Source organism: Flavobacterium rhizophilum, assembly GCF_046000485.1.
GTDB lineage: Bacteria > Bacteroidota > Bacteroidia > Flavobacteriales > Flavobacteriaceae > Flavobacterium > Flavobacterium rhizophilum.
The window spans coordinates 57,672-115,342 of record NZ_JBELQB010000009.1; the positions used below are offsets into that span (position 1 = coordinate 57,672).

The 57,671-nt window shown below is 38.5% G+C and carries 56 protein-coding genes (2 of these 56 cut by a window edge); 25 read left to right on the forward strand and 31 right to left on the reverse strand.

The annotated features are described in order from the left end of the window. A protein-coding gene (locus ABS768_RS12410; RefSeq protein WP_408075280.1) for a TonB-dependent receptor crosses the window boundary here: on the forward strand, window positions 1-2,141 show its 3' portion. 79 nt of this gene lie to the left of the window's left edge; the window shows 2,141 of its 2,220 coding nt (coding positions 80-2,220); its start codon lies off the left edge, out of view; it ends in the stop codon at window positions 2,139-2,141. Between the two features lie 36 nt (window positions 2,142-2,177). On the opposite strand, the gene ABS768_RS12415 is transcribed toward ABS768_RS12410, so the two are convergent. Both ABS768_RS12415 and ABS768_RS12420 read right to left on the reverse strand, forming a co-directional pair. Next, entirely contained in the window at window positions 2,178-2,657 is a 480-nt protein-coding gene (locus ABS768_RS12415) for an SRPBCC family protein (RefSeq protein WP_408075281.1), read from the reverse strand. Next, window positions 2,657-3,085 (reverse strand): Rieske (2Fe-2S) protein, encoded by a 429-nt coding sequence (locus ABS768_RS12420; RefSeq protein WP_408075282.1) that lies wholly within the window; start codon window positions 3,083-3,085, stop codon window positions 2,657-2,659. The genes ABS768_RS12415 and ABS768_RS12420 overlap by 1 nt, the downstream gene beginning before the upstream one ends. A gap of 167 nt (window positions 3,086-3,252) precedes the next feature. On the opposite strand from ABS768_RS12420, the gene greA reads away from it, so the two are divergent. Together greA and ABS768_RS12430 are read left to right on the forward strand one after the other, a co-directional pair. Beyond that, window positions 3,253-3,729: a transcription elongation factor GreA gene (greA, locus tag ABS768_RS12425; RefSeq protein WP_408075283.1), complete on the forward strand. Its 477-nt coding sequence runs from the start codon at window positions 3,253-3,255 to the stop codon at window positions 3,727-3,729. A 17-nt stretch (window positions 3,730-3,746) separates the two neighbouring features. Continuing rightward, window positions 3,747-4,136, forward strand: a complete 390-nt coding sequence (locus tag ABS768_RS12430; protein ID WP_408075284.1) for an HIT family protein — start codon at window positions 3,747-3,749, stop codon at window positions 4,134-4,136. Window positions 4,137-4,172: 36 nt separating this feature from the next. Here the strand turns inward: ABS768_RS12430 and ABS768_RS12435 are convergent, their stop codons facing one another. Beyond that, window positions 4,173-5,324 (reverse strand): sensor histidine kinase, encoded by a 1,152-nt coding sequence (locus tag ABS768_RS12435; protein WP_408075285.1) that lies wholly within the window; start codon window positions 5,322-5,324, stop codon window positions 4,173-4,175. Between the two features lie 158 nt (window positions 5,325-5,482). Between ABS768_RS12435 and ABS768_RS12440 the strand changes: the two genes are divergently transcribed. Beyond that, window positions 5,483-6,361 carry a flavin reductase family protein gene (locus tag ABS768_RS12440; RefSeq protein ID WP_408075286.1) on the forward strand — a complete coding sequence of 293 codons (879 nt, stop codon included), beginning with the start codon at window positions 5,483-5,485 and terminating at the stop codon, window positions 6,359-6,361. 49 nt (window positions 6,362-6,410) lie between these two features. After that, a complete protein-coding gene (locus ABS768_RS12445) occupies window positions 6,411-6,797 on the forward strand; it encodes a DUF3127 domain-containing protein (protein ID WP_408075287.1) in 387 nt (128 codons plus the stop codon). Between the two features lie 34 nt (window positions 6,798-6,831). On the opposite strand, the gene ABS768_RS12450 is transcribed toward ABS768_RS12445, so the two are convergent. Together ABS768_RS12450 and ABS768_RS12455 are read right to left on the reverse strand one after the other, a co-directional pair. Then, a complete protein-coding gene (locus ABS768_RS12450; RefSeq protein WP_408075288.1) occupies window positions 6,832-7,536 on the reverse strand; it encodes a hypothetical protein in 705 nt (234 codons plus the stop codon). A 797-nt stretch (window positions 7,537-8,333) separates the two neighbouring features. Next, entirely contained in the window at window positions 8,334-8,981 is a 648-nt protein-coding gene (locus tag ABS768_RS12455; RefSeq protein WP_408075289.1) for a hypothetical protein, read from the reverse strand. 281 nt (window positions 8,982-9,262) lie between these two features. Here ABS768_RS12455 and ABS768_RS12460 point away from each other — a divergent pair, with 281 nt between their 5' ends. The 4 genes from ABS768_RS12460 to ABS768_RS12475 all read left to right on the forward strand — a co-directional run bounded on the left by ABS768_RS12460 (window position 9,263) and on the right by ABS768_RS12475 (window position 12,646). Further along, window positions 9,263-10,972 (forward strand): helix-turn-helix domain-containing protein, encoded by a 1,710-nt coding sequence (locus tag ABS768_RS12460; RefSeq protein WP_408075290.1) that lies wholly within the window; start codon window positions 9,263-9,265, stop codon window positions 10,970-10,972. Between the two features lie 59 nt (window positions 10,973-11,031). Continuing rightward, window positions 11,032-11,673 (forward strand): leucyl/phenylalanyl-tRNA--protein transferase, encoded by a 642-nt coding sequence (gene aat / locus ABS768_RS12465; protein ID WP_408075291.1) that lies wholly within the window; start codon window positions 11,032-11,034, stop codon window positions 11,671-11,673. A gap of 35 nt (window positions 11,674-11,708) precedes the next feature. Continuing rightward, window positions 11,709-12,068: a hypothetical protein gene (locus ABS768_RS12470; RefSeq protein ID WP_408075292.1), complete on the forward strand. Its 360-nt coding sequence runs from the start codon at window positions 11,709-11,711 to the stop codon at window positions 12,066-12,068. 107 nt (window positions 12,069-12,175) lie between these two features. Next, the gene (locus ABS768_RS12475; protein ID WP_408075293.1) at window positions 12,176-12,646 is read left to right on the forward strand and encodes a hypothetical protein; all 471 of its coding nucleotides are present in this window, start codon (window positions 12,176-12,178) and stop codon (window positions 12,644-12,646) included. A 48-nt stretch (window positions 12,647-12,694) separates the two neighbouring features. Here the strand turns inward: ABS768_RS12475 and rpmA are convergent, their stop codons facing one another. Together rpmA and rplU are read right to left on the reverse strand one after the other, a co-directional pair. Next, the gene (gene rpmA / locus ABS768_RS12480) at window positions 12,695-12,955 is read right to left on the reverse strand and encodes a 50S ribosomal protein L27 (protein ID WP_035135155.1); all 261 of its coding nucleotides are present in this window, start codon (window positions 12,953-12,955) and stop codon (window positions 12,695-12,697) included. 24 nt (window positions 12,956-12,979) lie between these two features. After that, window positions 12,980-13,339: a 50S ribosomal protein L21 gene (gene rplU, locus ABS768_RS12485; RefSeq protein ID WP_035135157.1), complete on the reverse strand. Its 360-nt coding sequence runs from the start codon at window positions 13,337-13,339 to the stop codon at window positions 12,980-12,982. Window positions 13,340-13,541: 202 nt separating this feature from the next. Between rplU and ABS768_RS12490 the strand changes: the two genes are divergently transcribed. Then, window positions 13,542-14,867, forward strand: a complete 1,326-nt coding sequence (locus tag ABS768_RS12490; RefSeq protein ID WP_408075294.1) for a M16 family metallopeptidase — start codon at window positions 13,542-13,544, stop codon at window positions 14,865-14,867. 15 nt (window positions 14,868-14,882) lie between these two features. Next, window positions 14,883-16,934, forward strand: coding sequence for a M16 family metallopeptidase (locus tag ABS768_RS12495; RefSeq protein WP_408075295.1), 2,052 nt, complete (start codon window positions 14,883-14,885; stop codon window positions 16,932-16,934). 69 nt (window positions 16,935-17,003) lie between these two features. On the opposite strand, the gene ABS768_RS12500 is transcribed toward ABS768_RS12495, so the two are convergent. Continuing rightward, a complete protein-coding gene (locus ABS768_RS12500) occupies window positions 17,004-17,870 on the reverse strand; it encodes a DMT family transporter (protein WP_408075296.1) in 867 nt (288 codons plus the stop codon). 113 nt (window positions 17,871-17,983) lie between these two features. Here ABS768_RS12500 and ABS768_RS12505 point away from each other — a divergent pair, with 113 nt between their 5' ends. After that, entirely contained in the window at window positions 17,984-18,529 is a 546-nt protein-coding gene (locus ABS768_RS12505) for a heavy-metal-associated domain-containing protein (protein WP_408075297.1), read from the forward strand. Window positions 18,530-18,578: 49 nt separating this feature from the next. Here the strand turns inward: ABS768_RS12505 and gldD are convergent, their stop codons facing one another. From gldD to mutY, 4 genes are read right to left on the reverse strand one after another with little or no spacing between them, the layout of a single operon-like run. After that, on the reverse strand, window positions 18,579-19,148 hold the full coding sequence (gene gldD / locus ABS768_RS12510; protein ID WP_408075298.1) for a gliding motility lipoprotein GldD: 570 nt from the start codon (window positions 19,146-19,148) through the stop codon (window positions 18,579-18,581). Next, entirely contained in the window at window positions 19,148-20,434 is a 1,287-nt protein-coding gene (locus ABS768_RS12515; protein ID WP_408075299.1) for a gliding motility-associated protein GldE, read from the reverse strand. The genes gldD and ABS768_RS12515 overlap by 1 nt, the downstream gene beginning before the upstream one ends. A gap of 23 nt (window positions 20,435-20,457) precedes the next feature. Beyond that, window positions 20,458-20,934, reverse strand: coding sequence for a single-stranded DNA-binding protein (locus ABS768_RS12520; protein ID WP_408075300.1), 477 nt, complete (start codon window positions 20,932-20,934; stop codon window positions 20,458-20,460). A gap of 41 nt (window positions 20,935-20,975) precedes the next feature. After that, window positions 20,976-22,016, reverse strand: coding sequence for an A/G-specific adenine glycosylase (mutY, locus tag ABS768_RS12525; protein WP_408075301.1), 1,041 nt, complete (start codon window positions 22,014-22,016; stop codon window positions 20,976-20,978). 147 nt (window positions 22,017-22,163) lie between these two features. Here mutY and ABS768_RS12530 point away from each other — a divergent pair, with 147 nt between their 5' ends. The 4 genes from ABS768_RS12530 to ABS768_RS12545 all read left to right on the forward strand — a co-directional run bounded on the left by ABS768_RS12530 (window position 22,164) and on the right by ABS768_RS12545 (window position 25,410). Next, window positions 22,164-22,460, forward strand: coding sequence for an HU family DNA-binding protein (locus ABS768_RS12530; protein WP_035135169.1), 297 nt, complete (start codon window positions 22,164-22,166; stop codon window positions 22,458-22,460). A 395-nt stretch (window positions 22,461-22,855) separates the two neighbouring features. Continuing rightward, complete coding sequence (locus tag ABS768_RS12535; RefSeq protein ID WP_408075302.1) at window positions 22,856-24,412, forward strand: Rne/Rng family ribonuclease; 1,557 nt, start codon at window positions 22,856-22,858, stop codon at window positions 24,410-24,412. 148 nt (window positions 24,413-24,560) lie between these two features. After that, window positions 24,561-25,169, forward strand: coding sequence for a hypothetical protein (locus tag ABS768_RS12540; protein WP_408075303.1), 609 nt, complete (start codon window positions 24,561-24,563; stop codon window positions 25,167-25,169). 64 nt (window positions 25,170-25,233) lie between these two features. Beyond that, window positions 25,234-25,410: a hypothetical protein gene (locus ABS768_RS12545; RefSeq protein WP_408075304.1), complete on the forward strand. Its 177-nt coding sequence runs from the start codon at window positions 25,234-25,236 to the stop codon at window positions 25,408-25,410. A gap of 221 nt (window positions 25,411-25,631) precedes the next feature. Here ABS768_RS12545 and ABS768_RS12550 read toward each other — a convergent pair whose 3' ends face one another. Then, the gene (locus tag ABS768_RS12550) at window positions 25,632-26,093 is read right to left on the reverse strand and encodes a gliding motility lipoprotein GldH family protein (protein WP_408075305.1); all 462 of its coding nucleotides are present in this window, start codon (window positions 26,091-26,093) and stop codon (window positions 25,632-25,634) included. Between the two features lie 58 nt (window positions 26,094-26,151). Next, window positions 26,152-27,024 carry an AraC family transcriptional regulator gene (locus ABS768_RS12555; RefSeq protein WP_408075306.1) on the reverse strand — a complete coding sequence of 291 codons (873 nt, stop codon included), beginning with the start codon at window positions 27,022-27,024 and terminating at the stop codon, window positions 26,152-26,154. Between the two features lie 186 nt (window positions 27,025-27,210). On the opposite strand from ABS768_RS12555, the gene ABS768_RS12560 reads away from it, so the two are divergent. Then, window positions 27,211-27,798 carry a hypothetical protein gene (locus tag ABS768_RS12560; protein WP_408075307.1) on the forward strand — a complete coding sequence of 196 codons (588 nt, stop codon included), beginning with the start codon at window positions 27,211-27,213 and terminating at the stop codon, window positions 27,796-27,798. A 356-nt stretch (window positions 27,799-28,154) separates the two neighbouring features. Here ABS768_RS12560 and pbpC read toward each other — a convergent pair whose 3' ends face one another. From pbpC to ABS768_RS12575, 3 genes are all read right to left on the reverse strand, one after another. Further along, window positions 28,155-30,524, reverse strand: coding sequence for a penicillin-binding protein 1C (gene pbpC / locus ABS768_RS12565; RefSeq protein WP_408075308.1), 2,370 nt, complete (start codon window positions 30,522-30,524; stop codon window positions 28,155-28,157). Beyond that, a complete protein-coding gene (locus ABS768_RS12570) occupies window positions 30,497-36,013 on the reverse strand; it encodes an alpha-2-macroglobulin family protein (protein WP_408075309.1) in 5,517 nt (1,838 codons plus the stop codon). The genes pbpC and ABS768_RS12570 overlap by 28 nt, the downstream gene beginning before the upstream one ends. Before the next feature lie 138 nt (window positions 36,014-36,151). Beyond that, a complete protein-coding gene (locus tag ABS768_RS12575) occupies window positions 36,152-36,595 on the reverse strand; it encodes a nucleoside deaminase (RefSeq protein WP_408075310.1) in 444 nt (147 codons plus the stop codon). A 77-nt stretch (window positions 36,596-36,672) separates the two neighbouring features. Here ABS768_RS12575 and ABS768_RS12580 point away from each other — a divergent pair, with 77 nt between their 5' ends. Both ABS768_RS12580 and ABS768_RS12585 read left to right on the forward strand, forming a co-directional pair. Next, window positions 36,673-38,442 (forward strand): 1-deoxy-D-xylulose-5-phosphate synthase, encoded by a 1,770-nt coding sequence (locus tag ABS768_RS12580; protein ID WP_408075311.1) that lies wholly within the window; start codon window positions 36,673-36,675, stop codon window positions 38,440-38,442. A 47-nt stretch (window positions 38,443-38,489) separates the two neighbouring features. Then, entirely contained in the window at window positions 38,490-39,437 is a 948-nt protein-coding gene (locus ABS768_RS12585; protein WP_408075312.1) for a DUF3078 domain-containing protein, read from the forward strand. Window positions 39,438-39,443: 6 nt separating this feature from the next. Here ABS768_RS12585 and ABS768_RS12590 read toward each other — a convergent pair whose 3' ends face one another. From ABS768_RS12590 to ABS768_RS12610, 5 genes are all read right to left on the reverse strand, one after another. Next, on the reverse strand, window positions 39,444-40,790 hold the full coding sequence (locus ABS768_RS12590; protein ID WP_408075397.1) for a deoxyguanosinetriphosphate triphosphohydrolase: 1,347 nt from the start codon (window positions 40,788-40,790) through the stop codon (window positions 39,444-39,446). A 25-nt stretch (window positions 40,791-40,815) separates the two neighbouring features. Next, window positions 40,816-41,046 carry a hypothetical protein gene (locus ABS768_RS12595; protein ID WP_408075313.1) on the reverse strand — a complete coding sequence of 77 codons (231 nt, stop codon included), beginning with the start codon at window positions 41,044-41,046 and terminating at the stop codon, window positions 40,816-40,818. 83 nt (window positions 41,047-41,129) lie between these two features. Further along, window positions 41,130-43,532 (reverse strand): ribonucleoside-diphosphate reductase subunit alpha, encoded by a 2,403-nt coding sequence (locus ABS768_RS12600; protein WP_408075314.1) that lies wholly within the window; start codon window positions 43,530-43,532, stop codon window positions 41,130-41,132. Between the two features lie 73 nt (window positions 43,533-43,605). Further along, the gene (locus ABS768_RS12605) at window positions 43,606-44,583 is read right to left on the reverse strand and encodes a ribonucleotide-diphosphate reductase subunit beta (RefSeq protein WP_408075315.1); all 978 of its coding nucleotides are present in this window, start codon (window positions 44,581-44,583) and stop codon (window positions 43,606-43,608) included. A 247-nt stretch (window positions 44,584-44,830) separates the two neighbouring features. Beyond that, a complete protein-coding gene (locus tag ABS768_RS12610) occupies window positions 44,831-45,418 on the reverse strand; it encodes a DUF3109 family protein (protein WP_408075316.1) in 588 nt (195 codons plus the stop codon). Window positions 45,419-45,534: 116 nt separating this feature from the next. Between ABS768_RS12610 and ABS768_RS12615 the strand changes: the two genes are divergently transcribed. The 3 genes from ABS768_RS12615 (at window position 45,535) to ABS768_RS12625 (ending at window position 46,999) form a co-directional block, all read left to right on the forward strand. Then, window positions 45,535-46,110 (forward strand): MarC family protein, encoded by a 576-nt coding sequence (locus ABS768_RS12615; protein ID WP_408075317.1) that lies wholly within the window; start codon window positions 45,535-45,537, stop codon window positions 46,108-46,110. 70 nt (window positions 46,111-46,180) lie between these two features. Continuing rightward, window positions 46,181-46,375 carry a hypothetical protein gene (locus ABS768_RS12620; protein ID WP_408075318.1) on the forward strand — a complete coding sequence of 65 codons (195 nt, stop codon included), beginning with the start codon at window positions 46,181-46,183 and terminating at the stop codon, window positions 46,373-46,375. A gap of 9 nt (window positions 46,376-46,384) precedes the next feature. Next, window positions 46,385-46,999, forward strand: coding sequence for an FAD-dependent oxidoreductase (locus ABS768_RS12625; protein WP_408075319.1), 615 nt, complete (start codon window positions 46,385-46,387; stop codon window positions 46,997-46,999). A gap of 39 nt (window positions 47,000-47,038) precedes the next feature. On the opposite strand, the gene ABS768_RS12630 is transcribed toward ABS768_RS12625, so the two are convergent. The 3 genes from ABS768_RS12630 to ABS768_RS12640 are packed head-to-tail and all read right to left on the reverse strand — an operon-like array spanning window position 47,039 to window position 49,731. After that, a complete protein-coding gene (locus ABS768_RS12630) occupies window positions 47,039-48,652 on the reverse strand; it encodes a S41 family peptidase (RefSeq protein ID WP_408075320.1) in 1,614 nt (537 codons plus the stop codon). A 1-nt stretch (window position 48,653) separates the two neighbouring features. Further along, entirely contained in the window at window positions 48,654-49,088 is a 435-nt protein-coding gene (locus ABS768_RS12635; RefSeq protein WP_330121850.1) for a deoxycytidylate deaminase, read from the reverse strand. A gap of 55 nt (window positions 49,089-49,143) precedes the next feature. Continuing rightward, entirely contained in the window at window positions 49,144-49,731 is a 588-nt protein-coding gene (locus ABS768_RS12640) for a HupE/UreJ family protein (protein WP_408075321.1), read from the reverse strand. A 165-nt stretch (window positions 49,732-49,896) separates the two neighbouring features. Here ABS768_RS12640 and ABS768_RS12645 point away from each other — a divergent pair, with 165 nt between their 5' ends. Continuing rightward, window positions 49,897-50,328, forward strand: a complete 432-nt coding sequence (locus ABS768_RS12645) for a tellurite resistance TerB family protein (RefSeq protein ID WP_408075322.1) — start codon at window positions 49,897-49,899, stop codon at window positions 50,326-50,328. Window positions 50,329-50,358: 30 nt separating this feature from the next. Here ABS768_RS12645 and fbp read toward each other — a convergent pair whose 3' ends face one another. Next, window positions 50,359-51,366, reverse strand: coding sequence for a class 1 fructose-bisphosphatase (gene fbp / locus ABS768_RS12650; protein WP_408075323.1), 1,008 nt, complete (start codon window positions 51,364-51,366; stop codon window positions 50,359-50,361). A 112-nt stretch (window positions 51,367-51,478) separates the two neighbouring features. On the opposite strand from fbp, the gene ABS768_RS12655 reads away from it, so the two are divergent. Together ABS768_RS12655 and ABS768_RS12660 are read left to right on the forward strand one after the other, a co-directional pair. Further along, window positions 51,479-51,952 carry a GNAT family N-acetyltransferase gene (locus tag ABS768_RS12655; RefSeq protein ID WP_408075324.1) on the forward strand — a complete coding sequence of 158 codons (474 nt, stop codon included), beginning with the start codon at window positions 51,479-51,481 and terminating at the stop codon, window positions 51,950-51,952. After that, window positions 51,949-53,205, forward strand: coding sequence for an aspartate kinase (locus ABS768_RS12660; protein ID WP_408075325.1), 1,257 nt, complete (start codon window positions 51,949-51,951; stop codon window positions 53,203-53,205). The genes ABS768_RS12655 and ABS768_RS12660 overlap by 4 nt, the downstream gene beginning before the upstream one ends. A gap of 27 nt (window positions 53,206-53,232) precedes the next feature. Here ABS768_RS12660 and ABS768_RS12665 read toward each other — a convergent pair whose 3' ends face one another. The 5 genes from ABS768_RS12665 to ABS768_RS12685 form a co-directional block, all read right to left on the reverse strand. Next, window positions 53,233-54,306: a mechanosensitive ion channel family protein gene (locus tag ABS768_RS12665; protein WP_408075326.1), complete on the reverse strand. Its 1,074-nt coding sequence runs from the start codon at window positions 54,304-54,306 to the stop codon at window positions 53,233-53,235. 149 nt (window positions 54,307-54,455) lie between these two features. Beyond that, window positions 54,456-55,196 carry an SDR family oxidoreductase gene (locus ABS768_RS12670; protein ID WP_408075327.1) on the reverse strand — a complete coding sequence of 247 codons (741 nt, stop codon included), beginning with the start codon at window positions 55,194-55,196 and terminating at the stop codon, window positions 54,456-54,458. A gap of 19 nt (window positions 55,197-55,215) precedes the next feature. Next, entirely contained in the window at window positions 55,216-56,463 is a 1,248-nt protein-coding gene (fabF, locus tag ABS768_RS12675; protein WP_408075328.1) for a beta-ketoacyl-ACP synthase II, read from the reverse strand. After that, window positions 56,460-56,897 (reverse strand): PaaI family thioesterase, encoded by a 438-nt coding sequence (locus ABS768_RS12680; protein WP_408075329.1) that lies wholly within the window; start codon window positions 56,895-56,897, stop codon window positions 56,460-56,462. The genes fabF and ABS768_RS12680 overlap by 4 nt, the downstream gene beginning before the upstream one ends. A 2-nt stretch (window positions 56,898-56,899) precedes the next feature. Then, a protein-coding gene (locus ABS768_RS12685) for an acetyl-CoA C-acyltransferase (RefSeq protein ID WP_408075330.1) crosses the window boundary here: on the reverse strand, window positions 56,900-57,671 show its 3' portion. 392 nt of this gene lie beyond the right edge of the window; only the last 772 of its 1,164 coding nucleotides appear in the window; the start codon falls outside the window, past its right edge; it ends in the stop codon at window positions 56,900-56,902.

Sequence of the window (57,671 nt, forward strand, 5' to 3'; positions counted from 1 at the left end):
CCGCAAATGCTCAGGACAACAACACTGTTCAGGACACTACCAAAACAGATGCCGACAAATACAAACTGGACGAGGTACTTGTATCGGCAGTAAGAGTAGACAAAAAAACTCCTGTCACTTTTACCAATGTAAGCAAAGAAGAACTTGCCCCACGTAATTTGGGCCAGGACATCCCTGTACTTTTAAACTTCCTTCCTTCGGTAGTTACAACTACCGATGCCGGAGCCGGTATAGGCTACACCTCTATGCGCGTAAGAGGGTCTGACGCTACACGTATTAATGTTACCGTAAACGGTATACCTTATAACGATGCCGAATCTCAGGGATCATTTTGGGTAAACATGGGCGACTTCGCCTCTTCTACTGAGAACATTCAGTTACAACGTGGTGTGGGTACTTCCACAAACGGTGCTGGTGCTTTTGGCGCAAGCCTTAACCTGCTTACAGATGCCTTCTCTAAAAAATCAAGCGGAGAAATATCTAACTCATTCGGTAGTTTCAATTCAAGAAAACACACCGTAAAATTCAGTACCGGACTGATGAACGATCATTTCGAACTGGCAGGGCGTTTGTCAAACATCAAATCTGAAGGCTATATAGACCGCGCTTCTTCTGATTTAAAGTCTTATTTCCTACAGGGTACTTATGTAGGTAAAACAACCTTAATTAAAGCCCTTGTTTTTGGCGGAAAAGAAAAAACCTACCAAGCCTGGAACGGACTGGAAGACCCTGACAAACTGGAAAACAACAGAACCTATAACAGTGCCGGTGAGTATGTAGATGAAAATGGTGTGACCCGTTTTTACGATAATGAAACCGACAACTATCAGCAGGATCATTACCAGTTACACTGGAGCGAAAAACTATCTGACAACTGGAATACAAACATAGCCCTGCACTACACTAAAGGTGAAGGGTATTATGAGCAATACCGTCAGGATGCTGATTTTTCCGATTATGGATTACAGGAAATAACCTTAGGCGGTGAAACCATCAATACTACCGACCTTGTTAGAAGAAAATGGTTAGATAATGACTTTTTCGGAACAACATTCTCGGCTAACTATAAAAACGAAGACTGGAATGTAATTGTGGGTGGTGCATGGAACAAGTATGAAGGAGATCATTTTGGTGAAATCATCTGGGCACGTTATGCTTCACAAAGTCAGATAAGAGATCATTATTATGATGATACTGCTGTTAAAACCGACTTTAATATGTTTGCCAAAGCGAACTGGCAACTTACACAAAAACTAAACCTGTTTGGTGATATGCAGTACAGAAGGGTTCATTATGAAGCCGATGGTGTTCTTGCAGATCCTGTAGATGATACCTTCAACTTTTTTAACCCAAAAGCGGGACTTACCTATACTTTAAACAACCAAAACAATATTTATTTCTCTTATGCCAGAGCAAACAGGGAACCAAGAAGAGATGACTATGAAAATGGCAGCTCTAAACCGGAAACCCTTAACGACTTTGAACTGGGATGGAGATACACTACCCCAAAAACCCGAATCAACATAAACGGCTACTATATGCGTTATAAAGACCAGCTTGTATTAACCGGAGCGCTTAACGATGTAGGAGCGCCTGTTTACACCAACAGTGGCGACAGCTATCGTTTAGGTATTGAGGCAGACGCTACGCTTTACATCACTAAACATTTTATACTTCGTCCTAATGTAGCAGTAAGTACTAACAAAAACATTGATTTTTATTTCCAGAGAGACGGTGTACTGCAAAACTTAGGAAACACCAATATTGCATTCTCTCCAAATGTTATTGCAGGCAATGCCATCACAGTACTACCTGTAAAAAACATGCAGGTGTCGTTACTTTCAAAATTCGTAGGAGAACAGTATATGGGCAACATAGATTCTGACTCTTCCAAACTGGACAGTTACTTTACTAACGACCTTAATATATCTTACGAGTTTAAAACAAACAAAATATTTAAGTCGATTGTATTAAGCGGACTTGTAAACAACATATTTGACGTAGAATACGAATCAAACGGATACTTTTACACTTATGATGATGACTACACTACTCCGGGAAGCATTATAACCAGAGAAGGTGCCGGATTTTATCCACAGGCAGGTATTAACTTCTTGCTTGGTGCAACATTAAAATTCTAATTTCGAGTATAGTTAATCAATAAAAAATCCTGACGTTTATAGCGTCAGGATTTTTTTATGCTTTGCACTGTCTTCGGCAAACTCTTTTATTGTTTGGTTTCGCTTTTCCAGTAACCGCTTCATATATTGTTTTAAAAACAGCGCATCTGCTATTTTACCTAGTAAACCTAACGGACTTTTATAATCAAACACATCGGTCATGACAGTTACACCGTCCTTTTCCTCAAAATAATGATGATGTATAAAACTCTTAAAAGCTCCGGCAACCATCTCATCAGTAAACTTATTAGGATGGTCAAAAAAAGTAATCTTGGAAGTAAGTATTTGATAAAATCCAAAATGCTTGGATCTCCATGTTACACTTTCCCCCTCCCCAATAAGCCCTGAAGTTTTTCCGGCAATAGCTTCTTCGTTTGTTTGTATGGTAGATAATTTGTGTAAATCTATACTTCGGGACAGGTCAAACACAATCTGTATTGGCGCAGCAATAGATGTTATAATAATTATAACGGGCATTAATTGTATACCCTTATAATATTTGCACTTACAATCTCTACCCTGTAAGGTTTTAAAGGAAACTCCACCTCACTTGTCGCAAGACCTGTAAACAGGTTATACTCTACATCGTCACAAGGACAAACGGCGTTAACCCCATTAATTTCGAGCGTAGAGCATGAGCTCAACTCCTGATTAGGGCAACTCGCTTCAAAAGCCGTATAACCACCCCCTGTGTTCATTACTATAATCCCCCTAATACCTATTCCTGCCTGACCTATGTAAACGGGGTTGCTCGTGTATTGCAGCTGTGAATATAGCGGCAGGCTCATGTCTATATTTATAGAAAAAGCATAATTAGGCAGGTACCTGTTGTTATTATTATAGTCGTCCTTACTGCAGGATGATAAAAAAGCAACTGCAAGCAGCAGTAACAGATATTTTCTCATTTTGATAAATTTTTGCTGTATAATTATGAAACAAATTTAATTTATTTAACTTTGACAAACGCATTAGCGCGAATTTAAAAATTGACGTAACAAAAAAAATAGTATCTTTGCGATATGAAAAATCCCGTCCTGATGGGATTTTTTCTATTTATATAAACGATGAAGTTATGAGTACAGTATCTTACTACACAGCAGAAGGATTAAAAAAATTAAGGGATGAGTTAGATCACCTTAAAGCTATAGAAAGACCTAAAGCCTCTCAGGCTATCGCCGAAGCACGTGATAAAGGAGACCTTTCGGAAAACGCAGAATATGATGCTGCGAAGGAAGCACAGGGACTACTTGAAATGAAAATAGCTAAAATGGAAGAACTTGTTGCTAATGCACGCCTTATAGATGAATCTCAGCTTGACCTGTCTAAAGCACTAGTACTTTCTACAGTAAAAATTAAGAACCAGGCCAATGGCATGGAAATGAAATATACACTGGTAGCAGAAAGCGAAGCCGACCTGAAAACAGGAAAAATATCGGTTACCTCACCTATTGGTAAAGGGCTTTTAGGAAAATCAGTGGGAGAAGTTGCTGAAATTAAAGTTCCAAACGGGACACTTCAGTTCGAAGTACTTGAAATTACAAGAGAATAACTAATAAACTTATCGCTATGAGTTCCATATTCACTAAAATCGTAAACGGAGAAATCCCGGCATATAAAGTAGCCGAAGACGACAAATTTCTTGCTTTTCTGGATGTAAATCCAAACGCTAAAGGACATACCCTTTGCATACCTAAGCAGGAAATAAACAAAATTTTTGATATGGAAGAAGACCACTACCTTGAACTTATGAAGTTCTCAAGAAAAGTGGCAAAAGCGCTTGAAAAAACAGTAACCTGTAAGCGTGTAGGTGTTGCAGTTGTAGGCCTTGAAGTACCTCATGTACATGTACACCTTATCCCGTTAAACGAAATGGATGAAATGCGTTTTACCAAAAAAGTAAAACTTGAAAAAGAAGAATTTGAAGAACTGGCAAATGCTATAAATGCCAACCTTTAAAAAATAGAAAAGGCACTTTTTAAAAAGTGCCTTTTTTTATGCCTTGCGGTAACTGGCCTGCATAGTGGTGCCTACCCCAATTTCAGACTCTTTTACCTTAATTTTCCCTTTATGATACTCCTCAACTATACGTTTGGTTAAGGATAGTCCTAACCCCCAGCCTCTTTTTTTAGTGGTAAAGCCCGGTTCAAAAACCTTTTTAAACTGATTTTTCGCAATTCCTTTACCGGTATCTGTCACCTGAATTTTAACCAGTTCACCGGTATCTTCCAGTATCACTTTAAGCGAACCCTTACCTTTCATGGCATCCACTGCATTTTTAACAAGATTTTCCACAGTCCAGCTGTGCAGTTCCCGGTTAAGCATTACGTAAACAGGATGTGTAGGCGCCTTAAATAAAAACTCTACCTGATTAGAGGTTCGCGACCTTAGGTATTCAAACGAATGTTCGGTCTCAGCTACAATATCCAGTTTTTCAAGCACCGGTTCTGATCCTATTTTTGAGAAACGGTTAGCAATAGTCTGCAGTCGGCTCACATCCTTTTCCACTTCGGCCACGGTAGTCTCATCCACGTTATCAATCTTCATAATCTCTACCCAGCCTAACAGAGATGAAAGCGGTGTACCTATTTGATGGGCAGTCTCTTTTGCCATACCCGCCCATAATTTGTTTTGAGTAGCCATTTTTGATGCCCTGTAAAAATTAAAAACAAGCGCCCCAAACAAAACTATAATCAAAATAAGTGCTATTGGGAAGTATTTAAGCTGATCCAGCAACGGCGAACTACCATAATAAATATACTGATACTCCCCGTCGGTTATCATAATTTTTATAGGCTGATTTTCCTTTTTAATTTCTTCAAAGTAATTCTGTAATTTCACAGAATCTTTTAATATCTCAGGCGAAATATTATTGCTGTCGAGTATGTTATTTTCCTTATCTGTTTTAAATACAGGTATTGTATTATTACTCCTTATAACACGCAAAGTTAACTCAAGTCCGGCATCTTTAAGGCTCTCATCATTAATAGCTTTTGTTCCCATCGCCCATAATTCAACCTTATTTCTCTCTTCATTCTTAAAAATCTGGAAAAGATAATAGGTATTCCATACTATAAGAATAACTATTAAAAAAGATGCCAGAATAATAAATCCGCGGGTAAAATTCCTGTTATTAGAAAACTGCATACAATGGTATTTGTGGCCTAAAGATACTAAATATGGTATAAGTGCGGGCAGTAATAACGGTACAAAGCACCGTTTATTATTTTGTTATTAACTCTGCTTTGGTAAAATGGTTTAAGTAGTCAGGAAAATTTATCTTTGCATAAAACACAATTTTTGCAATGCTTAGTATAGATCCAAAAGAAATACCTGCAGCAAAGTTACAGGGCTACCTCCAGGGAGCCGTAGGCCCAAGGCCAATAGCTTTTGCCAGCACAATTGATAAAGACGGAACCCCAAACCTTTCTCCGTTCAGTTTTTTTAATGTATTTAGCTCTAATCCCCCAATACTGGTGTTTTCGCCGGCACGCAGGGTTAGGAATAATACAGTAAAGCATACGCTTATTAATGCTGAACTTAACCGAGAGGTGGTTATCAACATAGTGAATTATGCAATTGTACAGCAGGCTTCACTGTCGAGTACCGAATATGGTGACGGAGTTAACGAGTTTATTAAGTCGGGGCTTACCATGCAGCCGTCAGACATTGTTAAGCCATTCCGCGTAAAAGAATCGCCTGTACAGTTTGAATGTAAGGTAAACGATATTATAGCACTGGGAAATGATGGTGGTGCCGGCAACCTTGTAATATGTGAGGTGGTAAAACTACACGTAGATGAAAGTATACTGGATGAAAACGGAGCTATTGACCAAAATAAAATCGATTTGGTTTCCCGTATGGGTGGTAATTGGTACAGCCGTGCCAATGCAGGCCTTTTTGAAGTAGAAAAACCACTTACAACACTTGGAATTGGTGTAGATGCCATACCTGATTTTGTAAAGGAAAGCACTGTTTTTAACGGAAACGACCTTGGCAAGCTGGGCAATGTTGAAACTTTGCCTACCGAAGAAGAAATTGATACCTTTGTAGAAGAGTCATTTGAAGCAAAAGCTGTTTTAAGCGCCGATGACGACACTAAAAAATTCCTTAAAGCAAAGGAACACCTTGATAACAATGAGGTAGCCACAGCCTGGAAATTACTTTTAGCAACAAGAAAATAACACGATTGACTGCCCCGTAGCAGTAAAACAATAAAATAACAATTTGAACATGGAAGTTACAGGAAGAATTAAAATGATTGATGAAACTAAATCTTTTGGAAGCAACGGATTTAGAAAAAGAGAATTGGTAGTTACAACTGAAGAGCAATACCCGCAGCATATTCTGGTTGAATTCACTCAGGACAAGTGTGATTTACTTAACAGCTATACCGTAGGAGAGCCTGTTAGAGTTTCCATTAACCTTAGAGGCAGGGAGTGGGTTAACCCACAGGGTGAAACCAAATACTTTAACTCTATTCAGGGTTGGAGAATTGAAAAACTGCAACCGGCAGCACCTTCACAACAAATGCCTCCGCAACCGGGTCCAAACTCATATGACTCTTTTGAGCCTGCAACAAACTACAAAGAAGAAGACCACGACGATCTTCCGTTCTAATAAAACTAAAAAAGCCCTCTTTATGAGGGCTTTTTTAATAATCACTTGTAAGTGTTTTTACTTCTAACTGCAAGCCATTAGAAAAACCTTGCTTCTTTTTGTATATATTATTCTCTTCCGCTTTTAAGTAACGACAGTACCCGTCTTTAGCTATATAATTTACAGGTGCATAATAGTAGCAATCCCTACAGGAAGTATCTGTAAGCTTTTTTACAGATATAAAAAACTTATTAGTTTTATAATTGTATTTTGATAAATCTAACTCAACTTTTTTTAACCTATCATTCGTACACTCCTCAAGCGCTATTAACATAGGTTCACTATTCACCTTCTCACCAACACTATAATCATCATTAACCTCATACAGCGTAACTTCAAACTCTGTTTTATTAACTTTAAATGTACTGTAATCTCGTCCATTTAATTCGATGATATGAGCTATTTCTTTAAAAAAAAGTTTAATCCCCTGTATAGTACCTTCCGGCAAACTATCTGTTAAATAAAAAACAGGATCTTCAGTAAAATATAGGTTACTATTTACATAAACCTGTTTAAAGTTACCACATTTTACTTTTTTTACTTTAGGTTTTTTTACATCTTTTTCAACAACGACATCCTGTAAGTGAATAATATCTCTTTTAGGACTTTGAGAATACAAAAATGTAGGCATTAAAACCACAAAGTAAATTAAAAGGCGACTAAACATATAAAAAAATTGTAGGTTATTAACTAACGACATATCCTGATTAGTATTGTAGCTTATTAAAAAAATAAAGCCCCGAATCACTTCGGAGCTTTTGTGTTGAAAAAGACAACTCTCTTTTTACAACAACCCAATAACACTATTTTAAACTCCCCTACCTTAAGGATGTCTTAAGCAGATATGGAAAAAGGTGTGAGGTAAGAACGCCTAATAATAATTACCGGATATAATTTTCATAGCAATTTTTTTAAACACTAAACAGCAGTCTGACCTAACTAAGTGTGCAATTTTAATTTGTTTCTAAGTCCTGCCTCTAAGAATATTAAAAGGTGTGGAGGCAGGAAACTTAAAAACTTATAGCTTAACAGTTAAATACAACGGACGTAAAACCCCTTTTAACAAACTAAATAATAACCTTAACCTGTTTCTAATTTAGAAACGTAGAACCTAAAACATTAAATAGCATACCGTTTGTATTAACCATAAGCCTACTTATAAATAATTTTATTTTTAAGCCTTCACCTTTAAGTATATTATCAGGTGTGGAGGCAAAGGACTTAAAAACAATATGCGGCTGTGTAAACTGTATATAACTGATTCCCTTTACTAACTTTAAAACCTTAGTCTCCTGCTTTAAGTATATTATTAGATGTGGAACAGGAAAACCAAGGAACATTATGAACAAAATTCTATACTCAATACATCAAATAACAGTAAATAATCATCCCTTTAGTAAAGTGCTTTTAGTTCCTGCCCTTAAGTATATTATCAGGTGTGGAAGCAGGGCAACCAAAAGCATGGTGATTAATCTTCTACCAAAAACTAAACTATTACTACAATGTAAGCGCCGTTACTACAGCCGCATTTAATACTGCCTGTGCAGGGCTATCAAGCCCCCCAGATAAAGCAGAAGCCACAACAGTTCTTGTCTTATTCCATTCTGGATCTTCTCCGTCAATGTTATATTTACATAAAGACAACTGGGCTGCCCTCATAATTATATTCTTTTCATTTTCATCCAAATCAGTATTAGCCCTAATACTATCTGTAAAAACCTGAATTAACAATACGGTGTCATCATCATAACTCACTTTCTGACTCAAAAAAGACATTACTTTTTGAGTCGCCACACTACTAAATGGTAATGATGCTACATATGACTCTGGCGAATTTAAGCTCGCATCAATCTTAACTTCATCAACATACGCAGTACCACTACCTTCCAAAACTCTATAATCAAGGTTAGATCTTGATATCATAGTCACATTTTCAAAAACCTCATATTTTGAATATTCACCTCCTGCATATTGTGACATGTATTGGTTTACTATTTCACCGTTTACAGAAACGATGTAATTGGTATTTTCTTTTTTTAGTATAAGTTTTGAACTTTCCTGATTTAATTCTGTATTATATTCGTCACTACTACATCCTATCATAAGGAATAATGTAGCTGCCATAAACAAAGAAAACTTTTTCATAGATAAATTGTTTTATTTCTTTGTTTACTTCCCGGGCAGTAAACTTTTTACTTTGGTATCGATACAGGGCAAAACTATGGGAGATGAAAAAGGCTTGCAAAAGGTTGTTATGCAGATTTATAAATCTGCAGCTGCAAATTCTTTAATGAACTGATTATCAATAATGAAAATTTAACTTTTTTCATTTTCAAAAAAATGTATTTTTGCAGGGAATACATTGTTTAAACCCCATAACAAACTAATTATGTCTTTTTAAAAAACCTAAAAAGACACAACTGATCATGAAATTTCCTTACCTATTTATTTTTCTACTATGGAATTTTTTAGCAATAGCACAACAGGGATTCAAAATCCCCGATTCACTTTCTGAAAAAAGCTACGACGAATTGTCAGACCGTATTGACAATCACGATTTAGACAGTGCAACCATAAACCTGTATATAAACACCTATATTGAGAAGGCCAAAAAAGAATTTGACACCAAAAACCTTATTGCCGGATATAGAAGCCTTTTAAACAGAAAACCACAAGCACCAGCACTACAATACACTGACAGCATTTTAAAACTGGCAAACGCATTAAAAGAAGATGAAGAAATAGGCCATGCATATCTTGACAGGGCGGTTATATACTATATCTCTAAAAACTACCAAAAATCTCTGGATAATTATTTGCAGGCAGACAAATACATTAATGAAACAAATGATCCATATACCCAATACAAAATCAAATATGGGATAGCGAACATCAAATATTATTTAGGCAATTATCAGGAAGCTTTAGAGCTGTTCACCAGTTGTAAAGATTTTTACAAAAAAAGGGAAGGACATAATAACAAGCTGGGCTATCTTCATACACTTTGCTCTACCGGACAATCATATTTTAAACTCGGTCAATATGAAAAATGTAGCGAAACCAACAGGATAGGACTAACAGATAGTAAGGACCCTGCTTATAAAGTAATCCACAATTACTTTCTTCAATCTGAAGGTATAAATCAGTTTGCTAAACAAAATTACAATGAAGCCACAAAGTATTTATTAAAATCACTTCCCGAAGTCACCAAGAACAATGATTTTGTAAATATTGCAATTAATGATATGTATCTGGGCAAAAGTTACATTAAGCTTAATCAAGAAGAAACAGGTATAAACTACCTACAGAAGGTAGACTCCATATTACAAAAACATCATTATGCCAATATCGAATTAAGAAAAACCTACGAGATCTTTATCGATTACTATAAAGAGAAAGGCGACCTCGAAAACCAGTTATTGTATACCAACCGATTACTGGATGCCGATAAGATACTGGAGAAAAACTATAAAGAGCTTATCTCTACTATACACAAAGAGTATGATACTGCCGAACTGGTTGCTTCTAAAGATAATCTTGAAAAAACACTTAAACGAAACAAAATAATAAGCTATACAATATATGGTTTGGGTAGTATTATCATATTGATAATAACCTATATGCTTATTGCTAACTATAAAAAACAAAAAGTTTACAAACAAAAGTATGAAGAGCTCATTGCCAAAACCAGTGAGCGTAAAAAACAACCGGAAGAACCTGTTCAAATAACAAAGGTTATTACCGATGAGCTGGATATTAATAAGGATATTGTTTTCAAAATCCTGAAAGGACTGGAAATTTTTGAGCACGAAGAAGATTATCTCAGTATTGGCTTGACACAGTCGGCATTGGCAGAAGAGCTTGACACAAATACCACCTATCTGTCTAAAGTAATAAACCATTATAAAGGTAAAAACTTTAACTCCTATCTTAATGAGTTAAGGGTAAATCACGCTGTATCATTATTAAAAAACAGCCCTACTCACCGCAGGTATACCATAAAAGCACTTGCAGAAGAACTTGGGTTTAGCAATCCGCGAAGTTTTTCAGATGCTTTCTTTTCCCAAACAGGCATTAAACCTTCCTACTTTATCAAACAAATAGAGAAAGAGCCTGATTTATTAATGAGTGCTTAATTTTTTATCAAAATTAGTAAATGCGTACCTTTGACCATTCAAACAAAGTGCATTAATCTATGTATTATCTTTCCCGAGACCTTTACTTCCCTCCTGCCCAGCAAGCCTCACCCGAAGGCATTGTAGCAATAGGCGGCGACCTCTCTCCAGAAAGACTATTACTTGCCTACCACAATGGTATATTCCCTTGGTTTGAAGACGATGAACCCATACTATGGTGGTCACCACCCGAAAGAATGGTATTATTCCCCAATGAACTCAAGGTATCCAAAAGCATGCGTAATATTATAAACAGGGGGATTTTTAAAGTCACCTTCAATACCGCTTTTAGAGATGTAATTACTAACTGCCGCAACATAAAACGTGACGGCCAGCCCGGCACATGGATTACCCCCGAAATGGTAGAAGCTTATTGCGAGCTTAACAGATTAGGTAAGGCAAAATCAGTAGAAGTTTGGCAGGATGATAAACTCGTAGGCGGATTATATGGTATAGATCTTGGTCATATATTTTGTGGCGAAAGTATGTTCTCTAAAGCATCCAATGCCAGTAAGATAGCTTTTATAGCCTTAGTAAAACAACTGGAAATGGCAGGGTATTTGCTTTTAGACTGCCAGGTATACAACGACCACCTTGCAAGCCTGGGTGCGCGCGAAATATACCGCGAAGATTTTTTAGACATCCTTAAAGCATTAAAATAAAACCACTTATACTTAAATAAAGTATATTTGCACCCGTGAAAGAAAGTTTCAAAAAAATATCATTATCCTTAATTGCTCTTATATATCTGTTAGCAACAGGTATATCGGGCAATCATACTCCCGACTTTAATACTAACATAGTAAAGTCCAAGGAACAGGTATTTTTTATTAAAACCGACTTTAAGTCTTCTTTACACTCGGCTACAAGCGAAACTAAGCTTTTAGAAACTGATGCAAAAAAGGCCGATGTACCGTTTTACAGTATAACTAACAGCCTTAAAGCCATAACCTGGTTTATTCAGGATAACTATTCACAATACCTGTTCAATAACGGAGATTCATTACTCCGCTTCACTTCTACAGATATTATTTACCCTTTCCATTTTTTCTTGTAAATACCTAAGCCATTTTACAGCAGCCATCTTTTTGGCTAAAACTTTTACAGGCCGGCAGCAAAAACTGCATGGCTAACTCATTATAAACATATAACAATTCAAAAAAAATGGACTTAGGTACAGCAATAATAGGTGGTGTATTACTTTTAGTATGCATTATACCTATAGCAATAGCATATAACAGCAGTAATAAAAAATATAAAAAAACACTGGGAGCATTAAGTGATTATGCCACAGAAAAATCATGTAAAATAAACCAACAGGATGTTTGGATACATGCCGCTATTGGTATAGACTCTCAAAACCATATGCTGTTCTTTTTAAAAGGCGACAGTAATGCACACACAATAGAACATATTGATTTAAATAAAATTAAAGAATGTAGGGTTACCACTCCTGACAGCAGGGAAAAGTCAGACCGTATTAACAGACTGGTACTGGAACTGCAACCGGCAAATAATAGTGAGCAACCGGCAGCACTGGAGTTTTATAATGCAAATGTTTCTATGCAGCTTGCAGATGAGCTGATACTGGCCAAGAAGTGGAAACAGATAATTAATAATGTTATAGGGGCCTAAAAACAAAAAGCCCACTCAATGAGTGGGCTTTTGTATTGTTGCAAATTCTTAAGCTTCAAATGGAACTATAGAAACAAAAGATTTGTTGTTAGCTTTTTTCTGGAACTTAACAACACCGTCAACTTTAGCATGTAAAGTATGATCTTTACCCATGTAAACGTTTTCACCCGGGTTGTGTTTAGAACCTCTTTGTCTAACGATAATGTTACCGGCAATAGCAGCCTGTCCACCATAAATCTTAACGCCTAGACGTTTCGACTCTGATTCTCTACCGTTCTTGGAACTACCGACACCTTTCTTGTGAGCCATGATGTTTTAGTTTTTAATTGTTAATTATTCTTCTGTAGCTTCCGCTTTTTTAGTCGCCTTTTTCTTAGTACCACCAGCTGTAATTCCTGAAATTACAATTTGTGTTAATGATTGACGGTGACCGTTTTTAACTTTGTAACCTTTTCTTCTTTTCTTTTTGAAAACGATTACTTTGTCTCCTTTTAAGTGTTGTAACACTTTGGCTTCAACTGAAGCACCTTCTATAGCCGGGGCGCCAAGGGTAACTGTTCCGTTGTCATCAAGTAAAAGAACTTTTGCAAATGAAATTGCATCTCCTTCTTTACCTTCAAGACGGTGAACATAAACCTTTTGGTCTTTGCTAACTTTAAATTGCTGCCCTGCTATCTCTACGATTGCGTACATAACAATATGGTTTAATTATTTTTTTAAGTTTGCAAATATACGACTTAATATTTATCACACAACAGGTTAGCACAAAAAAAGAAAGTTAAAAATCATATTTATAACCTCCTAATTATCAATAATAAAAAAAAATAAACATTTATTGTAACAAATTACCGAAATTGCATACCAATTAGCAAAATCAAAAATATTATTAATTTTTATGAAAAAATCTTTAATGGCTTTGGGTTCACTTCTTATGCTTAGCGGAGTAGCTTCGGCCCAAAAAGTAGCATTTGAGGAATACGATCTGGACAACGGTCTGCATGTAATCCTACATCAGGACAAATCAGCTCCTGTTATCGTTACATCAGTTATGTATCATGTAGGTTCTAAGGACGAAAACCCTGAGAGAACAGGATTTGCTCACTTTTTCGAACACCTTTTATTTGAAGGTACAGAAAACATCGCCCGTGGCGAATGGTTTAAAATAGTTACTGCAAACGGCGGTAACAACAATGCTAACACTTCTGACGACAGAACGTATTACTACGAAGTTTTCCCTTCTAACAACCTTGAACTTGCCATTTGGATGGAATCTGAAAGGTTAATGCACCCGGTAATCAACCAAATTGGTGTTGATACTCAAAACGAGGTTGTAAAAGAGGAAAAAAGACTACGTGTAGACAACCAACCTTACGGTAACCTTATCGCACAGGTTAAAAAGAACCTGTTTAAAGTTCACCCTTACCAGTGGGCAACTATAGGTTCTATGGATCACCTTGATGCCGCAACTCTTGAAGAGTTCCAGGCTTTCAACAAAAAATTCTACATCCCTAACAATGCTGTTTTAGTTGTAGCAGGTGACCTTGACATCAACCAAACTAAAAAGTGGATTGACAAGTATTTTAGCGCTATCCCTAAAGGAACACCTATTACCCATAAACATTTTGAGGAAGCTCCTATTACAGAAACTATCCATGCAACATATGAAGATCCTAACATCCAATTACCAATGGTTGTTGCTGCTTACAGGACTCCTTCTATGAAAACAAGAGATGCAAGAGTGCTTGACATGATCTCTACACTTTTAAGTGGTGGTAAGAGCTCAAGAATGTACAAAAGAATTGTAGACGAAGAGAAAATGGCACTTCAAATGGGTGCTTTCAGCTACAATCAGGAAGACTACGGTTCTTATATCATTTACGGTATCCCAATGCAGGGACACACTGCTGAAGAACTTATTACTGAAGCAGACAAAGAAATCGTAAAGCTTCAAACTGAGCTTATCTCTGAGAACGAAATGCAAAAACTTAAAAACCAGTACGAAAGTCAGTATGTTAACAGCAACTCAAGTATAGAGGGTGTAGCAGAAAATCTTGCAACTTACTACCTTCTTTACGGTGATGTTAACCTTATCAATACTGAAAACAGTATTTACCAAAGCATTACAAGAGAAGAAATCAGGGAAGTGGCTAAAAAATACCTTAACCCTAACCAAAGATTAATTCTTGATTACGTTCCAGCTACAGATAAAGCACAAAACTAAGCATACAGAAACATCATGAAAAAAGTTATATATATATTAGCCGGCTTGTTTTTATCAGTGACTTCAATGCAGGCTCAAGACAGACCAATGCCGCAACCAGGTCCTTCCCCAACAGTAAACGTGGGTAAACCTGAAACTTTTGAACTTAAAAACGGTTTAAAAGTACTTGTTGTGGAAAACCACAAATTACCTAGAGTATCTTATACCCTTACAATGGACAACGCTCCTTATGCTGAAGGAAACAAAAAAGGTGTTTCAGACCTTTTAAGTGCTGTAATAGGTAGTGGTACTAAAAAAATATCTAAAGAGAAATTCAATGAAGAAATTGACTTTTTAGGTGCTAACATCAACTTCTGGGCAAGTGGTGCTTCAGGAGGCGGACTTTCAAAATACTCTAACAGAATACTTGAGTTAATGGCAGACGGTGCCCTTAACCCGGTATTCACTCAGGAAGAGTTTGACAAACAAAGAGACAAAATGATTGAAGGTCTAAAATCTGATGAGAAAAGCGTTCCTGCAGTTTCATCAAGAGTTACAGATCTTTTAATCTACGGTAAAAACCACCCTAATGGTGAGTACGTAAGCGAAGAAACACTTAAAAACGTTACTCTTAACGATGTTGTTAATAACTACAACACTTACTTCGTTCCCGGTAATGCTTACCTTGTTGTAGTAGGTGATGTTAAAGTAAAAGACGTTAAAAAACAGGTGGAAAAACTATTCGGTTCATGGAAACCTGCTGTTGCTCCAAATGTAAGCTACACTGACCCTAAAGATGTTCAGTACACTCAAATCGACTTTGTTGATATGCCAAACGCTGTACAGTCTGAAATCTCTGTAGTAAACGTTTCTACACTTAAAATGACCGACAAAGATTACTTTGCTGCTATCCTTGCCAACCAAATTCTTGGTGGTGGTGGCGAAGGTCGTTTATTCCTTAACCTTCGTGAGGCTCACGGATGGACTTATGGTTCTTACTCTTCTCTTGGTGCTAACAAACGTGTTACTTCTTTCCGTGCTACTGCATCTGTAAGAAACAACGTTACTGATAGTGCTGTTGTCGAGATACTAAACGAGCTTAAGAAAATAAGAACTGACCTTGTAAGCGAGGAAGATCTTAAAAATGCTAAAGCTAAATACATAGGTAACTTTGTAATGCAGATTGAAAAACCATCTACAGTTGCAGGTTACGCCCTAAGAACTGAAACTCAAAACCTACCTGAAGATTTCTATGAGAACTACATTAAAAACATTAATGCAGTAACTCCGGAAGACATCAGAAATGCTGCTCAGAAATACTTCAAAGTTGATAACTCAAGAATCGTTATTGTTGGTAAAGCTGCCGATGTATTACCGGGACTTGAAAGCCGTAACATACCTATTAACTACTACGACAAGTTTGGTACTCCTGCTTCAAAACCTGTACTTAACAAACCGGTTCCTGCAGGTGTAACTGCTAAAACTGTTGTAGAAGGATACATTAACGCTATTGGTGGTGAAAAAGCTCTTAAAGAAGTAAAAACACTTTACACTAAAGCAAGCGGTACTATACAGGGAACAACTCTTGATATGGTTGTAAAAACATCCGCAGATCACAAAATGGCTTTTGAACTAACAGCTATGGGCATGAGCATCATGAAACAGGTTGTTAACGACAAAGAAGGTTACATGATTCAGCAGGGGCAAAAAATGCCTATTGAAGGGGAGCAACTTGAAGACATGAGAAAAGGCGCAGTTCCTTTTGATGAGCTTTCTCTGTTAAACAATAATGATATCACTTTAACAGGAATAGAATCTTTCAACGGGACTGATGCTTATGCTGTTAAAAACGACAAAACTACACTTTACTTTGACGTTAAAACAGGCTTAAAGATAGCTGAAGTAATAGAAGTTGAACAAATGGGACAAAAAGCTTCTCAAACTTCTACTTACAGCGACTATAAAGAAGTTAAAGGCATTAAAATTCCATTCAAAAGAGGCTTAACAATGGGTCCTGGTATGGAAATAGAAATGACTGTATCTGAAGCTAAAATCAATGAAGGTGTTAGCGATGCTGATTTCCAATAATCATTAAAGATTTTTGATATACAAAAAAGGCTGCCGATTGGCAGCCTTTTTTATTGTGTAATGGTAAGCTTATTTCCTCGCAGAGAAATATACTCCTATTAAAATTATAAGTGCCCCAAAGCCCTGTGCAAGGCTTAATGACTCGTTATCCAGCAATCCCCATATACAGGCCACAACCGGAATTAAATAAGTTACAGATGATGCAAATACAGGTGAGGACATTTGTATAAGCCTAAAGAAAACAATATTAGCAATACCTGTACCTACTACGCCAAGTATAGCAATATATATCATGGCTTTTTGCGCTTCCGGTTTCATCACAACATCTGAAAAGCCCGAACAAAATAATATAATTATAGCCGGAATAAGCATTACCGAAAAGTTACCTACACTAATACTAAGCGGACTCAAATCTGACAGGTATTTCTTTATGAGGTTTACGTTTAAGGCATAGCAAACGGTAGCCACAACAACAAACAGGGCATAGAGGTAGTTTTGATTAGGATTATCCATCGCTCCGTTATACACCAACAGTATACTTCCTATCAAGCCTATAACAACCCCAAAATACTGCCTCCTTTGAAACTGCAACCCGAATATAAGCGCACCTATAACAAGCGTATTAAGCGGCACCAAGGAATTTAGTATAGCACTTACCGAACTGTTTATTTCGGTTTGTGCCACAGCAAACAGAAAAACAGGCATAAATGTCCCTACAAGTGCAGTAAGAGCAATATACTTCCACTGACCTAACGGAATTGCTTTAAGGTTCTTAAAACCTATTATTAAAAGGAACAGTCCGCAAAAAATAATACGTAAAGCTCCCATTTGGGAAGCAGTTAATCCCTCTAGGCCACGCTTCATGAGTATAAACGAGCTACCCCACACACATGCTAATACAATTAGCAAATACCATTTTAAATTTTTAGACTGCATGTTTTTTAATTTATTTTGCCCAAAAATCCGTTATTTAAAACTACCCGACAATAGTTTTTTCATATTTTTGTAAACTCTTTTACACGAGTTTATTAACTATAACAGTATACATTATGAATAGTATTAAAAAAATTGCATTCTTCGCTCTAACGGCTGCCCTTTTTGCAAGCTGTAAAGACAATGCCAAAAACAACATGGAAGCTCCTGCAGAAGGAACTACTAATGATACTACAGCAACAGCTCACGAAACAGCTGCTAATTTGGAAACCACTACCTTTAAAATTGATGGTATGACCTGCCCACAGGGATGTGCTGCCACGATTGAAAGCAAACTTGCAGGTATGGATGGTGTACAGGACGCTAAAGTTGATTTTGAAAGTAAAACAGCTACCGTATCTTTTGACGCTTCAAAACAAACTCCTGAAACACTGGTTACTAAAGTTGAAGGAATTGCCGATGGTGCTTACAAAGTATCTGACGTAAAATCTTCGGGAGATAAAGCCTACTACAGCGTAGACCAGGAAAAAGAAAAAGCTAAAAAAACAACTAAGAAAGCAGATGGTAAATCATGCACTTCTGGTGAGAAAAAAGAAGGTAAAAGCTGTTGTGGCAGAGCTAAAAAATGCTCATCTGAAACTAAGAAAGAAAGCAAAATGTAATTTCTTCTAAACGATATAAATAAAAAAAGCGGCTTAGTAGCCGCTTTTTTTATTTCCATTGTATGCTCTCCATTAAGGTTCGCATATCGTTCTTTATATAGTTTGCCGCAGGCATTAACGAATCATAGTTAGGTTTTACGTAAAAGTATAGCGACCCACTCACAAAATGGCTAACACTATCGGTTACATAAAACTGCGCATTTGTAGCCGCATCACCACCTACCTGATAAAACATTCCGTACAGTTTTTTCTCAGGAATCATAAAAGGCTGCTCCTTTATACCGTCGGCTTTTATAACATGCTCATAGGTATGCCTCTGGGCATCCCTTAAAAGTCTATCCAAATCATTATTTACAGGCTTATAAGTAAGATAAACCGTAGCTTTCATATCAGGATAACGGATATCTAAATTGCAATTACCCTTATCGACTATGGTAGCCTTAGAGTTAGCTGCAAAATTAAATGCACAGTCTTTATTATACATCATGTAATTAGCTTCCTGATAGTCGAGCCTTAAATAAGCTTCGGGCTTAGGCACTACATCTTCTCTACATGATGTAAAAACTGCCACTGCCGGAAAAAGCATGCCTAAAGCAAAAAATCTTTTAATGGTATTCATTATATAAGTGTAACCTTAATTTGTTTAATCCTTCTCTTATCAACAGATTCGACGGTAAATATATTGCCATTAAAACTAATTTTTTGTCCTTTTTTAGGAAAATTTCCCGATATCTCTAAAATAAAACCGCCTAGGGTTTCGGCTTCTCCCTTCGCATCATCAAACTCCTCCTCGTTGGCATCGGTAATCCTGTAAAAATCTTTCAGGCTTATCTTTCCGTCAAAAAGATAGTTATTATCATCTATTTTAGAGTATATAATATCTTCGTCGTCAAACTCATCGCTAATGTCACCCACTATCTCTTCAAGAATATCTTCAAGACTGATAAGCCCCGATGTCCCTCCGTACTCATCTACCACAATAGCAAGGTGGTTTTTCATTACCTGAAATTCCTTTAATAAATCATCGAGCATTTTGTTTTCGGGCACAAAGAAAGCGGGTCTTATTATTTCCTGCCAGTTAAATTCGTCCTTATCGATATGCGGAATAAGATCCTTTACGAAAAGTACCCCTTCAATCTGGTCTATATTATCACTATATACCGGAATTCTGGAAAAGCCCTTATCTATAATTTTAGGAAATATCTCCTGAAAGGTTTCCTCTATCTCCAGTGCAAATATATCTATACGCGGACACATTACCTGTTTCACATCGGTATTACCAAAAGACACAATACCCTGAAGTATCTTCTGTTCCTCCTGTGTGGCATCACCATAATCAGTAAGCTCTAATGCCTGTGAAAGCTGATCTACAGAAAAGTTGGTTTTTTTATTCCCAAACCTCTTGTTAAGCGCCAGTGTTACCTCACGCATGGGCACACTTATAGGAGACAGTATTATATTCAGTAAATATAAAGGATAAGCTATACGCTGGGAAAAACGGATACTGTTTCTTGAAGCATATAGTTTAGGCATTACCTCACCAAATAGCAGCATACAAAAGGTTACCAAAAGTATTTCAAGTCCAAATCTAAGAAAGGGCGAAATCACATTAGCAAACAAATTAGATGATAACCTAAAAAACAAGATAATCACCGCAAGATTGAAAATATTGTTTGTAATAACTATGGTAGCCAGTAGTTTTTTAGGCTTATCAAGCAAAGTAGAGAGGAGTTTCCCTTTTTTAGGATTCTCTTCATTAATCTTATCAAGATCGTTTGGTGTTAGTGAAAAAATGGCTACTTCTGTTCCCGACATGTAAGCGGAACATATTAGCAGGATAAGTATCCCTGCTGCACCTATTAACAGGTTATAATCTTGAAAGTAACTCGAGGGGTCAGGATCCAAAATAATGCAAATTAGTTAAACAATCAGAACGGAAGGTCGTCATCAGGAGCCGGTACATTTTGCGGTGTCGCATCAGCATTTTTTGCAGGTTCATTACTGCCCTGTGTATTACTATAATTAGGCTTAGCAGGGACATTACCACCACTGTTGCCTTCAATATCCTTTTTAGTGGTTAAAAAGGTAAACTCTGTAACCTGAATTTCCGTTGTATACTTAGTACTGCCGTCTTCAGCCTGCCATTGGCGGGACTTAATACGACCCTCAATATAAATTTTATCTCCTTTGGTAAGGTATTTTTCGCAAATCTCTGCCGCTTTATTCCTTACCACCAGGTTGTGCCATTCGGTAGAAGTAATTTTCTCGTTAGTCTGTTTGTTTATATACACCTCGTTTGTAGCAAGGGGAAATCTGCCTATGCAGTTACCTCCCTCAAAATAATGCAGTTTTACATCATCTCCCAAGTGCCCTATAAGCATAACTTTATTTAACGTTCCGTTCATGGCTTTTACTGTGTTTACTCAAAAATACTAAAAATTAGTTACTATACCCAATGCTTATCTATAAAATTATGGATAACTACAGGAACCGGCAGCGCTCTCAACTCGCTATGAGAAAGTGCGTTTTTTACTACACTATTGGTTTTCACCTCCCAAAACCTGATATGCAGGTGTTGGTGCGAAAGTTTATGAATTACTTTTTCGGGCGTAAGTAATTTTATATCGGCTACAGGAAAATCAAATCCCGGAAAAGTATCTATCAAATGTGCCGTATCCTTTTCGGGCACTTCGGTTAATGTCTCTAAAAGCGGAAACTCATACAGGTTATGCCATATCCCTTTTGCAGTACGCTTTTGCATTAGTGAATTACCATCGGCATCTTTTACTATAAGATAATTAAAGTAACGCGGGGTAACTTTTGTCTTTTTAAGCTTTACAGGCAATTCTCCTACCCTGCCCGTAGCATAAGCCACACAGTTTGCATTAAAAATACAGTTGGCACAGTCAGGACTTTTAGGAACACATTTCAGGGCACCAAACTCCATAATTGCCTGATTAAATTCGGCAGCATTATCTTTAGGCAACTGGGAACCTGCAAGCTCCCTGAACTCGGCTTTCGCCTGAGTAGAGGAAATATCGGTATCAACACCAAAATAACGTGACAACACCCTGTACACATTACCGTCTACCACAGGTACCGGTTCGCCATATGATATAGAGGCAATGGCTGCAGCGGTATAGTCGCCCACCCCCTTTAGCTTTAAAAGCTCTTTATATGTAGTAGGAAATTTCCCGTCAAGATTATAAGCCACGTGTTTAGCCGTGGCATGCAGGTTACGTGCACGGGAATAGTAGCCAAGTCCCTGCCATAGTTTAAGTACTTTTTCTTCGGGAGCATTTGCCAGATCAAACACGGTTGGAAAAGCCTCGGTAAAGCTCAAAAAATAGGGTAACCCCTGTGCTACGCGGGTTTGCTGAAGCATAATTTCTGAGAGCCATATAAAATACGGATTGTCAGTTTTTCGCCACGGCAAATCGCGCTTATTTTGTAAATACCACTGAATTAAAGACTTATAAAAAACCATTATTACTTATTAGGCAACAAAAGTAAAAGTTTATGTTATTAAATTTTAATACATTAACATTGAATAATTGTTTTTTTAATTTATATATTTGCAAACTCAAAAATTTGGACAAGTAAAATATCTAAATACTTATAAATAAGAATAAAAATGACGAAAGCAGACATCGTAGCGAAAATCTCGGAAAAACTGGGTCTTGAAAAAGGTGATGTACAAGCAACAGTTGAGTCTTTTATGGAAGAAGTAAAAAACTCTCTAGAAACCGGAGATAATGTATATCTTAGAGGTTTCGGTAGCTTTATTATTAAAACCCGTGCCGAGAAAACCGGTAGAAACATTTCTAAAAACACTACCATAAAAATCCCTGCACATAACATTCCGGCATTTAAACCAGCAAAAATATTCATTGACGGAGTAAAAATGAATACTGAAGTCAAAGTAAACTAATTATTAATCACAAAACCTTAACACTATGCCAAGTGGTAAAAAAAGAAAAAGACATAAGGTAGCGACTCACAAACGTAAAAAGAGAGCGAGAGCTAACCGTCACAAAAAGAAAAAGTAGTTTAATACTACTTTTTCTTTTTTAAGAATTAAGTTCATTGATATTGGCTTTACATAAGACTTTAAGGTACAACACAATAGACTCTAAACTTCGTTTAAAATCTGTTTTCAGCCTAAAATCTTAAAAAGCCGCCGGGTAATTTATACCTGTAAAAAAATTATTGTTTAATCCATCTGTATAGAGATTGGTTGATGATTGAGAGTTGACAGTTGACGGCATTACAACTATGCCTGCAACCAATAACCGACAACCGACAGCTAAAACCATGCGGATAAAAATGTACAGTGTGAACAAGGAATTAATTATCAGATCCAGTTCAGAAGCCGTAGATTTTGCCTTATTAAAAGATGGAAAACTAATTGAATTACACAAGGAACAGGAAGATAAAAACAAGTTTTCTGTTGGCGATATATTCATAGCCAAAATAAGAAAACCGGTTGCCGGCCTTAATGCCGCCTTTGTAAATGTAGGCTTTGAAAAAGATGCCTTTTTACATTATCACGACCTGGGGCCTAATTTGCCCTCCCTTTTGAAATTCATAAAACTTGTAAGCGCAGGTAAAATAAAAGATTTCACCCTTAAAAACTTCCCTTTTGAAAAAGAGATCGACAAAGACGGAGCCATTACAGATGTATTGAGCGCCAATCAGTCGGTTTTGGTTCAGGTAGTTAAAGAACCCATATCTACAAAAGGCCCAAGGATAAGCTCAGAGCTTTCACTGGCCGGAAGATATGTTGTACTGGTTCCTTTCTCAGACAGGGTTTCAATTTCTCAGAAAATTGACTCCAAAGAAGAAAAAGACCGATTAAAACGACTGGTTCTGTCTATCAAACCAAAAGGTTTTGGTGTTATTGTGAGAACAGTAGCCGAAGGCAAAAAAGTAGCCGAACTGGATAAAGATTTACAAAATTTGCATGACAAATGGATTGCAATGTGTAAACGTATCCCTACTGCCCACCACCCTTCTAAAGTTTTGGGCGAAGTAAACAAGGTTTCCTCTATGCTAAGGGACATATTCAACGATACCTTTACCGGTATTTATGTTGATGATGAGGACCTATTTTATCAAACAAAGGACTATCTGCAGGAGATAGCTCCTCAAAAAGCGAATATCGTTAAGCTATACCAAAACAGGGATTTGCCTCTATTTGAAAAATACAATATTGAAAGGCAAATTAAAACTTCATTTGGTAAAACCGTTTCCATGAGCAAAGGTGCCTACCTAATTATAGAGCACACCGAAGCCCTGCACGTTATAGACGTAAACAGTGGTAACCGCTCTAACAAGGCACAAAGCCAGGAAGACACAGCACTTGAAGTAAACCTGATTGCTGCCGCAGAAATTGCAAGGCAGCTACGGTTAAGGGATATGGGCGGGATTATAGTTGTCGATTTTATAGACATGTCTAATCCTGAAAACCGAAAAACCCTTTACGATTTCCTTAAACAGGAAATGAGCGACGATAAAGCCAAACACAAGATCCTGCCTCCTAGTAAATTTGGTCTTATCCAAATTACAAGGCAACGTGTACGGCCAGAGGTTAATATTAAAACCAGAGAAGAAGACCCTAACAAGGTTGCCGGGGAAATTGAAGCCCCTATACTGGTTGTAGACCGTATCACGGCCGAATTAGAAAGAATTGTAAAAAGTCATAAAAAAATAGTGCTTAACGCACACCCTTTTGTGGCAGCATACCTTACCAAAGGTTTTCCATCTATACGTTCAAAATGGTTTTTTGAACATAAAAAATGGGTGAAAATCATACCACGTGACGCTTACACGTATTTAGAATACCACTTTTTTGATAGCAAAGGAAACGCTATCAGCGAATAAAGTTTAAAAAACCGTTTCAAAATTTTTGGAACGGTTTTTTTATTTTATAACCAACTTACATTTCCCTCATTCTAGTCTAAATACCCTCCCTCATTTGTAATTAATTTTTCTGAAGTTTGAATTATATATCAATCATAAAAATTAACGAATGAAAACAGTAAAAATTCCTGTCTCCTTTTTGGTGGCTTATTCTGCAATTGTAAGTGTAATACTTCTATTTCTTTTAGTCTCTTTTAAAACTCCCAATTCTTTCAATGAAGATGAAATATCTTTAAAACGTATTAATATAACTGATGAACAAGGTAATATACGCCTTGTAATATCAAATGAAGAAAGAATACCTCCTCCAATATTAAACGGTAAAGAGTATAAAAGAGCTATTAGTCCTGCCGGAATGATATTTTATGACAAAGAAGGTAATGAGTGTGGAGGACTTGCATTATCCAGTAAGGATAATACCGACATTAGTGCACTTGTGTTTGACTATAGTAACATGGATGCCTTAGGAATGCGGGTTATAGATACAAAAGACGGAGACTATAATGCGGGATTCATAATAAACGACCCTTCCCCTAAAGGTACACTTGGCAGAGGAAACAGCCGTATATTATTAGAAAACTCAAATGGAGACGCTCAACTTGTACTTCATGACGCAGAAGGCAGCCCTCGCTTAAAAATATCAGTAGATGAAGACGGAAATGCATCGTTTAATCTTTTGGATAAAAATGGGAAGGTCACTAAAGATGTTTTAAAATAATGAAAAAGCGCTATGGTTTCCCATAGCGCTTTTTTGTATATTTTTAGTCTATACCGATTAAACAATGAAACCACAAATTAAATATATCGAATTAAAATCCGGCTACAGCGATAACGGACCTGCATGGATAGGGCTTGTTACTTTTTCCAAAACCGGACGAACCGTATATTTTAACGGAAAGGCTTTCAAGAACCTAAAGGAGCCTTCAAACTCAGAATTAAAGTGCGGTATAGATATTTAACTGAAGAGGAAGCTATAATAAAATACAATAAGGCAAGAAGAACTTACAAAGAAAAAAGAACAGCATTTGAAGAAGAGCTCACCAAAAGGCTGACTCAATAACCTCCGTCAAAATGTATCATACTCCCCACTTTTGTATAAGTACTAAGGTATATCACCTGTAAAATTTAATCGACTAATATTTAAAAGCGGTGTAATATTGCTTAGTTATGAACCACAGAATTATTCAGCTGTTTCAACACTAATTCCTAAGGCTACTACATTAGGTAAATAAAGTAACAATCCTACTTTATTGGTAAGAGTCACTGTGTAATTACCTTTTTCCAGATTAAAATTTTCTTTTACCACCTGTTCCAAATCACAAACATCACCCATACAGCTGGTAATATTTTCCCCTTGTTCATCTTTTAATAGTAAGTCGGTCGTAAAAGTTTCTTCACTTCCGCCCTCTTTTTTAAAAGTGACCTCAACAGGAACCTTATCATATCCCGGCTCATATACATGGGAAAACAGGATTAGAAGGTTTCCCTTTTTCACATCTTCATTAATTTGAAAAGAAAAACTTTTAGTATCGTTTTTCTCCCATCGGTTATTATCAAAACCTTTTATGGTTTCACTATATAATCCAAATTGGGTACATGAAGCTACAATAAGCAGTGGGAGCAGTAAAAACAGTTTTCTCATAGTAAGTAATGGTTTGTATTGTGTTCCAATATACATAATTTACCATAAACCTCAACACTTATTTAATAACCGACTTAAGCTCTTTTCTGTACTGTGATGCGCTTTTACCTGTAAACTCCTTAAAGGCTTTATTAAAGTGGCTAAAATTATTAAATCCGCTTTCGTAACATACCTCCGTTATCCCAATAGGTTTTTCTGCCAGTAATTTTGAAGCGTGTACCACACGATATTCATTTACAAAACGTGTAAATGTCTTATTGGTTATCTTTTTAAAATATCGGCAAAAAGACGGCACAGTCATACTCACCTTATCGGCAACCTCCTCCAGCGGAATCTGTTCTTTAAAATGATCTTTTACATAATTAAAAACAGTATTTAGGCGGTTATTGTCCTGCACCTGCATTTCCATGGTAAGCCCCTGTGCGTTGAGCACCTTAAAATCAGATGCCGTTTCCAAATCATTCAATATATCCAGCAGGGAAAGTAATCGTTTAAAATAAGGCATATCGTTAAGTTCCTCTATTTTCTCTCCCAGCCTTGCTTTGGTTTCCTCTCCAAAAGCCAGTCCGGTTTTAGCCCTTTCAAAAAGATGCTGAATATTTTTCATTTCGGGTATGCCTAAAAAACCCTGCCCTAAAAAATCAGGCTTCATTTGTATTACTGTTTCATTCCTGTTTCCGGTGGTACTGTCGGTAAACCCGCAATGTGGCAGGTTGCTGCCTATAAGTATAAGGTCGCCATCTGTATAATAAGACAAATGCGTACCTATTTGCCTTTTGCCCGAACCACCGTTTACAAACACCAGTTCTATTTCAGGATGGTAATGCCAAACATGTGCTTTTACATTTGCACTCTGTACATACTGCGAGTAATAAAACGAACTGCCGAAAGCAGGTTCAATTACCTCAAAAGTAGCCTTTAGTGATTTCATGTTTTTGATTTTTTAGACTCTACAAAATTACCCAAAAATTACACATATTTACCAGAATTAACACTAAAACGTTTTAGTAAAGTTAATATAGTATATAAATTAGAAAATTGTGGAGTAATCACCACCACTTAAACATAGTAATTTAGCAACATAGAAACAGGAGTTGAACCTTAAAAACTTTTAATTATGAAAAATTTTGCGAAAATTGGTTTAGCCTTAGCGATGTTATTAACAACGTTTGGTGTTAGTGCGGGTGAATATGATTTTTCACTGAAAGTGACAAACGAAACAGGAAAAACAGTTAGTTTTTCTGTGGTAGATGCAGAAACAGTTACGTTCTCTATATATAACAGTAAAGAAGAATTAATCTTTAACGAAAAAGTATCAGGATCTAACGCGATTAACAGAACATATGACCTTACTGCTTTCCCTGAAGGTATTTACTACCTTGAAGCAGAAACTCCAGCAAAAGTGGCTCGCTATGAAATAAGCGTTGTAAAAGAAACCGCTTCTATTTCTGAAAAAGCTATAGAAGAGACTTACAAACCCGTTATCTCTAAAAGCGGAGATACTTTTATTGTAACCGTTCCGGGTAAAGTAAACACTCCTGTAAACATCACCCTTTATGATGAGAACAGCGGAGAGCTTTACAACCAGAACCTTAAATATGGTAAAGTGGTTAAAAAGTTCAATACTTCAAAAATTTTCTCAAAAGAGTTCACTTTTGTAGTAAGCTATAACAACAAAATGTTCACTGAGACCATTTCAAAATAAACCCATAATTAATTCTGAATATGCGGCAGCTTCCTTTTTGATAAGGGAGCTGTTTTGCTTTTATGCTAATAGTTAATAAAAAATTTATTAACCACCAATATTTGCAGAATGAGTAATATTATAGGCAGGAAAAACAATAGCAGACACATCCATAAATACCGTCCTCCATCTTTCACTATATGTAAAATAATCAGTATCAGATTACACAGCGCCGAAAGCATTAAGCATAATAGATAATAATAGCCCAACTCATCAGGAATATCTGTAACTAAAAAAACTGTAGGCAGTATAAAAAGAAGTAGTTCTGTTATAATAACCTTTTTGCTTATAGGCCTTAGATCAAATGTAATCGCCATTTATTTACTTATTACTTCTATTTTACGTTTAAGTTCATGTCCCTGTTCATCGGTAACAGTTAGATAATAACTACCTGTTTGGGTTATTACAGGCATTTCATGAAACGTTTGGGTTTCTCCCAGGTATTGGTCGTCAAGATACCAAAAAAGCCTCGCATTTGCCCTTGTATGAGCTGCCTTAAGCACAATAGGCTGTAATTCCCCGTTAAAATCTTTGGTTAGATATACCTTACTGTCATCTTTAGGATAAATAAAATCCATAACGTTTGCAGTAGTACCGGTACAGTCGTCCCTAAACGGAGGAAGGGAAACATAGTTAAGATGGTTACTCCTGTAGTACCATTCCATTACCGGAGGCAATACAAACCATGATTTGGTTACTATATTGTCTACACTTTCGCAATTGCTGTTTACCTGATACTGCCCATCGGCATCCAAATGCACCAGCCTATGATACGGACAGGTTTCGGTTTGCCTGTAGCTTACAGGAATCCATTGCTTGGAAACAGGACAGTCCGGCCCGGCCAAATGACCGCTTAACGCACAAATATCGGCTTCTTCCAAATCGTTATAAGGTGTCTCAAACCAGTTTTTAGGTCTTGGCATAAGGTTAAACACATCAAATAATATAGGAGCAGCACTTCCTACTCCGGTTAGACTTGGCCTTCCCTCACCCGATGCATTACCTACCCACACACCAACCACATACCTTGAATTGGTACCGATGGCCCAGGCATCACGACCTCCAAAACTGGTCCCTGTTTTCCAGGCTATCTCAAGGGATGAATCATAAAACTTCCAGGCTTCATCACCCTCAGGGCGGTTTACTTCTTTCATTGCATTATAGGTAAGCCATATAGACCCTGCGCCTAATAACGGTTTACTGAAGCCTTCATCACCAAAATCTCTTTTTACACTACTATCCCAGTTAAGGTCTGCAAACTCATTTTCCCTGTATTTGGCATCATGGGCTGTGTAGTAATTAAGTGTGGAGCTCAACCCTGCATAAGCACGACACAAATCCCATAAATTAGATTCGGCACCTCCCAGTATAAGCGATAAGCCATAGTGATTAGGATGCTGTTTTATATCTGATAATTTCAGTCGCTGCAACTGCTCATAAAAACGGTAAATTCCGTAGTCTTTCAGCATTAGTACAGCAGGAACGTTTAGTGATCTTGCCAGTGCCTTTTGCGCCGGTACGGCTCCGTCATACGTATTATTGAAATTTTTAGGACTATACCCCGATATGTAGGTAGGAACATCAGGCACTAAGGTATTAGGCAACAGTTCGCCATCATTTAGCATGGAAGCAAACAATAATGGTTTTAGTACGCTTCCCGTACTCCTTGGAGCAGGAATAATATCAACATCCTTTTGGTGTGCCTTATTAGTGGGAGAGTTCCCCACGTAGGCTACAATATCCCTTGTTTTTACATCTACCACCAGTATGGCTAAATTGTAAATTTCGGTTTGTTTGTATTCGCCATAATATCGGGTAGCTATTTGGTTTACCCTATTTTGTATCCTGTTGCTTACGGTGGTTTTTATACGTTGTCCTTCATGGGTTTTGGCTATATTCTGTAACAGGTGTTGTGCCGCCTGCGGAAGTTCATACGGTTTCTGCGGAAGTTCTTCTAACATGGAAAGTTCGTAGGTATACTTGTCAATTATCTCTTCTTCATACAGCTTTTTTAATAGTCTGTTACGTTTGTTTAGTAACCTTTGCTGATTTTTACCAGGATAGATTAGACTTGGGGCATTAGGCAATACTGCAAGTGTAGCTGTCTCTGCCCACGATAATTGATGCGGCTGAACACCGAAATAACGCCATGACGCCATTTCCAGCCCTACCACATTACCTCCATAAGGAGCATGTGCCGCATACAGGTTTAGTATCTCATCCTTACTACATCTAAACTCAAGGCGGGTTGCCAGTATAAGCTCAATGAATTTTTCAAAATAACTGCGCTTTTTACCGTCTCTTGAAAGGCGTATTACCTGCTGGGTAAGAGTACTGCCACCCCTAACCACTTTACCTGCCCTGTAGTTTTGACCTATAGCCTTAACAATGGCTACGGGATTAAAACCAGGATGACTGTAAAAATACTGATCCTCAAAATAAACAATACACTTTTTGAATTTGTAAGGCACACTGTCCTGAGCAGGAAAGCGCCATTGACCGTCGGTTGCGATACGCGCCGAAAGCAAATCACCCTCTCTACTTTCAATCACTGTTGAATACGGCTCCTTAAAAAGTACTTTTGGTAAAGAAAAATAATAGATAAGCAGCAGGATAAAACCTATTCCCAGTTTTATCCTGCGCTTTTTAATCCAGTTTATTATTGCTGTTTTTCTACTTTCATCCATTGTCCCCTCGTTCTCGCTATATACGAGTCATCATACATTGCCTCACACTGTACACCCGGCAGGTAATAACTTCCCGGATAAGATGCATTAAGCAATATCCTGAATATTTTGGTTTGATGCGGGGTTATTGTGAAATAGAAATTAGTTCTGTCATCTCTTATATCAGTATAGTCTACCTTATTTTCGGTAGCATCTCCAAAGTCGGTAAACCTTGTATTCACTATTTCCCAACCCGAAGGTACTATTTGGGTAAGCGCCACATTATCTACCCTGTCTCCGGTAGTATTGGTTACATATACCTCAGCAACAAACTCAGTTCCCTGTGCAAGGGAACCAGGATCAATACTATTACCAGCCCTGTCCTTAAAGTTTATCCTTGTGGTAAATCCTTTTTGTTCGGTTTGTTCCTGTCCTACAGGCAATATACCGCTGTAAACTACTTTTACATACAATGTTGCTCCTTTGTTGTTTTTAACCGTTACCGAGTTATTAGCAGATACTGTAAGTACCCTGTCGGCAAACGTTTTACCCGTTGTAATATTTTGTGACTTACCGGCACTGGTGTAGGCTACATCAATACCTTTACCGCCATTCTCTTTTGCAAATTTAGACATGGCATACAAACAGTACGCCGTAGTTTGCGTACTCATCCACTCTTTAGACGACAAAGCTTCTGCAAGCTTGTTAGCCACATCAAATGCTTTTTGTTTCTGTCCTAAAACAACAAGTGTTTCAAGTGCCATAGCCCTGTTACGCTCTGCCGACCCATAGTAGTAATAATGACCTCTGCCACTACTGTAATCACTATCTATATTACTTTGGTTTAATAATGACTGTCCTGTGTTTTTCTGTCCGGCAAGGGCATAGGCAGCAGCCAGTCTTAATTTTGCCTGATTGCTTATTCCTCTTGTTTCCCTTAACCTGTTCATAGATGATAAATCAGCCGCTCCTGCAAGTGCCAGTGTATATAACCTGTAAGCCTGTGCAAAATCGTTATGGTAGCCTTCACTGTAACGCCACTGTCTTGCCATTTTCTTTTGGTATGACAACCATTGCTTTTTGGCATTTAGCGGTAAGGCGTACCCTTTTTTCTCTGCTTCTATAAAAAAGTGCCCCACATAACTTGAGCCCCAGTCATCCGGATTTTCATTACCCGGCCAGTACACAAAGCCTCCGCTTGCCACCTGGAACTGTGCCAGCCTCTCTATACCCGCAGCTACATTACGTTGTATCTTTTGTTTTCTTGCCTCGTCTATATCGGCAATATCGCTAAGATATAATTGCGGGAATACGCTTGATGTCGTTTGTTCCAAACATCCGTGCGGATACTGTATAAGGTAATCCAGCCTTCTGTTAAAGTCGATTGACGGGAATGAAGACACCTCAAGTTTAGCTTTATTACTTCCCGGAACTCCAAAAGATTCCCAGTCTATAGTTGCCGAACTGTTAGGGTCAAGCACTACCGTTTTAAAGTCAGTCGTTACTGGGTTAGGATTCATTATATCCAGTTCTACCTCATAACTTGCCTTTTCATTACCCGAGAAGGCCTGTATCTCAACCTTACCGATACCCGTTAGGTTACCCACCTCAAGGTCGAAGTAAGCTACTTTTTCATCCGGACTGTTAAACGATACGGTTTGTTTAGCCGAACCATTCACGATAAACCCGTTATTGGTTTTTATCTGTACGGTTACGTTCTTAACGTGTTTCTCCATGGCAAATACCGTTACCGGAAGGGTTACCTTCTCGCCTGGCGTTACCTTTCTTGGTAATGATGCCAACAGCATTAACGGACTCCTTACCGGAGTTGCTTTCTCTGCGCTTCCGTAAGCACTTTGATCCTTGTTTGATGCCACAACCATAGTACGTACAGAACCTACATACTTAGGCAATGTGATTTCGTGTGATTTTGTTTCTCCCTTACCTATGGTAAACGGACCCAAATACACCACTACAGGTTTAAATCGGTTTGCTTTTTTAGCCTTACCGCCACCAAGGTCTTCATCACCACCTATACTAAATATCTGGTTTACCTTACCTCCGTAAGCCCCGATAACATCATCATATACATCCCATGTTTTAACTCCAAGTGCTTCTTTAGCATAGAAGCTATTCCAGGCGTTAGGTGTTTTAAAGCGGGTAAGATCTAAAAGCCCTTCGTCTACAATAGCCAGTGTATAGGTCATACCTTTACCTGTTTTCTCATTTACCTTAACGGTAAATTTCTGCTCAGGCCTTAGTACATCCGGCATGCTTATTTGCGGTTCCAGTATGGTATTTTTATCTACCACCTCAATAGGGATAATACCGTATAGCCTTATAGGAGAGTCGTTTTTACTTGTAGCGTGTGGCTGAATCATGGTAACGTTAACATACACATTAGGTGCCATTTTTGCCGTTACCGGAATTTCCATCTGGGTTTCGCCTTTTTCGGTTTTTACCCAATAGGTTTCAAGCACTTTTGATCCGTTCTCTAACGAAACCAATGCCCTGCCTCCTTCACTTGAAGGGAATGAAACTTTTACTTTTTCGCCTACGCTGTATTTCTCCTTATCGGTAGTAAATACAAGCATTTTTGCTTCGTCACCCCCGTTGTTTTTAGTACGACCGGACCAGTATGGATAATCTATAAGTATAGTACCCCCTGCCGAGTGTCCACCATCTTTATCGGTAACTCTTATAAGGAACCTGCCCCATTCGTTTTTATCGGTAGAGAAATTAAAGCTTGCCTTACCGTTAGCATCGGTAGTAATTTCAGTCTCATAGTATGGAGTATTTGATATCGCCGAACTGTATGACGACACATTACCGTGAGAGGCATCCCACCACCAGCTCCATTTTACCTTAAATACTTTAGCCGTAAGTTGTCGCTTAGCCTTAGGTTTACCGTTATCACTTACGGTTGCTACCTCAATTTTATTGCTCTTACCATTTTCCAGTATACCATATTTGTTTCCTTCCGGTAGCCTAACCCCTACATACGTATCGTAAGGCGAATAAGTAGATGTTATAACATCGGTACTAAAGTCACCACCTTTCTCATAGGCTTTGGTCATGATTACCGTTTTAAGCATACCCGGTGCACGTACCTGCAGTTTAGGCTGTAGTGTTACTGTTGCACTACCGTTAGCATCGGTCTTACCGGCATAAATGTTCATCTCCTCGGTACTGAATCGTTGTGCAGGGTCGTCAAACTGATAATTTACATAACCTTTAAATGTGGTTTTCTGGTTCAGGAACTTGGCCTGCATTTCCAGTTTCAGGTCTTTTGCCACAGCTCCGTGAAGCCAGGCCACATCTACCTTAGCCACATTTTTTTGTGAGGCATAAATGGTTTTTCCGTCAAAACCGTTTTTGATTTTAAGCCTGTTTGGCTTAATGGTCTCAATTTTTATGCTCTTATAAAATTTAGCCCCTCCTACAGATACCACAGCCTGCCAGTTTCCAGTTGGCGCCGATTGCTGCGTAGGCACTATAAACTTGTAATGATTTTTAGCACTGTGCGATTGTACCGTTTCATACACCATTTTCCCGTTAGGGTCACTCAGCCTAAGTTTTATAGGGTGTGACGGTGGCAGTTTAGCCGCCTTATCATTTAATATAAACCCAATGAACAAAGTATCCCCCGGACGCCATACACCACGCTCACCATACACATAGCCCTTAAGTCCTTTTTGCAGACGGGTACCGTCTACATCAAAGTTACTTACCGATTGTGAGTTACCCTCACCCATTTTCACATAGGTCGTATTGTCGCCTTTTTTAACGATAGCAAAATAAGCATGCTTATCGCTGGTTAAGGTAATAGCTCCGTCACCGTTTGTTTCGCCTTCTGTCAGTTTTTGCTGTTGGTAATTATATATAGCCACTTTTGCTCCGGCTACAGCTTCAGTAGTGATTATACTGCTTACCGCAAAGTAATAGCTGTTATCTTCACCACGCTTGGCAATAACGCCAAGGTCACTAGCCAAGACATTGGTAGCTATATCCCTGTTATAGAAATAAGAGTTGGTGCAAGGATTGTCTCTGTCCCTCCAGTCGTAATCATAATCGTAGTAGTCGTAATAATCATAATCACCTCTCATACCCGGATAATACTCTTCCAGTTCCTGCTCTTCCTCAACTTCTGCTTCACTACTTTTTTCACCCGAATCACATTTATATAATGAGTAGGATTTTTTAATCCCCATTTCTACCCTGTATATTGCTCCTTTTTCAGGCGTTATGATGGTTGAAAGATCCAGCGCATAGGAATTCCATTTGCTGTAATCAGCCATCTTATCAGTATTCAGCGTAATTGTTTTTTTGGCAACCGGTAAGGCTACGTTCCTTATATAACTTCCGTCAATTTCGTTTTCCTGTAAAAACTGAAGTATGTTGTTTTCATATATCCTGTACACCTTAACATCTACCGCACTAAGGTTTACCGCCTGAAAATTAAGTTTAAGATTATTAGAACCCGGCAGTATTGTACCGCTCTTTAAAAATTTCACTTCCGGCTTTAACTGTTCAAACAGTACTTTGGTCGAATAGGTTTCTTTGGTTTTATAACCATCGGTACTTTCTATACCCTGAAAAACCTCAACCAATAAGTTACCTGTTAATGCATCCGAAAAGAATACCTTTAGCAGGTTTCCGTCTACCGAAAACTTAAGGTTACTCACTCCCTGCACCGATACCAGTCCGTCAAAATTCTGTTCCTTTTTAAGCGGGTCTGAAAAATTAATATACATTACCTGACTATCGGCTAGTGAAACATCTATACCAATAACCTTAAAGTTGTTTTTTCCCGGAATGGTAAATTCTTCCGATCCTTCCCTGTCAATATCAAAAGGCTTACCGTTCCATATAATTTTTATATTGGAGTCTTCTTCCTGTCGTTGTATACTGTCTATTATAAAAGGAAATTCTGTTTGTGAAGCCAGTTTCTCGTCAAAACGGATAGCCAGCTGCCTCCCATCCTGTTCGGCCCTTACCAGTTTTTTTGCCGTGGCAGCATCAATGTAGTCACTGGTTCTAAGTTCGGCATTAAGAAACTGTACGTCCTTGCTGTACGACTGTAAATCCTTTGTGGTTACCATAAAGTCCTGCTCCAGCGTTTTCACAATGAAGTTAAAATCCTTCAGTTCTTTAGGCAAATCTATAAATTCAGAAAGATGTAGTGTAACCCTGTACTCCGTACCTGATTTAAGAGGTTGTTCCGGCTTAAAGGCAATCATGTTACCCGGCAGGTAAATTACCTTACCTGCTACCGAAGGCGATATACTGTAATAATCGCTGTCAAGTTCCTGGTTTAACTGCCATTCCTTTTTATCAAATGATAATCCCACACCAATATCGGCATGTGTAGATATTACTCCCGAGGTAAAACTCGTAATATATTCCCTGTACAGGGAGAAATCAGACTCAAAATCTTCAGAAGATTTTTTAGAACACGAATGTAAAATGGCGACAGCTGCAAAAAGCAGTATCAGCTTAAAGGTTTTCATAGGCCGGTATGATTTGTTTTACAGATAGTTACAACATAAAGCTATAACTAAAACAGGATTGGTTTTATTGTAGTAAATTTATGATTAATTCATTAAAAATCAGCTAACCTAAATCAGTGATTTTTAATAAAAATGAAATTAGCGTCTCTTTTTAAAGAATTCTTTCATTAAAACCGAACATTCTTCAGCCATAACTCCGGTTACCACCTGTGTTTTGGGATGCAGTTTTGCGCCCATAACCCTATATCCCCTGTGGGTATCATCGGCACCATATACCACTTTTGATATTTGACTCCAATACAATGCCCCTGCACACATCTGGCAGGGTTCGAGCGTTACATACAGTGTGCAACCTGTTAGGTATTTACCTCCTAAAAAATTTGCTGCCGATGTTATGGCCTGCATTTCGGCATGTGCCGTTACATCAGTAAGCAATTCGGTAAGATTGTGAGTTCTGGCAATAACCCTGTTCTCAACCACTATAACAGCACCTACCGGTATTTCTCCCTTATCAAAAGCTTCATGCGCCTCGTTAAGCGCCTTTTTCATAAAATACTCGTCGGTAAAAATATCTTCTGTCATCAGGATTGCCCAATTGTTTTGTATTGCCATTCAAAAATAGGAAACTATATTGTAAATTTGTCCTTTCAAAACCTATAATGTCAGGCAATTTACTCTCACATATTCAAACCCCCTCAGATTTAAGAAAACTGACCCCCGAACAGCTCCCTGAGCTGGCAAAGGAGTTACGTGATTTTATTATTGATGTGGTTTCGGTTAAAGAAGGTCACCTTGGTGCAAGCCTTGGTGTGGTAGAACTTACCATTGCGCTGCATTATATTTTTAATACTCCCGAAGATTTACTGGTATGGGACGTAGGCCATCAGGCATACGGACACAAAATACTTACCGGGCGCAGGGATAACTTTGATACCAACAGGCAGTTTGGCGGTATTAGCGGATTCCCTAAAAGAAGCGAAAGCGAATATGATACCTTTGGGGTAGGTCACTCCTCCACTTCCATATCGGCAGCATTGGGAATGGCTATTGCTTCACAGCTTAAAGGCGACACCAATAAAAATCATATTGCTGTAATAGGCGATGCCTCTATTGCATCGGGTATGGCTTTTGAAGGCCTTAACCATGCCGGGGTGACCGATGCCAATCTACTGGTCATACTAAACGACAATGCCATAGGAATAGACCCAAGTGTTGGAGCACTAAAGCACTACCTTACACAGGTTAAGGAGGGAAAGAACCCACGCCAGAACAATATGATAAAATCCCTGAATTTTGATTATTCAGGACCTATAGACGGGCATGATCTGCCAGCTCTTACCAAAGAGCTGCAACGCCTTAAAAATAAAAAAGGGCCACGTTTCCTTCACATTATAACCACAAAGGGTAAAGGTCTTAAAAAGGCTGAAGAGGATCAGGTAAAATACCATGCTCCCGGAAAATTTGATAAGGTTACCGGAGAGATTCTAAAAGTTACCGACGAAAACCTGCCTCCTAAATATCAGGATGTATTCGGACTCACCCTTACCGAACTGGCACAGAAAAACGAAAATATAATAGGTATTACCCCCGCTATGCCATCAGGCAGCTCCATGAAGTTTATGATGGAAGCTTTCCCCGAAAGGGCTATTGATGTAGGTATTGCCGAACAGCATGCTGTAACCCTTGCTGCCGGTATGGCCACACAGGGCATGACGGTGTACTGCAATATTTATTCTACTTTCCTGCAAAGGGCTTACGATCAGGTAATACACGATGTGGCACTGCAAAATCTACCGGTAATTTTTTGTCTGGACAGGGCAGGATTAGTTGGAGAAGACGGAGCGACACATCATGGGGTTTTCGACATTGCCTACCTTAACTGTATCCCTAACCTTGATATTTTTGCACCACTTAACGAAAAAGAATTACGCAATATACTTTACACGGTTCAATTGGGTATAGAACGACCTATAGCTATCCGTTACCCACGCGGACGGGGCGAAAGCATGGACTGGCAATTGCCTTTTGAAAGCATTCCTTACAGCAAAGCTAAACAACTGCAACAGGGTGGCGAGGTTGCCATAGTATCTACAGGGGCTATAGGTAATAATGTGACCAAGGCACTGAGTGAAATAAACAACTCAGTATTATTTTCCCACTATCATTTTGGTTATATTAAGCCAATAGACAAGGACGCCTTACACACAATATTTTCTGCATATAAAACGGTTTTCACCATAGAAGACGGCACAATAATTGGAGGATTTGGAAGCATTGTGTCCGATTTTGCCGCCAAATATAATTATTGTAATAAAATTATTACATTAGGCGTTCCGGATGAATTTATTGAACATGGAAGTATAAACCGTTTACAACAATACTGCGGCATTGACGTTAAAAGCTTAAAAGATATTTTTTCAGCTTATTAAAAATACCGACTTTTGCATCGCATCTATTTAATATACCGATTAGTAAAATGAGAATAAAAGCCTTTCTTGCATTATTATTTATTATTATAAGCACCAAAGCATTTTCACAAGTTATCATAACCACTACATTACCTGACAGTATAAGCCATTGGGACAACACCAATAAAGTAGGACTGGACATTAACCAGGTAGCTTTTATCAACTGGAGTGTAGGGGGTAACAATGCTATTTCGGGGGTTATAAAGGGTGAATTTGACCGAAACTATACCAAGAAAAATGTAAACTGGGCAAATGAGCTTATACTTCGCTACGGACTGAACAGCCAGGAAGGACAGGAAGTGCGTAAAACAGAAGATAAAATTCAGCTAACTTCTACTTTTGGTTACAGGAAAGACACTATTTCCAACTGGTATTACAGTGCCAAGTTTAATTTTAACACTCAATTTGCCAACGGTTATGCCTATCCTAATACCGATGATGAAATATCCGGCCCTTTTTCACCTGCCTATATATTTCTTGGTATTGGTTCTGAATACAAGCGTAAAGATTTAGGCCTTACTGTTTACATGTCTCCCCTTACTAACAAAACAACTTTAGTATTAAACCAAACCCTTGCCAACAAAGGAGCTTTTGGTGTGGACAAAGCAATTTATGATGATCTTGGCAATCTTATAAAGTCAGGTAAAAACTCACGTACCGAAGTAGGTACACTTATAACAGCTCAGCTAAAAAGGCAGATATTTAAAAACATCATGATGGATCAGCGTATATCCCTTTACTCTGATTACATTAATAAATTCGGAAATATCGATGTAGACTGGCAGCTTCAGCTGGACATGACCGTAAACGAATATGTAAAAGCCAATATAGGTACCCAGCTTATTTATGATAACGACATAAAATCTACCAAAGAGGTGGAAGGCGAAGTAGTAACAGCAGGACCAAAAATACAGCTAAAGCAAATGCTTGGCGTAGGCCTTAGCTATACTTTTTAAATCCATTTAGGCTTTTGTATTTCCGGTAATGGTATTGTATAACAACAATGCTTTACCATCTGTTAGCGTAGATACAAAGTGGCATATATGCAACAATCTGCCATATAGGTTCATCTTATCTGTAATAAACCTTTCAGGCAGCATTTTTAAAACTAACTTATCATAGTTACTTTCCCTACCTTCAAACTTATTGTTATAGGCCGTACAGAAGGTGTCCAGTAGCGTATTAATAATACGGTAACCTATTATTTCCTTCTCTACCACCTCACGGCTCTGGTAAATATTTTTAATACTAAGGTTAATAATATCCTTCATTTGTGCTGTGTATTTACCCTGATCGGTCAAGGCATAAGGGTATTCCCCTTTCAGTATCTTTTCCTCATTTTCAACAAACACATTAACAGCATCGTTAATCAGGCTGCTAATTGCCAAAGCACGCAAATAACTTATCCTGTCTTCTTTGGTTACCAGTGTATTGTATTTAGCCACATCTATACTGTCTTTCACCAGTTTGATAAGATACTCCAGTGCAAACTCCTCAGGTATAAGCCCGAGGTTAATACCATCTTCAAAGTCAATAATGGTGTAACAAATATCATCGGCAGCCTCTACAAGATAAGCCAGTGGATGGCGCTCAAAACCTATATCATTCCCGGTTTTATTTGGGATAAGCCCAAGCTCTTTTGCCACATCCTGAAAAAAGGCTTTATCGGTTTGAAAGAAACCATATTTTTTATCGGCTATATTAGCTGTCGGTTTTTTAGGCAGTGACTCCTTTGGATATTTCATAAACGCACCCAGTGTAGCATAAGAAATACGGAGTCCGCCCTCTATACCCGGCCTTGAAGCCGAAAGCAGGTTAAAACCGTTTGCATTACCTTCAAAATCTATCAGGTCCTGCCATTCCTTATCACTAAGATCACTTTTATACTGTTGCCCCTTGCCGGTTTTAAAGTACTCTCCTATTGCTTTTTCTCCCGAATGCCCAAACGGAGGGTTACCAATATCGTGAGCCAGTGCAGCAGCAGCTACTATTGCCCCAAAATCATTCATTTGATAACCGTGTATATCCTGAAGATACGGGTGTTTTTCGATAATTTTTTTACCTACAAGTCTCCCTAAAGAACGTCCCACGACTGAAACCTCAAGACTATGGGTTAGACGGGTATGCACAAAATCGGTTTTAGAAAGCGGTATAACCTGTGTTTTATCCTGCAGGCTCCTAAAAGCCGACGAGAATATTATACGATCATAATCTACCTCAAAGCCCAAACGGGTATCGTCCTGTTCCCTGCGCAAACGCTTGCTTGTATCACCCTGCCTTTTAAGCGACAGTAATTGTTCCCACTGCATCATTGTAGCCATAATTAATGAGGGATCATCCCTTATTTTTATTATTAAACAAAAAGAAATCCTTAGATTTTTTAGGATACTTGTCGTAGCTCTTATCGCTTGGATTCTCAATAACCGACCTGATGTTTACTTTATCGCCCAGTTTAAATTCGGTAGTTACGCGTTTATAATCTAACAGGTATTCACCACAAAAAAAGTTTCCTTCTTCGTCTTTCTCAATAATACCCGTATAGATATCTTTCTTGTCTTTTGACATATGTTTTAGTTTAAAATTATTTTTAACCAAATAAGGAGCATTACTGCTCCTTACCTGATTTATTATTTATGTTTTGCTCTCAATTACGATCCACACATTTCACAATCGTCCGGTTCAGCATTACGGGAACGCTCAATCATTGCCTGAAACTCTGTAACCGACATCGCCTCTGACTCGCCCGAAGCATTAGCAACAGCTGCAACAGGTTCTGCTTTTTTCTCGTTATTAAGTGTAAACTTAATAGCATCAACAGCACTCTTAGTCCTTAGGTAATACATACCTGTTTTAAGTCCGCTCTTCCAAGCATAGAAGTGCATTGACGTTAGTTTTGAAAACGTTGCGTTTTCCATAAACAGGTTAAGCGACTGCGACTGGTCAATAAAGTAACCTCTTTGACGGGACATATCGATAATGTCTTTCATACTCATTTCCCAAACCGTTCTGTAAAGGTCTTTTATATCCTGAGGAATAATGTCTATATGCTGGATAGAACCGTTAGCCCTCATAAGCTCCTGCTTAAGTTCTTCATTCCATACACCCAGTTTTACAAGGTCTTCAAGAAGGTGTTTGTTTACTACAATAAACTCACCCGAAAGCACCCTTCTGGTATAAATGTTAGAAGTATAAGGTTCAAACGCTTCATTGTTCCCTAATATCTGAGAAGTGGAAGCTGTAGGCATTGGCGCCATTAACAGTGAGTTTCTCACGCCGTGCTCCATAACTTCTTTTCTTAAAGAAGCCCAGTCCCAACGACCGCTTAGTTCTTCATCTTTTAAGCCCCAAAGGTTGTACTGGAATTCACCCTGAGAAATTGGAGAACCTTCAAAAGTTGAATATGGCCCTTCTTCTTTCGCCATCTCCATAGAAGCGGTTACCGCTGCAAAGTAAATGGTTTCAAAAATCTCCTGATTTGCTTTCTTAGCCTCATCACTTGTAAATGGCATACGCATCAGGATGAAAGCATCTGCAAGTCCCTGTACACCTAATCCTACCGGACGGTGGCGCATGTTAGAGTTTTCTGCCTCAGGTACCGGATAGTAGTTCCTGTCTATTACCTTGTTAAGGTTACGCGTTACACGCTTAGTTACCTCATACAGGTAGTCGTGGTTAAACTTACCTTCTTCCACAAACATTGGTAATGATATAGAAGCAAGGTTACAAACTGCAACCTCATCGGCAGCAGTGTACTCCATAATCTCTGTACAAAGGTTTGACGAACGGATAGTACCCAAGTTTTTCTGGTTTGACTTTCTGTTAGCCGCATCTTTATAAAGCATGTATGGTGTACCTGTCTCAATTTGAGACTCAAGTATTTTTTCCCAAAGCTCACGTGCTTTGATTGTTTTTCTTCCTTTACCGGCAGCTTCATATGATTCGTACATTTTCTCAAACTCCTCACCATACACATCATAAAGTCCAGGACATTCGTTAGGACACATTAATGTCCATTTAGCATCTTCCTCAACACGTTTCATGAAAAGGTCAGATGTCCACATGGCATAAAATAAATCTCTTGCACGCATTTCTTCCTTACCGTGATTCTTTTTAAGATCAAGGAAATCAAAAATATCGGCATGCCATGTTTCAATATATACGGCAAAGCTACCTTTACGCTTACCTCCACCCTGATCTACATAACGGGCAGTGTCGTTAAACACGCGAAGCATAGGCACAATACCGTTTGAAGTACCGTTTGTACCACGAATGTATGAGCCTGTAGCCCTTACATTGTGAATAGAAAGACCAATACCTCCTGCAGACTGTGATATCTTAGCAGTTTGTTTTAATGTATCATAAATACCGTCAATACTGTCATCACGCATTGTTAACAGAAAGCATGAAGACATTTGCGGCTTTGGTGTACCTGAATTAAACAATGTAGGAGTCGCATGCGTAAAGAACTTTTTAGACATAAGTTCATACGTCTCAATAGCTGCCTCGATATCATCTATATGAATACCGATAGACACCCTCATTAGCATGTGTTGCGGCCTCTCTACAATCTTACCGTTTATTTTAAGCAGGTAAGAACGCTCCAAGGTTTTAAACCCGAAATAATCGTAGTTAAAATCCCTGTTATAAATAATGGTTGAATCTAAAACCTCGGCATTAGCCATGATTACCTCATAAACCTCATCTGACAAAAGTGGGGATGCCTGACCGGTTCTTGGGTTCACATAGTTATACATATCGTGCATCGTTTCTGAGAACGATTTTTTGGTGTTTTTATGCAGGTTAGATACCGCAATACGCGCTGCTAGCTGAGCATAATCAGGATGCGTGGTAGTCATCGAAGCAGCGGTTTCAGCCGCAAGGTTATCAAGTTCAGATGTGTTTACACCATCATATAAACCTTCGATAACACGCATAGCTACCTTTACCGGATCGACTAATTCATTAAGCTCGTAGCATAATATCCTTATTCTGTCCGTGATCTTGTCAAACATTACCGGCTCTCTGCGGCCATCTCTTTTTACTACATTCATAAGGCAACAATTTAGGGGTTAATACACTGGGCGTACCCGACGCCCGTTTTAGTTAGTTGGGGGTATATTTTTATTAAAAGTCAGCGTCAAAACTAATTTTCTGAGAATCGGTATCCTTGTTAATTACACCGGCTTTCTGATATTCAGAAACCCTTTTCTCAAAGAAGTTCGTTTTACCCTGAAGTGAAATCATGTCCATAAAATCAAACGGATTACCTGAGTTGAATTGTTTTTCACAACCAAGCTCAATTAAAAGCCTGTCGGTAACAAACTCAAGGTATTGTGTCATTAGGATAGCGTTCATACCAATAAGACTTACAGGAAGTGATTCGGTAATAAACTCTCTCTCTATAGTTAACGCATCTATAATGATTTCTTTAATTCTTTCTTTAGGAACCTTGTTTACAAGGTGGTTGTTGTGCAGGTGAACCGCAAAGTCACAGTGCACACCTTCGTCTCTCGAGATAAGCTCGTTAGAGAAGGTTAGTCCCGGCATTAAACCACGTTTTTTAAGCCAGAAGATAGAACAGAATGCACCCGAGAAGAAAATACCCTCTACAGCTGCAAATGCAATAAGTCTTTCTGCAAACGAATCAGACTCTATCCATTTAAGTGCCCACTCTGCCTTTTTCTTAATCGCAGGAAACACCTCAATAGCATGAAATAGCTGATCTTTCTCAACATCATCCTTTACATATGTATCTATAAGAAGAGAATAGGTTTCACTATGGATGTTTTCCATCATAATCTGGAAACCGTAGAAAAACTTCGCTTCTGCATACTGAACCTCATTTACAAAGTTTTCAGCAAGATTTTCGTTAACAATACCGTCAGAAGCTGCAAAGAATGCCAATATGTGCTTTATAAAATACTTCTCATCATCATTAAGCTTATTATTCCAGTCGGTAAGATCCTGATGCAAATCTATCTCTTCTGCCGTCCAGAAACTAGCCTCCATTTTCTTGTACCAATCCCAAATATCGTGGTGTTTTATCGGAAAAATTACAAATCGATTCTTGTTTTCTTGTAAAATTGGTTCTACTGCAGACATATCTTTTTGACTTTTATGGTATTATAAAAATGATTTTTTTGGTAAAGCGGTAATACAAAGATTGGCATTTGTATCAATAAATGAAAGGCAAACTTATTCACAATCGGGGATAGTTTTTAACAACCCCAATTTTAACAGACAATAAAAATCACATTCGCAATGTATTGATTGCGAACATATTGCACAAAAATAAATTTACGAATTATTTTACGGTTTTCCCGCAGTTGACGGGGGTTTTTAAAGCATTTTAACGTCTTCTCGGAGAAGGATCGTCCTTTAAATCCTCTGCCACCTTTTCAAGTTCAGCATACCAATCGGCGCCAAACCTTCTTACCAGTGCTTCCTTTACAAATTTGTAAACAGGAACTTCAAGTTCCTTACCTAAAGCACAGGCAGGATTACATATATCCCAGCGGTCATAGTTAACAGCCGCAAACTCTGTAAAATCTTTTACCCGCACAGGGTATAAATGGCATGAAACCGGTTTTTTCCAGCTTACCACTCCCTGATTGTATGCCTGCTCAATACCGCAAAGTGCAGTATCTCCATCAAAAATAACGTAGGCACAATCTTTATTATCTATAAGCGGTGTTTCCAGGTCACCATCGGTACCGGTTATCCACACACCCTGAGCCTCTATAGCCTCAATACCTTCTTTTCTTAAAAAAGGCTTAACCTTCGGATAAATTTCCTCCAGTATTTTTGTTTCCTCTTCACTTAATGGAGCACCTGCATCTCCGTCTACACAACAAGCTCCCTTGCATGCCGTTAAGTTGCACACAAATTCTTTCTCTAAAATGTCCTCAGACACTATTGTTTTACCCAGTTGAAACATGCCGCAAAGATAGTCAAAGTTTAGCTGTGTTAATCACTCAAAACGTCACTTGAAAAATTTTAACTATATATCTCTATATTATTAATACTTTTGTTAATTCTTAAAAACAAACTAAAATGGGATTTGACTGGAAAGAAATCTTCACCATCAGCATGGTGCTTTTTGCGGTTATAGACATTATAGGCAGTGTACCTATTATAGTAGACCTTCGTAATAAGGTAGGACATATACAGTCGGAAAAAGCGGCCCTCGTTGCTGCTATAATAATGATTGCCTTTCTTTTTGTGGGAGAAGAAATCCTTAAACTTATAGGTATAGATGCCAGCTCATTTGCCGTAGCCGGATCGTTTGTACTGTTCTTCCTGGCACTGGAAATGATATTGGGTATTCGTCTTTATAAGGAAGACAACCCTAATACGGCTTCCATCGTACCCATTGCTTTCCCGCTTATTGCAGGCGCAGGTACCATGACCACCATATTATCCCTGCGCGCCGAATATGAAAAAATAAACATCATTATAGCCATAATTATCAATATACTGGTAGTATATATAGTACTAAAAGCTTCTGCCAAAATAGAAAGGCTTTTAGGAGAAAATGGTCTTGGTGTAATCCGTAAGATTTTTGGAGTAATTCTTTTAGCGATAGCTGTTAAATTATTTGCTGCTAATGTTAAAGGTTTATTCGCTTAGTTATATATTTATTACATTCACAACCTAAGTTTTAATTAAATCAGGTTGTAACTATTTAAGATTTAATAGAATGAAAATTTTAATTTACACACTACTGGCAATTGCAGTTGCCATAATTATATTTAACATTACCTTACTTGATTTCAGCAATCTTTTTGAAGGCAACAGTCTTATAGCCCTTATAGGCATTGTAGCATCACTTTGTGCTGTTTGCATCCTTCTTATATTTAAGATGGCTAAAAGTATTGAAGAAAAAACAAGATAAGGGATAAGCATGTTTGACGTTTTAATTATTGGCGGAGGGGTATCTGGGGTATCCTGCGCACTTATATTGGGTTCTGCATTAAATAAACCTTATGCGCAGAGCAAAAAAATAGGAATATTTACCCACCAGAAAGCATCTGCTTTACAGGATGCATTATTCAACAATGCTTACGGAATACCACAGGGAAAACTGGGCAAGGAAATTATGGAAGAAAGCCTTGAGCACCTGCATAGCGCATACCCTGATGTGGAGCAGATTGAAAAGGAAAAGGTTATTAAAGTGGAAGGCAAAGCCGGAAACTTTACTATTACTACTAATAAAAACAACTATAACACAAAAACCATAGTAGTTGCCATAGGATCGGCTAATACTTTTGCCATTGAAGGCCTTATGGAGTATGTTATACCGCATAGAAAAGCGATGCCTGAAAAGAACAGAATACAGCTTAAAAATGATGACCACCTTGTAGCGGAAGGCATTTATGCCGCAGGAACTCTTGCCGGATGGAGAAGTCAGCTTTCCATCGCTGCCGGTAGTGGTGCATCTGTAGCCACAGATATCCTTACATTATGGAATAACGGAATCCCGTCGCAACATCACGACAGCACACGGGTAAAAAAATAACAGGTAATTTCAACAGATTAAAAGCCGTAGGGCCGGGAATTATTTTTTCTCATCAGCCAGTACGGCTTTTATCATATTATCTTCTCCCAGCACCATTTTATAATAAGCACTATCGCTCACTAACTGTCTTACAAATTCTGCAGCGATATAAAACTTAATTTTTTGTTTGTGCTTAGCCAAATCAAATATCAGTCCGTTATCAGACAGGTATTTTGCAAAGTCATTGTAGTACTTGTCGGTATTCAAAACCTTATTGGCAACCTCTTTCTCATTAAGAGAACTAAACTCTTTTCTTTGTTTATCCAACTCTTCAAAAACAAAGTAACTCACAAACCCTGATTGCATTATCATACTCACCCCCTCATCACCATGCTTACCTTCCATAGGCACAAATAAATCAGGAATTATACCTCCGCCTCCATAAACCGTACGTCCTTTAAGGGTTTTATATTTTAAGGTATCGGCTATTTTAATACTGTCGGCGGCATAAAGTTCTCCGCTTTCATAACGCTTAGAAAAATCATTAAAGTACTCATCACCTCCATGTGCATAACTACGTTGTATAGACCTGCCTGACGGCGTATAATAACGGGCAACAGTTAGTCGCACTGCCGAACCGTCCCCTAAAGGCATTTCGCGCTGCACAAGCCCTTTACCAAACGAACGGCGACCTACAATTGTACCTCTGTCGTTATCCTGAATGGCTCCGGCTAATATTTCACTTGCCGACGCACTGTTTTCGTTTATAAGCAAATATAGCTTCCCGTTTTCAAAATCCCCCTTATCGGTAGAATAGGTAATATCTTCTCTATCTCTTTTGTTTTTTGTTTTTACTATTACCAAATCATCCTGTAAAAGATCATCGGCAATATCAACTGCCATTTCAAGATAGCCACCCCCATTATCCCTTAAGTCAATCATAAGCGATTCTGCTCCCTCACTCTTTAAATCAAGCAGTGCCTTATGGAACTCCTCATAAGTGGTTTCGGCAAAACGGTTAATTTTTATGTAGCCTGTTTTATTGTCAAGCAATACTGCTGCATCAACACTTTTTATAGGTATTATATCCCTAACTACATTTACTTTAAATTGCTTGCCTTCGGTTTTACGATAAACAGTGAGTTCTATAGACGACCCTTCTTCTCCTTTAAGTTTAGAGAATAGACTGTCGTTAGGCAATTTCCTACCATAAAGCTGATCGTTACCTGCAAAGAGTATACGGTCTCCGGCTTTTATACCAGCCTTGTCAGACGGTCCCTGAGGCACTGGCTTGATAATAGCTACAGAATCTTTATACATATAGAAATTAACCCCTATACCCACAAAGTCACCCTTCATGCTTTGGGCCACCTGCTGCATATCTTCTTTGGCAATGTAAACCGAATGCGGATCCAGCTTTTCCAGTATGTTATTTACGGTAAGATCTACAATAGAATCGGTATTTACATTATCAACATAGTCGCTCTCAATAAAATCCATAAGCCTGTTAAGCTTGTTTTTATGGGAGTTTTTGGAAATAAAAGTTCGGTTTCCGGAGAATACATTAAAAAAGTTACCCATAATCACTCCGGCCGCCAGGGCCACTGCAATTATAATAGGCAGGTAAATTTTATTTACCTGATTGTTTTTCGGTTTGTTATCTCCGTTTTCCATATTACTCTGTATCTAAATCCTCTACATGCACCACTTCAACGCCCGCCCTCATTAAAAAGTCGATACCCGAATTATCTTTATAACTGCTTTGGTATACCACTCTTTTAATTCCCGACTGATGTATTAGCTTACTACAGTCTTTACAGGGAGACATAGTTATGTAAAGTGTAGCACCTTCACACGATTGTGTGGAACGTGCTACTTTTAATATTGCATTTGCTTCGGCATGCAGTACATACCACTTTGTAAGGCCTCCGTCATCTTCACAGCAATTCTCAAAGCCCGATGGGGTACCGTTGTATCCGTCAGATATTATCATTCTGTCTTTTACAATAATTGCACCAACTTTTTTCCTTACACAGTAAGACAGCTGCCCCCATTCTCTGGCTATCCTTAGATAAGCCTTATCGTATTTATTGAGTTTTTTATCCTTCATTATTAAAGCCTACAGTCAAATTTAAGCTTTTTCACTTAATTTATTATGCTAATTATTACCAGATACGGTTATGGATTATCATAGGTACCACTACCCCCGCTACAAACGAACAGGCAACCAGTATCCAGTCTCTTTGTGAGAAACGTAAAAAGGTTTGTACCGCCCACGACAGTATTAATACTATAAGTACTATAATTACCTGTGCCACCTCTATACCCAGTGCAAATTCTGCTAACGGAACCAGTTTATCTCCACTGTTATTTGCCACAAGCATTTTAAAATAGCTAGAAAAACCAAGACCGTGTATTATACCAAAAAACAGAGTGGTAAAAGCCAGGAAATTTACGTTATCCCTTTTGCCCGATTTATTGGCCCTGAAAATATTATAAACTGCCGTTATAAAAATGGTGACCGGAATGAGGAATTCCACTAAACTTGATTTTACCGATATAATATCATACACGGCAAGTATAAGCGACATGCTGTGCCCTATGGTAAACAGGGTTACCAGCAATAATACGTTTTTCCAGTCCTTAAAAACATAAGGTACGGTTAGGGCCACAATAAAAAGTATGTGGTCATAAGCGTTAATATCCAGCACATGGTAAAGCCCCTGCTGAAAGTATAATTGAAATTCCGACATAATATAGATTCAGTATTTGCAAGCTGTAAACTTACATCAATTTTTACAAAATACCTTACTGGAAAAACGCGATTAAGATATAATATTGTCAAAAACTTTTAAAAAATTACTTCCCACATAAAATATAGAATTATATTTGCCGAAAATTTATAACATATAGAAATTATGTCTATTTCAGATTTATTTGATAGCGGCTTTAAGAACAGAAACAAAGGACACTTTTCGGCTATTGTAAGAGTAGCTATGGAAAACGGTCACTTAAGTTCTGAAGAAAAAGCGTTTCTTGACAAACTTGCCAAACAACTTGAAATTTCTGAAGAGGAGTATCTTGAGATAATGGCAAACCCGTTAAAATACCCTATTAACCCTCCATACTTACACGTACACAGGCTGGAGCGTTTATACGACCTGTCAAGAATGGTATATGCTGATCACATACTGGGACCAAAACAAAAAGAGATTCTTACCCGTTTTGCCCTAGCCTTAGGCTTTACGCCAGGTAACGTAAAATACATTGTAGACAAAGCACTTTCGCTTTTAGTATTAAACGTAGACCTTGATACTTTCCTTTACGAAATGCAACACATGAATAAATAAAAAAAGCCCCGATATTCGGGGCTTTTTTTATTATTGGTATTTCTGCATAAACTCATTTGCCTTATCAACCATGTTCCCGCTTCCGCAGAAAAACGGAACGCGCTGATGCAGCTCGGTTGGCTGGATTTCCATAATCCTGTTAAACCCGTCTGAAGCTTTACCTCCGGCCTGTTCTGTAATAAAAGCCATAGGATTACACTCATAAAGCAGCCTTAACTTCCCTTTTGGCGCCTTAGAACTAGTAGGGTAAATATAAATACCTCCCTTAATCATATTACGATGAATGTCTGACACAAGGCTACCTATGTATCTTGACGTATAAGGCCTGTCACCTTCCTCTGTCTGGCAGTACTTAATATAGTCTTTCACCCCCTGTGGGAAGTGTACATAATTCCCTTCGTTTATAGAATAGATATGCCCGTCCTTAGGGAACTGCATATTAGGATGCGACAGGTAAAAAGTACCAATAGCTGGGTTAAGCGTAAAACCGTTTACTCCATGCCCGGTAGTATATACCAGCATGGTAGAAGTACCGTAAATCACATACCCGGCAGCGACCTGGTTTACCCCCGGCTGAAGGAAATCTTCCTTGGTTACCGGTGTACCTACAGGCGTTATCCTCCTGTAAACAGAGAAGATTGTACCTACAGATACATTTACATCAATATTAGACGAACCGTCTAACGGATCCATAAGCACCACATATTTGTTATTATGCAGCCCGTCTTTACCCTTAATTGTGATAAAGTCATCATTCTCTTCAGAGGCGATACCACAAACAATTTCGCGGTTTATAAGTGTTTGCATAAACGTTTCGTTTGCATACACATCAAGCTTCTGTTGGTCTTCACCCTGTACATTCTGTTCACCAAAAGCGCCTACTATATCTACAAGTCCGGCCTTATTCACCTTATAATTAACCACTTTTGCAGCTAATCGTATAGAGTTAATAAGCCTGGACAGCTCGCCCGAAGAGTACATAAACTCTTCCTGCTTTTCGATAATAAATTCTCCCAGTGTCTTGTTGCGTTCTTCCATTACTATAACGTTGTAGTTGTGTTGAGGGCACAAATATCGATATTTTTGTGATATGATAATAATTTATTCTCAGATAGGTAAATAGAATGTATTTTTGCCTCAAATTTTGCTTATGGTTATTCGAAAAGGAAAGAAAGAAGACATGCCGGCTGCGCTGGAACTTATAAAAGAACTTGCTGTTTTTGAAAATGAGCCCGATGCTGTTGTGGTAAATGTTGACGAACTGGAACGAGACGGATTTGGCCCTAACCCGTTATTTAAAATCTTTGTTGCCGAAAAAGACAACGAGATTATAGGGATGGCCCTGTTTTATTACCGCTATTCTACCTGGAAAGGAAAAACCATACATCTCGAAGACCTTATTGTTAAGGAAGCCCACAGAGGCACAGGTGCCGGGAGTGCCCTTTATAAAGAGGTTATAAAGTTTGGCAAACAGGAAGGCGTGCGCCGCATTGAATGGGCTGTACTAAACTGGAACCAGCATGCTATCGATTTCTACGAACGATCGGGAGCTACGGTTTTTCAGGACTGGTTAACAGTGCAAATGGATGAAGAAGGAATTACAAAGTTTACACTTAATTTATGAGAGTATTTAAATTTGGAGGAGCATCGGTAAAAGATGCCGACGGTATTAAAAACGTGTATGATGTTTTACAGAAAGTAGGACACGAAGATGTGCTTGTTGTTATTTCTGCAATGGGTAAAACAACTAATGCCATGGAGGTTGTAGTCAAGAACTATTTTGACAAATCTCCTGAGCTTAAGTCATCCATACAGGACGTTAAGAAATACCATAACCAAATACTACTTGACCTGTTTGACGACGAAAACCATGCAGTTTTTGCTGCCATCAATAGCCTTTTTGGTGACCTTGAGTATTTCCTGGAGCACAACAAATCGCCTAACTATAATTTTGTTTACGACCAGATAGTAAGTATGGGAGAGCTTATCTCCACAACACTGGTAAGCCATTACTTTAACCACCGCGGACTTAAAAACCAGTGGGTAGACGTAAGGGATTTTATCAAGACTGACAACACTTACCGTGATGCCGTTGTGAACTGGGAACAGACACAGCAAAACATTAAAAAAGGTATTAAAAAGAAAATTCTTAATATCACCCAGGGCTTCTTAGGGTCTGACGAAAACAGCTTTACTACAACCTTAGGAAGAGAAGGCTCTGATTATAGTGCCGCTATTTTTGCTTACTGCCTTAATGCAGAAAGTGTAACGATATGGAAAGATGTACCGGGTGTACTTAATGCCGACCCAAGGTATTTTGACAATACGGTACTACTTAACCAAATCTCTTACCGTGAGGCTATTGAGCTTGCATTTTACGGGGCATCGGTTATTCACCCTAAAACATTACAGCCGCTTCAAAGAAAAGAAATCCCGTTATACGTAAAATCGTTTATCAACCCTTTATTACCGGGAACAAGCGTTAGTAAAGGTTCTGATCTTGAGCCGCAAACTTCATGCTTTATCGTTAAAAAAGGACAGTTGCTTATATCACTTTCGTCGTTGGACTTCTCTTTCATTATGGAAGAAAACATTAGTGAGATATTCAGCCTGCTTCACAAATATAAAATGAAAGTACACCTTATCCAGAATTCTGCCATTAGCTTCTCGGTATGTGTGGACGATAAGTTCAATAACTTTAACGAACTTAAAACAATACTTTCCAAAAAATTCAAGGTGACCTATAATGAGGATGTTTCCCTTTATACCATCCGTCACTTTGATGACAGGTCGGCCGATGCCGTTACCGAAAACAAAGAGGTTTTAGTACGACAGTTAAGCCGTGAAACTTTACAACTGGTAACTCAGGATTTATAAAACAAAAGCCCCTTTAAAGGGGCTTTTTTATTGTTTATCTTTTACTGTCGGTTCTGTTTTTTTATCATTTATACCATCTTTCAGCATAACTCTTGTAAAAGGCAAACTGTCCGGATAGTTTTTCTGTATAAACTCAATCAGTTTTTCCCTTACATATACCCTTAAATCCCATGATATGGAAGAGTCGCTGGAGCTCATAAGTGCCCTAAGCTCCATTACCTTTTCACGGGTATCGGTTACCTGTAATACATTTACCTGTCCGTCCCAGAGGTCAGACCCTTCTAATAGTCGCGTAAGCTCTTCCCTCACCTTATCCACTTCCACCTTAAAGTCGGTATAAATAAAAACCGTGCCCAGTATCTCAGCCGAATTGCGGGTCCAGTTTTGGAACGGTTTCTCAATAAAATAAGTGGTAGGAACTACCAGCCTGCGCTTATCCCAAATTTTAACCACAACATAAGTAAGGGTTATTTCTTCAATCTTACCCCATTCACCTTCTACAATAACCACATCATCCAGTCGTATGGGTTGCGTAAGGGCTATCTGTATACCTGCTAAAAGTGTTCCAAGTGCCTTTTGTGCCGAAAAACCAATAATAATACCGGCTATACCTGCCGAGGTTAGAAAACTAACACCTATTGAACGTATGCTCTCAAAACTCATAAGTGCCACACCAATGGCACATATCACAATAAGAAATACAACTACCCTTTCCAGTATGGTAAACTGCGTATAAACCCTTCGGGCAGCCAGATTATCGGAAGCAGAAATATCATACCGGCGTACCAGTACCGTTTTGAGCACCTTTATAAAAATGATTAAAAACCAGGTAATACTCAGTATGAAAAGCAATGTACCTATGTGTCCAATAATTTTTGAAGCATTTATATTAAATACATTACTTGCCACACCAATACGCAATGCCAGTGCCGAAATGAATATAATAAGCGGAATTTTAATACGGTTGGCAAAATTAACAGGTAGTATGTTACGCGGATTTTTGCCCACTTTTTTAAGAATGTAAAAAATTATACTGAAGGTAACTACCAGTCCGGCTATGCTAATGGCAATATACTTTAAGAGTGTTGTATCTATATTCATAGGCAGGTATTTTAAAAAATGACCTATAAAGTTAAAAAAACACACAGCCCCATAGTAGACATTAAAGATTATATTAACATAATCACCTGAAAAACAAAGCCACCGCTAAAAAACGATGGCTACAAACAATAAAACAAATATTCAGATTATTAAGTTACCGGATTCATTATGTTGAGTGCTTCTTCCGGGTTAGCAAGGCTAAGCCTGTACAGGTCTTCAGTTTGCCCGGTACGTATTTCAAATCTGTCGGTTGCCAGTGCATCCAGCACGTCTTCTGCCACTATAGATGGTGCTATACCATTCTCGGCACCACCTATATCTTTAGAAAGTTCGGTATTAACCAAAGGAGGCATAAGCTCAAACACCTTAATCGAAGTATCTTTTAACGCCAGCCTTAATGAAACAGTGTATGAGTGCAATGCCGCTTTTGAGGCCGCATAAGTAGGCAGGTAGCCTGAAGGTACATAAGCAACTACCGACGATACGTTAACTATAGCCGACTCCTTTTGCCCCTTAAGCAACGGAAGCAATTTATCGGTAAGGCGAAGTATGGAAAAATAATTGGTAGTCATTTCATCTACCGCTATATCATAGGCTTTCCCTTCTGCCAAATGATGTATAAGCGCTTTTCCGGCATTATTAATCAGTATGTTTAATTCTGGAAATTCTGCCTGTATCCTTGCGGTTAACGCCTCTACGTCTGCGGCACTTGTAACATCTGCCTGTATAGCTGTTACATTACCCAGTTGGGCTTTAGCACTCTCCAAACGCGAAGCATCCCTACCTGTGATTATTACTTTGTTACCCTGTTTTACAAATACTTTTGCCATTTCAAGGCCTATACCGGCACTCCCTCCGGTTATAAGGATTGTATTTCCTGTTGTTTTCATATTTAAAGTTTTTTGAGAATTAATAAGGTTTTTTAAAAATGGTACTTGCCGTATGTCCGCCAAAGCCAAAAGTGTTATTAAGCACATAATCCACTTTGGCATTTACCGCTTTCCCGGTAATTATATTGAGTCCCTTCGGAATATCAGGATCTATATTTTTTGTGTTTATGGTAGGCGGAACAATATTGTTATGCACCGCCAGCACACTGATTATACTCTCTATAGCCCCGGCAGCGCCAAGCAAATGTCCTGTCATGGACTTAGTTGCACTAATTGCAGGTTTATAATTGCCAAAAAGGCTATTTACAGCCACAAGCTCACTTATATCCCCAAGCGGAGTTGAAGTGGCATGTGTATTTACATAATCGATAACATCGGGGGTAAGGCCTGCATCTTTAAGGGCTTTTTGCATCCCTAACAGTGCCCCTATACCATCGGCAGGAGTAGCCGTTAAATGATAGGCATCGGCAGCCATGCCACCCCCTGCGAGTTCAGCATATATTTTTGCACCTCGGTTAACCGCATGCTCCCATTCCTCCAGTATAAGTGCTCCTGCACCTTCACCAGCAACAAAGCCATCCCTGTCAGCATCAAAAGGCCTTGAGGCAGCTTCAGGGTCATCGTTACGTTTTGAAAGCGCCTGAGAAGCACTAAAACCTCCTATGGATGCCGGAGTAAGTGCTGCTTCACTTCCTCCTGCTATCATAACATTTGCCCTGCCCAGCCTAATAGCATCATAAGCGGCAATAATAGCAGTGTTGGAAGATGCACAGGCCGAAACCGTTGCATAGTTGGGACCATGTAAACTGTTCCTTATAGATATTACACCTGCAGCAATATCCACAATCATTTTAGGAATGAAGTATGGGTTAAAACGCGGCGTACCGTCGCCCAAATGAAATTCGCTTAACTGCTCTTCAAAAGTGCTTATACCCCCGTTACCGGAAGCCCATATCACCCCAATATCAAACTTCTGTACACGGGACATATTCCCAAAATCCAAATTGGCATCCTGTATGGCCTCATCACTAGCAACTATAGCATATTGCGTAAAGAGGTCGTATTTCCTTACTTCTTTCCTTTCAAAATACTCTAACGGATCAAATCCCTTAACCTCACAGGCAAATCGCGTTTTGAACTTTGATGCATCAAACTTTGTTATTGGGCCTGCACCACTTTTACCGGCAACAATATTTTCCCAAAACTCCCCAACCGAATTTCCAAGTGGGGTTATGGCTCCCAGCCCTGTTATTGCTACTCTTCTCATGATTTCGGTACTTCTGTTTTTATCAGGTTAGTATATCCCTTAGCAAGTAGTTTAGCTTTGTTTGCTGTCCAAATCTCGCACTGGGCGTTTACAATCTGTTTTCCTTTTTTAACAATATGGCTTATCGCTATAATCTCATCGCCTTCCCTTGCCGGGGCAAAATAGTCTATAGCCAGGTTAACCGTTACATGGAAAAAAGGTTCACCAAGACTTATAAGCGTGGCCCCAATCGCATCGTCTATAATAGCAGCGGTAACACCACCGTGCATGGTACCAAACGGATTAGTCATTTCCTTTCTTACCGTATACTGAAACGTAAGGCTACCCGGCTCTACCGAGACCATAACAGGGTTAAGCCAGTTCATGAATGCCGATGGTGAATTCTCTATTTTCTTTCCTAAATACTGTTTTAGGAACTCTGTTGCTTTATCCATACTTACTGTAGATTTTCTATTACTAATGCCGAAGCGCCCCCGCCCCCGTTACAAATAGCCGCTACGCCATATTTACCGCCTTCCTGCTTTAGGACAGAAAGTAACGTAACCACTATTCTTGCACCCGAAGCTCCTATAGGGTGCCCCATGGCAACACCGCCTCCGTAAACATTTATCTTTTCTATGTCCAAATCCAGAATTTTGGCATTAGCCAGTATAACGGCAGCATAAGCCTCATTCATTTCATAATAGTCGATATCCTCTTTGGTTAGTCCTGACTGTTGTAAGGCCTTTGGTATTGCAATTGAGGGTGAAGTGGTAAACCATTCGGGAGCCTGTGCGGCATCGGCATAACCTTTAATTTTTGCAAGTGGTTTAAGGTTATATTCTTTCACCACTTCTTCAGACACCAATAACAGTACAGCAGCACCATCGTTAAGGTTACTGGCATTGGCGGCCGTTATGGTGCCGCCTTCCTCAAAAACAGGTTTTAGTTTCGCTACCTTTTCCGGAATAAGTTTAAATATATCCTCATCGCTTTTAACTACATTCCCATTAACTTCTATCGGAATTATCTCATCATTAAATTTACCTGCGTTAAAGGCATCCTCTGCCCTTTTATACGACTTTAAGGCATAGTCATCCTGTTGCTCCCGGGTAAGCTTGTATTCCCTTGCACATATCTCGGCAGCATTCCCCATATGAAAGCCGTTATACACATCGGTAAGACCATCTTTAAGTAGGCCGTCAGTAACCTGAGTGTGTCCCAACTTG

Excerpts from the sequence above, each read along its gene's own strand:
- ABS768_RS12415 (WP_408075281.1), bottom strand. The coding sequence starts at position 2,657 with ATGCCCGTTATAATTATTATAACATCTATTGCTGCGCCAATACAGATT.
- ABS768_RS12420 (WP_408075282.1), bottom strand. The coding sequence starts at position 3,085 with ATGAGAAAATATCTGTTACTGCTGCTTGCAGTTGCTTTTTTATCATCC.
- greA (WP_408075283.1), top strand. The coding sequence starts at position 3,253 with ATGAGTACAGTATCTTACTACACAGCAGAAGGATTAAAAAAATTAAGG.
- ABS768_RS12430 (WP_408075284.1), top strand. The coding sequence starts at position 3,747 with ATGAGTTCCATATTCACTAAAATCGTAAACGGAGAAATCCCGGCATAT.
- ABS768_RS12435 (WP_408075285.1), bottom strand. The coding sequence starts at position 5,324 with ATGCAGTTTTCTAATAACAGGAATTTTACCCGCGGATTTATTATTCTG.
- ABS768_RS12440 (WP_408075286.1), top strand. The coding sequence starts at position 5,483 with ATGCTTAGTATAGATCCAAAAGAAATACCTGCAGCAAAGTTACAGGGC.
- ABS768_RS12445 (WP_408075287.1), top strand. The coding sequence starts at position 6,411 with ATGGAAGTTACAGGAAGAATTAAAATGATTGATGAAACTAAATCTTTT.
- ABS768_RS12450 (WP_408075288.1), bottom strand. The coding sequence starts at position 7,536 with ATGTCGTTAGTTAATAACCTACAATTTTTTTATATGTTTAGTCGCCTT.
- ABS768_RS12455 (WP_408075289.1), bottom strand. The coding sequence starts at position 8,981 with ATGAAAAAGTTTTCTTTGTTTATGGCAGCTACATTATTCCTTATGATA.
- ABS768_RS12460 (WP_408075290.1), top strand. The coding sequence starts at position 9,263 with ATGAAATTTCCTTACCTATTTATTTTTCTACTATGGAATTTTTTAGCA.
- aat (WP_408075291.1), top strand. The coding sequence starts at position 11,032 with ATGTATTATCTTTCCCGAGACCTTTACTTCCCTCCTGCCCAGCAAGCC.
- ABS768_RS12475 (WP_408075293.1), top strand. The coding sequence starts at position 12,176 with ATGGACTTAGGTACAGCAATAATAGGTGGTGTATTACTTTTAGTATGC.
- rpmA (WP_035135155.1), bottom strand. The coding sequence starts at position 12,955 with ATGGCTCACAAGAAAGGTGTCGGTAGTTCCAAGAACGGTAGAGAATCA.
- rplU (WP_035135157.1), bottom strand. The coding sequence starts at position 13,339 with ATGTACGCAATCGTAGAGATAGCAGGGCAGCAATTTAAAGTTAGCAAA.
- ABS768_RS12490 (WP_408075294.1), top strand. The coding sequence starts at position 13,542 with ATGAAAAAATCTTTAATGGCTTTGGGTTCACTTCTTATGCTTAGCGGA.
- ABS768_RS12495 (WP_408075295.1), top strand. The coding sequence starts at position 14,883 with ATGAAAAAAGTTATATATATATTAGCCGGCTTGTTTTTATCAGTGACT.
- ABS768_RS12500 (WP_408075296.1), bottom strand. The coding sequence starts at position 17,870 with ATGCAGTCTAAAAATTTAAAATGGTATTTGCTAATTGTATTAGCATGT.
- ABS768_RS12505 (WP_408075297.1), top strand. The coding sequence starts at position 17,984 with ATGAATAGTATTAAAAAAATTGCATTCTTCGCTCTAACGGCTGCCCTT.
- gldD (WP_408075298.1), bottom strand. The coding sequence starts at position 19,148 with ATGAATACCATTAAAAGATTTTTTGCTTTAGGCATGCTTTTTCCGGCA.
- ABS768_RS12520 (WP_408075300.1), bottom strand. The coding sequence starts at position 20,934 with ATGAACGGAACGTTAAATAAAGTTATGCTTATAGGGCACTTGGGAGAT.
- mutY (WP_408075301.1), bottom strand. The coding sequence starts at position 22,016 with ATGGTTTTTTATAAGTCTTTAATTCAGTGGTATTTACAAAATAAGCGC.
- ABS768_RS12530 (WP_035135169.1), top strand. The coding sequence starts at position 22,164 with ATGACGAAAGCAGACATCGTAGCGAAAATCTCGGAAAAACTGGGTCTT.
- ABS768_RS12535 (WP_408075302.1), top strand. The coding sequence starts at position 22,856 with ATGTACAGTGTGAACAAGGAATTAATTATCAGATCCAGTTCAGAAGCC.
- ABS768_RS12540 (WP_408075303.1), top strand. The coding sequence starts at position 24,561 with ATGAAAACAGTAAAAATTCCTGTCTCCTTTTTGGTGGCTTATTCTGCA.
- ABS768_RS12545 (WP_408075304.1), top strand. The coding sequence starts at position 25,234 with ATGAAACCACAAATTAAATATATCGAATTAAAATCCGGCTACAGCGAT.
- ABS768_RS12550 (WP_408075305.1), bottom strand. The coding sequence starts at position 26,093 with ATGAGAAAACTGTTTTTACTGCTCCCACTGCTTATTGTAGCTTCATGT.
- ABS768_RS12555 (WP_408075306.1), bottom strand. The coding sequence starts at position 27,024 with ATGAAATCACTAAAGGCTACTTTTGAGGTAATTGAACCTGCTTTCGGC.
- ABS768_RS12560 (WP_408075307.1), top strand. The coding sequence starts at position 27,211 with ATGAAAAATTTTGCGAAAATTGGTTTAGCCTTAGCGATGTTATTAACA.
- pbpC (WP_408075308.1), bottom strand. The coding sequence starts at position 30,524 with ATGGATGAAAGTAGAAAAACAGCAATAATAAACTGGATTAAAAAGCGC.
- ABS768_RS12570 (WP_408075309.1), bottom strand. The coding sequence starts at position 36,013 with ATGAAAACCTTTAAGCTGATACTGCTTTTTGCAGCTGTCGCCATTTTA.
- ABS768_RS12575 (WP_408075310.1), bottom strand. The coding sequence starts at position 36,595 with ATGACAGAAGATATTTTTACCGACGAGTATTTTATGAAAAAGGCGCTT.
- ABS768_RS12580 (WP_408075311.1), top strand. The coding sequence starts at position 36,673 with ATGTCAGGCAATTTACTCTCACATATTCAAACCCCCTCAGATTTAAGA.
- ABS768_RS12585 (WP_408075312.1), top strand. The coding sequence starts at position 38,490 with ATGAGAATAAAAGCCTTTCTTGCATTATTATTTATTATTATAAGCACC.
- ABS768_RS12590 (WP_408075397.1), bottom strand. The coding sequence starts at position 40,790 with ATGCAGTGGGAACAATTACTGTCGCTTAAAAGGCAGGGTGATACAAGC.
- ABS768_RS12595 (WP_408075313.1), bottom strand. The coding sequence starts at position 41,046 with ATGTCAAAAGACAAGAAAGATATCTATACGGGTATTATTGAGAAAGAC.
- ABS768_RS12600 (WP_408075314.1), bottom strand. The coding sequence starts at position 43,532 with ATGAATGTAGTAAAAAGAGATGGCCGCAGAGAGCCGGTAATGTTTGAC.
- ABS768_RS12605 (WP_408075315.1), bottom strand. The coding sequence starts at position 44,583 with ATGTCTGCAGTAGAACCAATTTTACAAGAAAACAAGAATCGATTTGTA.
- ABS768_RS12610 (WP_408075316.1), bottom strand. The coding sequence starts at position 45,418 with ATGTTTCAACTGGGTAAAACAATAGTGTCTGAGGACATTTTAGAGAAA.
- ABS768_RS12615 (WP_408075317.1), top strand. The coding sequence starts at position 45,535 with ATGGGATTTGACTGGAAAGAAATCTTCACCATCAGCATGGTGCTTTTT.
- ABS768_RS12620 (WP_408075318.1), top strand. The coding sequence starts at position 46,181 with ATGAAAATTTTAATTTACACACTACTGGCAATTGCAGTTGCCATAATT.
- ABS768_RS12625 (WP_408075319.1), top strand. The coding sequence starts at position 46,385 with ATGTTTGACGTTTTAATTATTGGCGGAGGGGTATCTGGGGTATCCTGC.
- ABS768_RS12630 (WP_408075320.1), bottom strand. The coding sequence starts at position 48,652 with ATGGAAAACGGAGATAACAAACCGAAAAACAATCAGGTAAATAAAATT.
- ABS768_RS12635 (WP_330121850.1), bottom strand. The coding sequence starts at position 49,088 with ATGAAGGATAAAAAACTCAATAAATACGATAAGGCTTATCTAAGGATA.
- ABS768_RS12640 (WP_408075321.1), bottom strand. The coding sequence starts at position 49,731 with ATGTCGGAATTTCAATTATACTTTCAGCAGGGGCTTTACCATGTGCTG.
- ABS768_RS12645 (WP_408075322.1), top strand. The coding sequence starts at position 49,897 with ATGTCTATTTCAGATTTATTTGATAGCGGCTTTAAGAACAGAAACAAA.
- fbp (WP_408075323.1), bottom strand. The coding sequence starts at position 51,366 with ATGGAAGAACGCAACAAGACACTGGGAGAATTTATTATCGAAAAGCAG.
- ABS768_RS12655 (WP_408075324.1), top strand. The coding sequence starts at position 51,479 with ATGGTTATTCGAAAAGGAAAGAAAGAAGACATGCCGGCTGCGCTGGAA.
- ABS768_RS12660 (WP_408075325.1), top strand. The coding sequence starts at position 51,949 with ATGAGAGTATTTAAATTTGGAGGAGCATCGGTAAAAGATGCCGACGGT.
- ABS768_RS12665 (WP_408075326.1), bottom strand. The coding sequence starts at position 54,306 with ATGAATATAGATACAACACTCTTAAAGTATATTGCCATTAGCATAGCC.
- ABS768_RS12670 (WP_408075327.1), bottom strand. The coding sequence starts at position 55,196 with ATGAAAACAACAGGAAATACAATCCTTATAACCGGAGGGAGTGCCGGT.
- fabF (WP_408075328.1), bottom strand. The coding sequence starts at position 56,463 with ATGAGAAGAGTAGCAATAACAGGGCTGGGAGCCATAACCCCACTTGGA.
- ABS768_RS12680 (WP_408075329.1), bottom strand. The coding sequence starts at position 56,897 with ATGGATAAAGCAACAGAGTTCCTAAAACAGTATTTAGGAAAGAAAATA.